The organism is Thalassobium sp. R2A62 (genome assembly GCF_000161835.1).
GTDB lineage: Bacteria > Pseudomonadota > Alphaproteobacteria > Rhodobacterales > Rhodobacteraceae > Thalassobium.
The window spans coordinates 1,836,538-1,892,640 of record NZ_GG697169.2 but is presented as its reverse complement, the minus strand read 5'-3'; the positions used below and the strand labels follow the sequence as shown (position 1 = coordinate 1,892,640).

General features: G+C 56.2%; 54 protein-coding genes and 1 pseudogene (2 of these 55 cut by a window edge). 22 read left to right on the top strand and 33 right to left on the bottom strand.

The genetic code is table 11. The annotated features are described in order from the left end of the window. The 3 genes from TR2A62_RS09355 to TR2A62_RS09345 form a co-directional block, all read right to left on the bottom strand. Nucleotides 1-312 carry the beginning of a fumarylacetoacetate hydrolase family protein gene (locus tag TR2A62_RS09355; RefSeq protein ID WP_009158394.1) on the bottom strand. The gene continues 384 nt to the left of window position 1, outside the view, so only the first 312 of its 696 coding nucleotides appear in the window; it begins with the start codon at nucleotides 310-312; its stop codon lies off the left edge, out of view. A 50-nt stretch (nucleotides 313-362) separates the two neighbouring features. Next, a complete protein-coding gene (locus tag TR2A62_RS09350) occupies nucleotides 363-1,793 on the bottom strand; it encodes a D-alanyl-D-alanine carboxypeptidase family protein (protein WP_040820553.1) in 1,431 nt (476 codons plus the stop codon). Between the two features lie 222 nt (nucleotides 1,794-2,015). After that, complete coding sequence (locus tag TR2A62_RS09345; protein ID WP_009160510.1) at nucleotides 2,016-2,717, bottom strand: HAD family hydrolase; 702 nt, start codon at nucleotides 2,715-2,717, stop codon at nucleotides 2,016-2,018. A gap of 87 nt (nucleotides 2,718-2,804) precedes the next feature. Between TR2A62_RS09345 and clpS the strand changes: the two genes are divergently transcribed. The 3 genes from clpS to TR2A62_RS09330 are packed head-to-tail and all read left to right on the top strand — an operon-like array spanning nucleotide 2,805 to nucleotide 4,992. After that, nucleotides 2,805-3,146, top strand: a complete 342-nt coding sequence (clpS, locus tag TR2A62_RS09340; RefSeq protein ID WP_009160886.1) for an ATP-dependent Clp protease adapter ClpS — start codon at nucleotides 2,805-2,807, stop codon at nucleotides 3,144-3,146. 16 nt (nucleotides 3,147-3,162) lie between these two features. Continuing rightward, complete coding sequence (locus TR2A62_RS09335; RefSeq protein ID WP_009159853.1) at nucleotides 3,163-4,146, top strand: class I SAM-dependent methyltransferase; 984 nt, start codon at nucleotides 3,163-3,165, stop codon at nucleotides 4,144-4,146. 42 nt (nucleotides 4,147-4,188) lie between these two features. Continuing rightward, nucleotides 4,189-4,992 carry an SDR family NAD(P)-dependent oxidoreductase gene (locus TR2A62_RS09330; protein WP_009157399.1) on the top strand — a complete coding sequence of 268 codons (804 nt, stop codon included), beginning with the start codon at nucleotides 4,189-4,191 and terminating at the stop codon, nucleotides 4,990-4,992. Here the strand turns inward: TR2A62_RS09330 and TR2A62_RS09325 are convergent. Then, nucleotides 4,989-5,228 carry a hypothetical protein gene (locus TR2A62_RS09325; protein ID WP_009158371.1) on the bottom strand — a complete coding sequence of 80 codons (240 nt, stop codon included), beginning with the start codon at nucleotides 5,226-5,228 and terminating at the stop codon, nucleotides 4,989-4,991. The genes TR2A62_RS09330 and TR2A62_RS09325 overlap by 4 nt on opposite strands. Nucleotides 5,229-5,469: 241 nt before the next feature. On the opposite strand from TR2A62_RS09325, the gene hemF reads away from it, so the two are divergent. Beyond that, entirely contained in the window at nucleotides 5,470-6,363 is an 894-nt protein-coding gene (hemF, locus tag TR2A62_RS09320) for an oxygen-dependent coproporphyrinogen oxidase (RefSeq protein ID WP_009158704.1), read from the top strand. Nucleotides 6,364-6,387: 24 nt separating this feature from the next. Here the strand turns inward: hemF and hemE are convergent, their stop codons facing one another. Next, entirely contained in the window at nucleotides 6,388-7,419 is a 1,032-nt protein-coding gene (gene hemE, locus TR2A62_RS09315; RefSeq protein ID WP_009157867.1) for a uroporphyrinogen decarboxylase, read from the bottom strand. An 86-nt stretch (nucleotides 7,420-7,505) separates the two neighbouring features. On the opposite strand from hemE, the gene hemC reads away from it, so the two are divergent. After that, nucleotides 7,506-8,450, top strand: coding sequence for a hydroxymethylbilane synthase (gene hemC / locus TR2A62_RS09310; protein ID WP_040820549.1), 945 nt, complete (start codon nucleotides 7,506-7,508; stop codon nucleotides 8,448-8,450). Here hemC and TR2A62_RS09305 read toward each other — a convergent pair. The 3 genes and pseudogenes from TR2A62_RS09305 to TR2A62_RS19545 all read right to left on the bottom strand — a co-directional run. After that, on the bottom strand, nucleotides 8,447-9,859 hold the full coding sequence (locus TR2A62_RS09305) for an FAD-binding oxidoreductase (protein ID WP_009158547.1): 1,413 nt from the start codon (nucleotides 9,857-9,859) through the stop codon (nucleotides 8,447-8,449). The genes hemC and TR2A62_RS09305 overlap by 4 nt on opposite strands. Before the next feature lie 46 nt (nucleotides 9,860-9,905). Next, nucleotides 9,906-10,370 carry a metal ABC transporter solute-binding protein, Zn/Mn family gene (locus TR2A62_RS19380; protein WP_255346159.1) on the bottom strand — a complete coding sequence of 155 codons (465 nt, stop codon included), beginning with the start codon at nucleotides 10,368-10,370 and terminating at the stop codon, nucleotides 9,906-9,908. A gap of 37 nt (nucleotides 10,371-10,407) precedes the next feature. Then, nucleotides 10,408-10,797, bottom strand: a pseudogene (locus TR2A62_RS19545) (metal ABC transporter solute-binding protein, Zn/Mn family); the annotation flags it as partial. 191 nt (nucleotides 10,798-10,988) lie between these two features. Here TR2A62_RS19545 and TR2A62_RS09295 point away from each other — a divergent pair. Genes TR2A62_RS09295 through TR2A62_RS09285 form a run of 3 tightly spaced genes read left to right on the top strand, consistent with a single transcriptional unit; the run spans nucleotide 10,989 to nucleotide 12,992 of the window. Continuing rightward, complete coding sequence (locus TR2A62_RS09295) at nucleotides 10,989-11,555, top strand: Fur family transcriptional regulator (protein ID WP_009159020.1); 567 nt, start codon at nucleotides 10,989-10,991, stop codon at nucleotides 11,553-11,555. After that, nucleotides 11,464-12,195, top strand: coding sequence for a metal ABC transporter ATP-binding protein (locus TR2A62_RS09290; protein WP_040820546.1), 732 nt, complete (start codon nucleotides 11,464-11,466; stop codon nucleotides 12,193-12,195). Before TR2A62_RS09295 ends, TR2A62_RS09290 begins: the two co-directional genes overlap by 92 nt. Next, nucleotides 12,195-12,992, top strand: a complete 798-nt coding sequence (locus TR2A62_RS09285) for a metal ABC transporter permease (RefSeq protein ID WP_009160531.1) — start codon at nucleotides 12,195-12,197, stop codon at nucleotides 12,990-12,992. The genes TR2A62_RS09290 and TR2A62_RS09285 overlap by 1 nt, the downstream gene beginning before the upstream one ends. Nucleotides 12,993-13,054: 62 nt before the next feature. Here TR2A62_RS09285 and TR2A62_RS09280 read toward each other — a convergent pair whose 3' ends face one another. From TR2A62_RS09280 to puuE, 4 genes are read right to left on the bottom strand one after another with little or no spacing between them, the layout of a single operon-like run. After that, nucleotides 13,055-14,377 carry a uracil-xanthine permease family protein gene (locus TR2A62_RS09280; protein WP_009158038.1) on the bottom strand — a complete coding sequence of 441 codons (1,323 nt, stop codon included), beginning with the start codon at nucleotides 14,375-14,377 and terminating at the stop codon, nucleotides 13,055-13,057. A 60-nt stretch (nucleotides 14,378-14,437) separates the two neighbouring features. After that, on the bottom strand, nucleotides 14,438-14,917 hold the full coding sequence (locus TR2A62_RS09275) for an ureidoglycolate lyase (RefSeq protein ID WP_009159077.1): 480 nt from the start codon (nucleotides 14,915-14,917) through the stop codon (nucleotides 14,438-14,440). Beyond that, nucleotides 14,914-15,729, bottom strand: coding sequence for a bifunctional allantoicase/(S)-ureidoglycine aminohydrolase (locus TR2A62_RS09270; protein WP_009159754.1), 816 nt, complete (start codon nucleotides 15,727-15,729; stop codon nucleotides 14,914-14,916). The genes TR2A62_RS09275 and TR2A62_RS09270 overlap by 4 nt, the downstream gene beginning before the upstream one ends. Then, on the bottom strand, nucleotides 15,726-17,132 hold the full coding sequence (gene puuE, locus TR2A62_RS09265) for an allantoinase PuuE (protein WP_009160726.1): 1,407 nt from the start codon (nucleotides 17,130-17,132) through the stop codon (nucleotides 15,726-15,728). The genes TR2A62_RS09270 and puuE overlap by 4 nt, the downstream gene beginning before the upstream one ends. A 155-nt stretch (nucleotides 17,133-17,287) precedes the next feature. Between puuE and uraH the strand changes: the two genes are divergently transcribed. After that, nucleotides 17,288-17,647, top strand: a complete 360-nt coding sequence (gene uraH / locus TR2A62_RS09260) for a hydroxyisourate hydrolase (RefSeq protein WP_009158061.1) — start codon at nucleotides 17,288-17,290, stop codon at nucleotides 17,645-17,647. Nucleotides 17,648-17,659: 12 nt separating this feature from the next. Further along, nucleotides 17,660-18,877, top strand: a complete 1,218-nt coding sequence (locus tag TR2A62_RS09255; RefSeq protein ID WP_009159337.1) for a urate hydroxylase PuuD — start codon at nucleotides 17,660-17,662, stop codon at nucleotides 18,875-18,877. Here the strand turns inward: TR2A62_RS09255 and TR2A62_RS09250 are convergent. The 10 genes from TR2A62_RS09250 to TR2A62_RS09205 all read right to left on the bottom strand — a co-directional run bounded on the left by TR2A62_RS09250 (nucleotide 18,874) and on the right by TR2A62_RS09205 (nucleotide 30,200). Beyond that, nucleotides 18,874-19,848, bottom strand: coding sequence for an aldose epimerase family protein (locus tag TR2A62_RS09250; RefSeq protein WP_040820543.1), 975 nt, complete (start codon nucleotides 19,846-19,848; stop codon nucleotides 18,874-18,876). The two genes, TR2A62_RS09255 and TR2A62_RS09250, sit on opposite strands and share 4 nt — an antisense overlap. Then, the gene (locus TR2A62_RS09245) at nucleotides 19,848-21,749 is read right to left on the bottom strand and encodes a beta-galactosidase (protein WP_009160219.1); all 1,902 of its coding nucleotides are present in this window, start codon (nucleotides 21,747-21,749) and stop codon (nucleotides 19,848-19,850) included. The genes TR2A62_RS09250 and TR2A62_RS09245 overlap by 1 nt, the downstream gene beginning before the upstream one ends. Nucleotides 21,750-21,777: 28 nt before the next feature. Then, nucleotides 21,778-22,617: an SMP-30/gluconolactonase/LRE family protein gene (locus TR2A62_RS09240; protein WP_009157512.1), complete on the bottom strand. Its 840-nt coding sequence runs from the start codon at nucleotides 22,615-22,617 to the stop codon at nucleotides 21,778-21,780. Continuing rightward, complete coding sequence (locus TR2A62_RS09235) at nucleotides 22,614-23,216, bottom strand: 2-dehydro-3-deoxy-6-phosphogalactonate aldolase (protein ID WP_009158588.1); 603 nt, start codon at nucleotides 23,214-23,216, stop codon at nucleotides 22,614-22,616. Before TR2A62_RS09235 ends, TR2A62_RS09240 begins: the two co-directional genes overlap by 4 nt. 9 nt (nucleotides 23,217-23,225) lie before the next feature. After that, a complete protein-coding gene (locus TR2A62_RS09230) occupies nucleotides 23,226-24,140 on the bottom strand; it encodes a 2-dehydro-3-deoxygalactonokinase (RefSeq protein WP_009157764.1) in 915 nt (304 codons plus the stop codon). 13 nt (nucleotides 24,141-24,153) lie between these two features. Continuing rightward, nucleotides 24,154-24,924 (bottom strand): SDR family NAD(P)-dependent oxidoreductase, encoded by a 771-nt coding sequence (locus TR2A62_RS09225; RefSeq protein ID WP_009158772.1) that lies wholly within the window; start codon nucleotides 24,922-24,924, stop codon nucleotides 24,154-24,156. A gap of 22 nt (nucleotides 24,925-24,946) precedes the next feature. Next, a complete protein-coding gene (locus TR2A62_RS09220; RefSeq protein WP_009158452.1) occupies nucleotides 24,947-27,031 on the bottom strand; it encodes an alpha-galactosidase in 2,085 nt (694 codons plus the stop codon). Continuing rightward, a complete protein-coding gene (locus tag TR2A62_RS09215; RefSeq protein ID WP_009159538.1) occupies nucleotides 27,031-27,879 on the bottom strand; it encodes a carbohydrate ABC transporter permease in 849 nt (282 codons plus the stop codon). Before TR2A62_RS09215 ends, TR2A62_RS09220 begins: the two co-directional genes overlap by 1 nt. A 1-nt stretch (nucleotide 27,880) precedes the next feature. Further along, entirely contained in the window at nucleotides 27,881-28,822 is a 942-nt protein-coding gene (locus TR2A62_RS09210; protein WP_009160203.1) for a carbohydrate ABC transporter permease, read from the bottom strand. 112 nt (nucleotides 28,823-28,934) lie between these two features. Next, nucleotides 28,935-30,200, bottom strand: a complete 1,266-nt coding sequence (locus TR2A62_RS09205; RefSeq protein ID WP_009158010.1) for an ABC transporter substrate-binding protein — start codon at nucleotides 30,198-30,200, stop codon at nucleotides 28,935-28,937. Between the two features lie 168 nt (nucleotides 30,201-30,368). Between TR2A62_RS09205 and TR2A62_RS09200 the strand changes: the two genes are divergently transcribed. Together TR2A62_RS09200 and TR2A62_RS09195 are read left to right on the top strand one after the other, a co-directional pair. Further along, nucleotides 30,369-31,169 (top strand): IclR family transcriptional regulator, encoded by an 801-nt coding sequence (locus tag TR2A62_RS09200; protein ID WP_009159092.1) that lies wholly within the window; start codon nucleotides 30,369-30,371, stop codon nucleotides 31,167-31,169. Between the two features lie 18 nt (nucleotides 31,170-31,187). Continuing rightward, nucleotides 31,188-32,240: an ABC transporter ATP-binding protein gene (locus tag TR2A62_RS09195; protein WP_009159948.1), complete on the top strand. Its 1,053-nt coding sequence runs from the start codon at nucleotides 31,188-31,190 to the stop codon at nucleotides 32,238-32,240. 54 nt (nucleotides 32,241-32,294) lie between these two features. On the opposite strand, the gene TR2A62_RS09190 is transcribed toward TR2A62_RS09195, so the two are convergent. After that, complete coding sequence (locus tag TR2A62_RS09190) at nucleotides 32,295-33,188, bottom strand: ester cyclase (protein ID WP_223296094.1); 894 nt, start codon at nucleotides 33,186-33,188, stop codon at nucleotides 32,295-32,297. A gap of 200 nt (nucleotides 33,189-33,388) precedes the next feature. Between TR2A62_RS09190 and TR2A62_RS09185 the strand changes: the two genes are divergently transcribed. The 5 genes from TR2A62_RS09185 to TR2A62_RS09165 all read left to right on the top strand — a co-directional run bounded on the left by TR2A62_RS09185 (nucleotide 33,389) and on the right by TR2A62_RS09165 (nucleotide 38,736). Continuing rightward, nucleotides 33,389-34,438: an ABC transporter ATP-binding protein gene (locus TR2A62_RS09185; RefSeq protein WP_009160369.1), complete on the top strand. Its 1,050-nt coding sequence runs from the start codon at nucleotides 33,389-33,391 to the stop codon at nucleotides 34,436-34,438. Between the two features lie 85 nt (nucleotides 34,439-34,523). Next, nucleotides 34,524-35,762 carry an ABC transporter substrate-binding protein gene (locus TR2A62_RS09180; RefSeq protein ID WP_009158833.1) on the top strand — a complete coding sequence of 413 codons (1,239 nt, stop codon included), beginning with the start codon at nucleotides 34,524-34,526 and terminating at the stop codon, nucleotides 35,760-35,762. Nucleotides 35,763-35,834: 72 nt separating this feature from the next. Further along, entirely contained in the window at nucleotides 35,835-36,863 is a 1,029-nt protein-coding gene (locus TR2A62_RS09175; protein ID WP_009157836.1) for a carbohydrate ABC transporter permease, read from the top strand. Further along, nucleotides 36,863-37,744: a carbohydrate ABC transporter permease gene (locus TR2A62_RS09170; protein ID WP_009160781.1), complete on the top strand. Its 882-nt coding sequence runs from the start codon at nucleotides 36,863-36,865 to the stop codon at nucleotides 37,742-37,744. Before TR2A62_RS09175 ends, TR2A62_RS09170 begins: the two co-directional genes overlap by 1 nt. Next, entirely contained in the window at nucleotides 37,741-38,736 is a 996-nt protein-coding gene (locus TR2A62_RS09165) for a LacI family DNA-binding transcriptional regulator (RefSeq protein ID WP_009159946.1), read from the top strand. The genes TR2A62_RS09170 and TR2A62_RS09165 overlap by 4 nt, the downstream gene beginning before the upstream one ends. A 160-nt stretch (nucleotides 38,737-38,896) precedes the next feature. Here the strand turns inward: TR2A62_RS09165 and TR2A62_RS09160 are convergent, their stop codons facing one another. The 8 genes from TR2A62_RS09160 to TR2A62_RS09130 all read right to left on the bottom strand — a co-directional run bounded on the left by TR2A62_RS09160 (nucleotide 38,897) and on the right by TR2A62_RS09130 (nucleotide 48,752). Continuing rightward, nucleotides 38,897-39,775, bottom strand: coding sequence for a DmsC/YnfH family molybdoenzyme membrane anchor subunit (locus TR2A62_RS09160; RefSeq protein WP_009158863.1), 879 nt, complete (start codon nucleotides 39,773-39,775; stop codon nucleotides 38,897-38,899). Further along, complete coding sequence (locus TR2A62_RS09155) at nucleotides 39,775-40,533, bottom strand: 4Fe-4S dicluster domain-containing protein (RefSeq protein WP_009157814.1); 759 nt, start codon at nucleotides 40,531-40,533, stop codon at nucleotides 39,775-39,777. Before TR2A62_RS09155 ends, TR2A62_RS09160 begins: the two co-directional genes overlap by 1 nt. Beyond that, nucleotides 40,530-40,676, bottom strand: coding sequence for a hypothetical protein (locus TR2A62_RS18795; protein ID WP_009159591.1), 147 nt, complete (start codon nucleotides 40,674-40,676; stop codon nucleotides 40,530-40,532). The genes TR2A62_RS09155 and TR2A62_RS18795 overlap by 4 nt, the downstream gene beginning before the upstream one ends. Beyond that, complete coding sequence (locus TR2A62_RS09150) at nucleotides 40,673-43,495, bottom strand: molybdopterin oxidoreductase family protein (RefSeq protein ID WP_009158302.1); 2,823 nt, start codon at nucleotides 43,493-43,495, stop codon at nucleotides 40,673-40,675. The genes TR2A62_RS18795 and TR2A62_RS09150 overlap by 4 nt, the downstream gene beginning before the upstream one ends. A 19-nt stretch (nucleotides 43,496-43,514) precedes the next feature. Continuing rightward, the gene (locus tag TR2A62_RS09145; RefSeq protein ID WP_009157322.1) at nucleotides 43,515-44,264 is read right to left on the bottom strand and encodes a sulfite exporter TauE/SafE family protein; all 750 of its coding nucleotides are present in this window, start codon (nucleotides 44,262-44,264) and stop codon (nucleotides 43,515-43,517) included. After that, nucleotides 44,261-45,196, bottom strand: a complete 936-nt coding sequence (locus tag TR2A62_RS09140) for a phosphate acyltransferase (protein ID WP_009160164.1) — start codon at nucleotides 45,194-45,196, stop codon at nucleotides 44,261-44,263. The genes TR2A62_RS09145 and TR2A62_RS09140 overlap by 4 nt, the downstream gene beginning before the upstream one ends. A 68-nt stretch (nucleotides 45,197-45,264) precedes the next feature. After that, nucleotides 45,265-47,043, bottom strand: a complete 1,779-nt coding sequence (gene xsc, locus TR2A62_RS09135) for a sulfoacetaldehyde acetyltransferase (RefSeq protein ID WP_009159597.1) — start codon at nucleotides 47,041-47,043, stop codon at nucleotides 45,265-45,267. Between the two features lie 230 nt (nucleotides 47,044-47,273). Continuing rightward, nucleotides 47,274-48,752, bottom strand: coding sequence for a PLP-dependent aminotransferase family protein (locus TR2A62_RS09130; RefSeq protein WP_009160664.1), 1,479 nt, complete (start codon nucleotides 48,750-48,752; stop codon nucleotides 47,274-47,276). 143 nt (nucleotides 48,753-48,895) lie between these two features. Between TR2A62_RS09130 and TR2A62_RS09125 the strand changes: the two genes are divergently transcribed. Next, nucleotides 48,896-49,984 (top strand): hypothetical protein, encoded by a 1,089-nt coding sequence (locus TR2A62_RS09125; protein ID WP_009157976.1) that lies wholly within the window; start codon nucleotides 48,896-48,898, stop codon nucleotides 49,982-49,984. A gap of 45 nt (nucleotides 49,985-50,029) precedes the next feature. Here the strand turns inward: TR2A62_RS09125 and TR2A62_RS09120 are convergent, their stop codons facing one another. Together TR2A62_RS09120 and TR2A62_RS09115 are read right to left on the bottom strand one after the other, a co-directional pair. After that, entirely contained in the window at nucleotides 50,030-51,421 is a 1,392-nt protein-coding gene (locus TR2A62_RS09120) for an aspartate aminotransferase family protein (protein WP_009159097.1), read from the bottom strand. 203 nt (nucleotides 51,422-51,624) lie between these two features. Next, the gene (locus tag TR2A62_RS09115) at nucleotides 51,625-52,182 is read right to left on the bottom strand and encodes a DUF2585 family protein (protein WP_009158322.1); all 558 of its coding nucleotides are present in this window, start codon (nucleotides 52,180-52,182) and stop codon (nucleotides 51,625-51,627) included. A gap of 138 nt (nucleotides 52,183-52,320) precedes the next feature. Here TR2A62_RS09115 and TR2A62_RS09110 point away from each other — a divergent pair, with 138 nt between their 5' ends. From TR2A62_RS09110 to TR2A62_RS17615, 4 genes are all read left to right on the top strand, one after another. After that, entirely contained in the window at nucleotides 52,321-52,926 is a 606-nt protein-coding gene (locus tag TR2A62_RS09110; RefSeq protein WP_009159855.1) for an NAD(P)H-dependent oxidoreductase, read from the top strand. Between the two features lie 5 nt (nucleotides 52,927-52,931). After that, a complete protein-coding gene (locus tag TR2A62_RS09105) occupies nucleotides 52,932-54,926 on the top strand; it encodes a cation:proton antiporter (RefSeq protein ID WP_009160417.1) in 1,995 nt (664 codons plus the stop codon). Between the two features lie 81 nt (nucleotides 54,927-55,007). Continuing rightward, complete coding sequence (locus tag TR2A62_RS17620; RefSeq protein WP_009157306.1) at nucleotides 55,008-55,514, top strand: hypothetical protein; 507 nt, start codon at nucleotides 55,008-55,010, stop codon at nucleotides 55,512-55,514. 8 nt (nucleotides 55,515-55,522) lie between these two features. Next, nucleotides 55,523-56,103 carry the start of a bifunctional diguanylate cyclase/phosphodiesterase gene (locus TR2A62_RS17615; RefSeq protein WP_009159198.1) on the top strand. The gene runs 1,414 nt beyond the window's last position, so 581 of the gene's 1,995 nt are visible here — the first part of the coding sequence; its start codon is at nucleotides 55,523-55,525; its stop codon lies off the right edge, out of view.

Sequence of the window (56,103 nt, the reverse complement as noted above, 5' to 3'; positions counted from 1 at the left end):
AACGTGGTCCAGTGCATCTGCGGCATCTATGTTCGCGCCCGACGTTTTGATCAGGACGCACAACTCGGCCTCGTGGTGCAGGTTCTCTGTCGCGACAGGAAATGGCAGCGTCGCTACGCTTGGGACGGCGGCTGTGATCGGTTTTGAGAAAAAGAAGGGCGGTTCCGCGTTTGGATCATGGCCCATTTCGCGCGCATGTTCGGCGTAGTTTCTGCCAACACAAAAAATACGGTGCAGACCGACAAAGGTGTCTGGGCTGGTTGTGGCGAGAGTGATTTCCGTCGAAGGGGGGCGTAGTGCGAGGATGGCCATGGTCAGCTCCTGAATGTTCAAGAGCAGATCATGTTACCCAAGCGCAAAGATCAAGAGGGACCGATCATAAAACAGGTTGTTCCGCGTGCTTGGAGCCTGCGACAGGCAAGATCGGCCATTTCACGGCTCAGACCTGTAAAGTTCGCGTCATAGCCGCTGTTGCGGCGTACAACACGGCGCAACGACCCGTCGAGCGTGCTCATTTCGTTCAGAGCCGTGCGCATCAGCATCCGTTCTGCACCGCGCTGGGAATTGTAACGCCCCACGTTGATCCCCCAATGAGATTCACCACTGGTCGAGACGCGCGTGACAACCTCTTGGACGGGTTGCGCGGGCGCGGCAGGGGCCGCAGGCTGGGCCGTGGCGGTAAGGGTCAAGCTGGCCGGGCGGGCTTGGGGCGTAACTGTTGGGGCCGCGGGGGCCGTTGTCGGTGCAGCAACTGCGACTTCGACGGCCTGTGCCTCTTCGACAGCCTCGAGAATATCAAGCGGGCTGACCAAGAGCTCTGGCGCAGCTGCGGGTGCTTGGATCGGACGGGCATGCGGGCGCGGGCTAGATGTTGGTGCCCGCACGACGCGGATGACCTTACCTGCTGTGCCGGGTGCGTATTCTTGGGTCGGACTTGGGGCTGATCCGCCGTTGCCAGTGTACCGTGGCAAGGATGGTCGACGGAGCGCTGCGCGCGCCGGTGCGCGGGCAAAGCCCATATCGAGAAGTTCGGCAACGCGGTCGTTGCGAGTGGCACTCGATCGACCACCAAAGACGGTCGCAATGACGCGTTCTTGGCCGCGCTCGGCAGATGCTACGAGGTTAAAGCCAGCTGCACGTGTGTAGCCTGTTTTAATGCCATCGGCGCCGCGGTAATTGCCAAGCAATCGACGGTTGGTATTGGCGACTTCACGAACGCCTGCATCAGCAGAACGGCGTGAAAACAAGTTATAATACTGCGGGTAGTCATAAATCATGTGACGTCCGAGGTTCGTCATATCGCGTGCCGTCGACATATGGCCGTTTTCGGTCAAACCATGCGCGTTCTTGAACGTCGTGCGGGACATGCCCATCGCTTCGGCTGTGCGTGTCATGCGGCGTGCGAATGCCGCCTCGGATCCAGAGATGGCAACACCGATTGCGGTGGCCGCGTCATTGGCGGATTTCACCGCAGCGCCACGAATGAGGTAGCGCAGGCGGATTTTTTGACCGGCACGTAGGCCCAATTTTGAGGGGGGCTCGTTTGCAGCGACACGTGGGATCGTAATCATCGTATCCAGTGAGAGTTCACCGCGCTCGACCGCCTGAAAAGCGATGTAGAGCGTCATCATCTTGGTCAAGGATGCGGGATGCAGTCGGGTATCGGCGTTGCGTGAGTGCAAAACCTCACCTGTGCGCGCATCAATAACCATTGCGGCATAGGGGGCTGCTGCCACCCGCACCGGAATGCTCAGGATCACAAATAGAAATAGCCCTATGCGGACGAAATGCATCAGCCGACTTGACACGTCGTTGCCTCGTTTTTAACTGCCTCGCGCCGCCAGATTGTTCTGGCTGACTTTGATTATGATCTAAACGTAGCACAGATGGCTGTTTCGGAAAAACTCTAATTTCAATGGGTTTGTAGTAATTGTTCAAGTGTGCCGGTGCATATCTAGGGGGTTGGGTGATATGGACCGCTAGATCGGCAATTAAGGCAAGAATGTGTCAGAAGTTTAGCGAAATGTGGCAATCAATTGGGGCAAATCCGCAAGTTGGGTGATTTGGTGAAATCTTGGATGGCCCAGCGGGGGCTCGGCGTGTTCGAGCGACCAATTGTAGTCGTGTGGGATATGGGTGGCCCAACCGCCCAATTCGAGCAACGGATGAACGTCTGATTTCAATGAATCTCCGACCATCATGGTTAGGGTTGGGTCTATCCCAAGGCGTGAAAACACAGCGGCATAGGTGTCGGGGGTCTTGTGACTGACAATTTCGACGGCCTCAAAGTGATCGCCAAGCCCTGATTGCGCGATCTTGCGCTCTTGGTCCAACAAATCGCCTTTGGTGATCAGGATCAGGGGGCGATGCTCGGCCAATTCTGCGACTGCGTCGGCCACACCGTCGAACAATTCGATCGGATCGGCCAACATTTGCTGCCCTGCCTCCAAAAGTTCGGCGATGACATCGCCGGTGACGCGTCCTTCGGTGACCCCGATGGCGGTTTCGATCATCGACAGGACGAACCCTTTGACCCCAAAGCCATAGTGCCCAAGATTGCGGAGTTCGGCCTCGAGCAGTCGCGCCTCTAGCGTCTCAATGTCCGCAAAAGGGGCCAAAAGCGCTGCGAATCGCGTTTGGGTCATCTGGAACATACGTTCGGTGTGCCAGAGCGTATCATCCGCATCCAAAGCAATTGTTGTCAGTTTTTCGGCCATTGTTCTCCACTCAAGTCGCACACCCTCTTTTCTTGTGGGGTACGGCCCCTATATACGTCGACAAAGGACAGCCAAACAGGGCGAACCATGCGCGTAGATCAAATCATGATGGCAGACGATCCCGGAGGAGACGACAGCGATGTCGGGCTCGCCGTTGAGACGCGCCCCAAGACCAAGCGCCCGCCCCTGTATAAGGTTATGATCCTCAACGATGACTACACCCCGATGGAGTTCGTGGTCATGGTGCTCGAGCGGTTCTTTGGGATGAACCATGCACAATCGTTCGAGCTGATGTTGACGGTTCACAAAAAGGGGCTGGCTGTTGTTGGTGTGTTTTCATACGAGATTGCCGAAACCAAAGTCGCCCAAGTGATGGACTTTGCGCAGCAGCATCAGCACCCGTTGCAATGCACGATGGAAAAAGAATAGGGCGCGCCCTGATCCTATGACAGTTTCCCGACTGACCCTCGCCGCCGATGATGGCCTGATCGCGATCCCCAGCAGCGGGACGATTGCGGTCTATCGACCTGACGCAGCCCTAGACCTGTCGGCTTTGCCGCGTGACCGGACCATCGTTGTCCATAGCTTCCGCCCCATTCATGATCTGTGGAAAGGGCGCGGTTGGACCGTTGCCGCACAAGACGCGCCTGAGGCTACGATGTCGATTGTGGCCTTGCCGCGATCCAAGGCTCACGCACGTGCCATGATTGCTGAGGCCTGCGCTAAAACGGATGGCGTCGTTGTGGTTGACGGTCAAAAGACCGAAGGCATCGACAGTCTCTACAAGGACGTGCGCAAGCGCGTGTCGGTCGTTGCGACTTTGACCAAGGCGCATGGCCGCCTGTTCGCCTTTACGGCGTCCGATGGTTTCGGGGATTGGGCAGATGCCCCAACAAAGGTTGAAGAATTCACCACCAAACCGGGTGTGTTTTCTGCTGAAAAGCTAGACCAAGGATCCAAGGCGCTGGTCGCGGCGCTGCCTGATAAGCTGCCCAAGCAGGTGGCCGATCTGGGGGCCGGCTGGGGGTATTTGTCCCAACGTATTCTAGCGATCCAAGGGATCGAGACTTTGGATTTGGTCGAGGCAGAAGAACGTGCGCTGGATTGCGCGCGGTTGAATGTCACCGATCCACGTGCACGGTTCCATTGGGAAGATGCGACAACACATGCCCCGTCAGAGCCCTATCAGATGGTTGTTATGAACCCGCCGTTTCATACCGGCCGCAGTGGCGATCCCGATATTGGCCGTGGGTTCATCATGGCTGCTGCGCGCATGTTGACCCCGCAGGGGCGTTTGCTGATGGTCGCAAACCGGCACCTGCCATACGAGGCCGTTCTATCCGAACGGTTCAAGGTTGTGGACGAGCTAGGCGGCACACCAGGCTTTAAGGTGCTGATGGCGTCACGACCCTCTCGCGTCAAAGGCTGACTTGGCGTAGTCTGCCGCGAGCACGATACTAGGAAAACAATCATGTCCTTTTCGATTTCTGGGAAAACCGCGATTGTGACGGGTGCCGCGAATGGCGTCGGTCTCGCGATTGGTCGGCATTTTGTCGATGGCGGCGCCAATGTGATGTTCGCGGATATGGACGAGGCTGGCCTGAGCAAAGAACTGGGCGAAGCCGTCGAGGACGAAGGCAATGTGCGCATGTTTGCGGGCGACCTGCGGCAAAAACTGACGATCGCCAATTTGTTGTCAGCAACGATCGATGCCTTTGATCAGGTGGATATTCTGGTGAACGCCAGCCGTCAGGTGATGATGTCCGATCCGTTGGATCCCGAAGGCGACAATGTCGAAAAGATGTTGCAGCAAAATCTGATGACATCCCTGCGGTTGTCCCAAGCGATCTCGAAGCGCATGATTAAACAGGCCGAGGGTCGCGAAGAGGGGCCGGTCGGCTCTATCATCAATCTCAGCTCGATCGCGGCGCGCCGGACCTCGCCGGAAATGTTGGCCTATTCGGTCAGCTCTGCGGCGTTGGACCAAATGACCCGCTCCATGGCCGTGGCCTTGGCGTCTGAACGGATTCGCGTAAACGCCGTCGCCTTTGGCAGCGTGATGAGCGCCAGCCTTCAAGGTGCATTGCAGGCAAACACGGATTTTCGTGATGACATCATCGACCACACGCCGCTCGCGCGGATTGCGAGCCCCGGTGAAGTGTCAGACGCGGTTCAGTACCTCGCTTCGGACGCGTCAAACTTTGTCACCGGACAAATCATCACCGTGGACGGTGGCCGAACACTCCTAGATCCTGTGAGCGCCGCTGCACACTAGCTTTCGGGATAAGTCGCCTGACATTGCCTGACTTCGGCATTTGCCTCGGCGCGGGCGCGGTCCACGCGGTCCAGCATTGAATCCAGCTTTTCCTGTTCGGCATTCAGGTCAATCGCGCGTGGGACGCGGGTCGTATAGGTTTCGGCCTCGGAACACGTCTGTGTCACCTCTTCGCCGCTCTCGGTTGTCGCGGTGCACAGGTAGGTCCGCTCGCGCACCTGTTGAACGCGATCCACGGCGAATCCTCGTTCCACATTTCTTTTGGTCTCAACAATCAACCGCTTCAGCGTTCGGACCTCTTTGGTCACTTGAGAAATGCAACGTTCCTGTTCTGTGGCGCAGGCCATGAGAATCAAGGGGCGGCGAGCAAAGCGTGGCGCATGTGGGGCTCCAAATTTCCGTATCAGATTGGCGATAACACAGTCGCACTGTCTAAATAACGGTGCTAAAAACTGTCAATAATCGAGGACATTACACATGACCGACATGTTATCCGATAACAAAGCCCGCGCCGCCCAATGGTTCCGTGAATTGCGGGATCAGATCGTAGCGCGTTTTGTTGAATTTGAAAACACACAGGTCGCTGGACCCTTTGTAGATCAGCCGGTTGGCGCGTTCGAAGTGACCGCAACAACCCGCACGTCTGATGATGGATCAGACGCAGGCGGCGGCGAGATGAGCGTCATGCGTGGTGGCCGCGTGTTTGAAAAAGTCGGTGTGAACATCTCGACGGTCTACGGAACTCTGGCACCCCGCGCACAGGCTGCTATGGCCGCGCGCAAGGGTATTCCTGGCATGGTAGACGATCCACGGTTCTGGGCGTCGGGCATCAGCCTCGTTGCGCATATGCAAAACCCCCATGTTCCAGCAGTTCATATGAATACGCGAATGTTCTGGACCCCGCATGCATGGTGGTTTGGCGGGGGATCCGATTTAAACCCGTGTTTGGAATATGACGACGACACCGCCCATTTTCATGCCACGCAAAAAGAGCACCTCGATCCGCATGGTGCCGATCTATATCCGCGGCTCAAAGAATGGGCAGACGAATATTTCTATATTCTGCACCGCCACCGCGCCCGTGGGGTTGGTGGTATCTTTATGGATGATCATTGCACCGGAGATTGGGAGGCAGATTTTGCCCTGACACAAGACATTGGGCGCGCTTTTCTGCCAGCTTACGCTCCGCTGGTTGAGAAACGCCGCAACGATCCGTGGGGTGACGAGGAAAAGCACGCACAACTGGTTCATCGCGGTCTCTATGCCGAATATAATTTGGTCTATGATCGCGGGACCAAGTTCGGTCTTGAAACCGGTCACGATGCGAATGCGGTCTTGATGAGCCTGCCGCCTCTGGCCAAATGGGTTTAGGCCCGTCCTGACGGCCGCGCTGCCCTAGCGGGCTTCGCGGACCGTATCGATCATCAGTTGCACATTCTCTGGATCGGCATCTGGTGTGATTCCGTGGCCGAGGTTGAAAATATGTGGCCCACCTTTGAACGCATCAACAATGCGGCGTGTCTCGGACACCAGTGCATCGCCGCCTGTGACCATGTGGCTAGATTTCAGATTGCCCTGAATACAACCGTCGACCTGCACGTGTTTGGCAGCCCATTCAGCGGTCACTCCATCGTCTAACGCCACACAGTCGGCGCCTGTCGCGGCATGAAGACCGACGTAAGCCTCGCCCGCGCCACGCGGGAAGGCGATGATTGGAACGCCGGGATGCTTGGCCTTGAGGGCCGCGATGATTTTGATCGCTGGTGCAATCGCAAAATCTTGGAAATCTTGTGCGGACAATGATCCTGCCCAGCTGTCAAAGATTTTGACGACTTCGGCGCCAGCCTCGATCTGGGCCGACATATAATTAATCGTGGCGTCCGTGATGAGATCAAGCAGGGCAACAAAGACCTCGCGATTCTCGTTCTTGAGCGCATGTGCGGGACCTTGGTCTGGGGTCCCTTGGCCCGCGATCATGTAGGTGGCGACTGTCCAAGGAGCGCCAGCAAAACCGATCAGCGTCGTTTCAGATGGCAGTTCACGCGACAGGATGCGCACCGTTTCATAGACAGGCGACAGGTGGTAGTGGATGTCGGTCGCTGGCTTTAGTTTCTTGAGATCGTCGGCGGATGTGACTGTCGATAAACGGGGACCTTCGCCCGTGACGAACCATAGATCGGCACCCAAAGCCTGAGGTATCAGCAAAATATCGGCAAAGAGAATCGCCGCATCAAACCCGTAGCGGCGAATAGGCTGCAGCGTGACCTCGGCGGCAAGCTCGGGATTGTAGCACAGCGACAGAAAATCACCGGCTTGGGCTCGTGTCGCGCGATATTCGGGCAAATAGCGGCCCGCCTGACGCATCATCCAAATGGGAGGTGTGGGAAGTGTTTCGCCTGCAAGAGCCCGTAGGATGGTCTTGGTCATAATGTCGTCCTCTTGATCGATTTCTTTCTACTTATCGAACGCAACAACAGTTGTCTGATTTTTCTGACAGGACTAAACATGTTGTTATGACGCTTACTCTCCCCACTCCGCAGAGCCCCCTAAATATTGGCACCCGTGGGTCGCCATTGGCCCTAGCACAAGCATATGAGACACGCGCGCGACTTAGCGCCGCGTTCGATTTGCCGTCCGAGGCATTCACGATCGTAGTGATCAAAACGACTGGCGACAGGATCATTGATCGCCCTCTCAAGGAAATTGGGGGCAAGGGGTTGTTCACCCGCGAGATCGAGGACGCGATGTTGCAAGGCGATATCGACATTGCTGTCCACTCGATGAAGGACATGCCCGTGTTGCAGCCGGATGGTTTGCTAATCGACACATACCTGCCGCGTGAAGACAACCGTGATGCGTTCATTGCACTTGATGGGAGCGGACTAAAGGATTTGGCAGAGGGCGCGACTGTCGGAACATCCAGTTTGCGTCGCCATGCACAGCTGATGAATCGCCGTCCCGACCTGAACATCGTCGAGTTCCGTGGCAATTTGCAAACCCGTCTCAAGAAGTTGGGCGATGGCGTTGCCGAGGCGACATTCCTCGCCATGGCAGGTCTCAACCGGCTGAAAATGGACGACGTGCCACGAACCGCGATTGAAACCGACGACATGCTGCCAGCGGTTGCCCAAGGTGCGATTGGGATCGAACGCCGCGCTGACGATAGCCGGATGGCCGAAATGCTCGAAGCGATCCACGACGGCCCAACCGGCCAACGGCTCGCGGCCGAACGCGCGTTTCTCAAAGCACTCGATGGGTCCTGCGAGACGCCAATTGCTGGTCTTGCCGAACTGAATGGCGGCATATTGTATTTGCGCGGTGAAGTGTTGCGGGTTGATGGTTCTGACACCGTCTATGACGCGGCCAGCGGCCCGATCGAAGACGGCGCAGAAATGGGCCGCGTGATGGCGGCTAAATTGCTGGCAGAGGCTGGCGAAGGTTTCTTTGACTGGCGCTAGGCTGGTGGGATCACCTTGCCAGGATTCAAGATATTATGTGGATCAAGCGCCGTCTTGATTTGCCGCATTGTGGCCAGTGCGACCCTGTCCTTGCGACGTGCCATCGACGCCAGTTTCGAAAGACCGATTCCATGCTCGGCCGAAAAGCTGCCGCCCAATTGACGTGTCAGGTCTTCGACAGTTTCGACGATCTTATCCTTGAGCGCTGCATCGCGTGAGCTGGGGTAGATGGTGTAGTGAATATTTCCGTCACCTAAATGGCTGATCGAAATATCCGTAGCGCCCGCATCCACGGCTTGGACCATACCCGTTGCGCGGTCCAAGAAGGACGCGACTTGGTCTAAGGGAACCGCAATGTCGTTGTTGATGATCGGATCATAGTGCAGCACGACCTCGGCTGCAGCCTCGCGGCGCGCCCACATTTCGACCCGTTGCGCCTCGTTTTGGGCTACAACTGCGTCGACAAGACGGCCTGTTTCAAACTCTTCCGCGAGAACGGTTTCCAGCGCCTCGATGATTGGCACTACACCATTTTCGTCAGGTGTGGCATCTCGTTTCGCCGTCGCAGCCACTTCGATCATCACGGTGATTGGATGATCGGTTTCAAACGGCGCGCGGGCGTCAGGAAACTTGGCCATATGCATGTCGATGTAGGCCTTTGGCATGAATTCAAAGGCTTCTACCGTGCCACCTGTTGCGGATTGCACAGCATTCAAAACCGATAGGGCTGCAGACATGTTGGCAGGTGCAATCATTGCGGTTGCATAGGCACGCGGTTTCGGAACCAAACGCAACACAGCCGCTGTGATGATCCCAAGCGTGCCCTCGGCGCCGATCACCAAATCACGCAGGTTAAGACCAGAGTTGTCTTTGTGCAGTTCGCTCATCAAATCCATGATCTGACCGTCGGCCATGACCACCTCTAGCCCAAGACATTGCTCGCGTGTGTTGCCGTAGCGCACAACGTTTGAACCGCCAGCATTTGTGGACAGAATTCCGCCAATTTGCGCTGACCCTTTGGCACCAAATGTGACCGGAAAAATCAGGTCATGTTCGTCAGCGGCATCATGGATTGCAGATAGGATGACCCCAGCCTCGACGATCGCGACTTGTGCATCGGGCTTGATGGTCCGGACACGGTTTAGTCGTTCCAGCGAGAGCATCAGCGCACCTTCGGCATAGGTGCCACCAGCAAGACCGGTGTTGCCTGAAACAGGAACAACCGGTGTCTTGGTCGAATGGGCCAGCGCCATGATCGCGCTGACCTCTTGGGTGTTTGCAGGGCGGACGACGGCGATCGGATTGGACTTATAGGTCCCAATCCAATCGGTGCTCCACTTGTTCATATCGCTGCCGGTTACGACCTGCGCCGCACCCACAACGCCACTTAGCTGTTCGATCAGTGTCATGTATCCCTCTTTTGCCGGCGACTAAAAGGGATTGCAGCGCCGATTGCTAGGACTGTTTGCAGCCTACGATCGCATCGGCACCTGCGCGCAACATGTCACCATAGAGATCGGCACCCAAGGGGAGGGTGCTACCCAAAATGTCAAACATGTTGGATGTCACATCACGGCCTTCGAACACTGTCGCAATCAGGCGGGTGTCAAACTGCGGCTCAGTCAGGACACAGGCAATGCCGTCCCCTTCGATATGTTCGCGCAGTTCTGTCAGGTGGGCCGCACTTGGTTGATCTGCATCGCTGTCGAGCAAAGCACCTCCGTTAGACAGGCCGTAGTGGTTGGTGAAGTAGGTAAACGCGTCGTGGTATGTGATGAACGGGACGTCCTGAACAGGCGCCAGTGTCGCGGCCAATTGGTCGTTCAACGCGATCAAATCGGCCTTGGCCACGGATGCGTTTGCCGCATAGGTCGCTGCGTTTTCGGGGGTCTGTTTCTGAGAGATGCAGAACAATTTCATCCAGCCACGCGACCGCATTAATCGGGTCTAGCCATGCGTGCGCATCAATGTTGTGGCTCTCTTCCTCTTTATCATCGTGCTCATCGTGCTCATCGTGCTCATCGTCATGATCGTCATGATCGTCATGATCGTCATGTTCGTCGTCGTGTTCGTCATGCTCATCCGCGTGCTCGTCTTCATGAGCGCCGTGGCTGTGATCATGGCCGCCTTCAATTGCTTCGGGGGCATCGAGTTCTAGTAGGATAATCGATGTGGCATCTGGTGCTAGCTTTGGAATGCTATCGTCCAAAAATGGTGTCAGGCCTGAGCCGATCCAGACAACGATGTCGGAATCTTGCAATGCTTGTGCTTGGGATGGGCGCATTGCCGCGTCATGCGGCGAAATGCCTTGGGCCAACAGAAGCGTCGGCGCGCCGAGGTCTCCCATGACCATGCTGACCAACGACGCGACTGGCGCGATGTCAGCCGAGACATTTGGAACATCAGCAGATGCGATGGTAGGGACGAGAGCGAAAGGAAGGAGGGCAGAGCGCATGATTCACTATATGAAATATTGTAACAGTCGGCGGTCTGATATAAGGTATGTTATAACATATTATCCCATGGCTAGGAAATTTGATGGCTGCCACTGGATTCCAAACCCACGATCATAATCAATGCGTATCCTCGGCGGTTGCTGAAGCCCAAGTGCAATGCGCCGAACTCAAGCTACAACTGACCCCTGTCCGGTTGCGCGTGCTCGAGATTTTGCTGTCAGAGCACAACGCATTGGGTGCCTATGATATCCTTGCAATCCTTGGTGCCGAGGGTTTGGGGTCTCAACCACCTGTAGCCTACCGCGCATTGGATTTTCTCGTGGCCAATGGGTTTGCTCACAAGATTGAGCGTTTGAATGCCTATGTCGCCTGCGCCCATCCGGGCGAGGCTCATGCACCTGCGTTTATGATTTGCCGTAGCTGTGACGCGGTGGCCGAAGCAAGCGAGCCGATCGAGAATGGTCCGCTAGAACACGCAGCAGTAGCAGCAAGTTTTGAAATCAAGCGCACCGTTCTCGAGGTCGAAGGCCTATGCCCAGCTGCAAAGATGACAAACAATGACCGGTCTTCTTTCAGCCAAAGGGCTAACCGTCATTCTTGGGGGGCACACGGCGCTCAGGAATGTCGATTTTGTTATTTCAAAAGGTGAAATCGTGGCTGTTGTTGGCCCGAACGGTTCGGGAAAAACAACATTGATCAGGGCACTCGTCGGTGCAGTGCAACCATCGTCCGGCACGATCGTCAAGGACGCGAACCTGCGCATTGGCTACGTTCCACAGCGGCTCACGATTGACCCAACTCTCCCCATGACTGTCGGCCGCTTTCTTAATCTGCCAACGCGACGGTCTAAATCCGAAGTGCAAGACGCACTCGAGAATGCAGGGGTCGGGGGAATTTCTAAACGGCAGATGACTGCGCTCTCTGGGGGGCAGTTTCAACGCGTCCTCTTGGCCCGTGCGGTTCTTGAAAAACCCCATCTGTTGATTTTGGACGAACCGACGACAGGTTTGGATCAACCAGGGTCCGCAGACTTTTACCGCCAGATCGAAGAGGTGCGCAGCAACTTGAACTGTGCCGTTCTGATGGTCAGCCACGAACTGCATGTTGTGATGAGCGCATCTGACCGTGTCGTTTGCCTGAACGGGCATGTGTGTTGTCACGGGACACCGGACATCTTCGCTTCGGCACCAGAATATCGCGCCCTGTTCGGCAGCGGCACCCAAGGAGCGCTGGCGCTCTACCGGCACGACCATGATCACCACCACAATCACGATGAATGCGACCACTAATGTTTGATGATTTTCAATTCCGCGCCATCCTTGCTGGGGTTGGTGTTGCGATTGCCGCTGCACCTCTTGGATGTTTTGTCGTCTGGCGGCGTATGGCCTATTTCGGCGATGCGACAGCAAACGCGGCGATCCTCGGGGTCGCATTGTCATTGGCGCTTTCGGTTTCGGTGTTTGCAGGGGCTCTAACGATTGCCTTTTTTATGGCGTTGACGGTGAACGCGCTCTCAGGACGTGGGTTTGCAATGGACACGTTGCTCGGGGTTATGGCGCATTTGGCGCTCGCCTTTGGTCTCGTGGCTGTGTCGTTCATTCAAGGTGTTCGGCTTGATCTGATGGCCTACCTCTTTGGCGACATTCTTGCTGTGGGGCGTGTTGATCTGGCCGTTATCTGGGGTGGTGCACTGTCTGTGTTTGCGCTTCTGGCTTGGTGGTGGACGGCCCTATTAACGGCAACGCTTAACCCTGATCTGGCCCATGCCAGTGGTTTTAATCCCAAACGCGAACAACTGATCCTGACGCTCTGTCTGGCGGTTGTCGTAGCGGTCGCGATCAAAGTGGTCGGTGTGTTGTTGATCGCCGCCCTGTTGATCATTCCGGCGGCCGCGGCACGACCTATCAGCACCTCGCCCGAACGCATGGCCGCCACGGCAGGCGTGATCGGAGTGGGCTCAGCCATCGGCGGGCTTCATATGTCATTGTGGTACGACACGCCGGCAGGCCCCAGCATCGTCTGTGTCGCGACGGTGATGTTCATCGTGACCAATCTGATTGGAACGGCGCGCGGCATTGGTGCCTAGGCGGGCATAAAAAAGGCCCCCACCATCTCAGGCGGGGGCCCAATTGATCTAAACGGGATCGCTTAGTCCATTTCTTGTGGCAGAACGAGGTTCAGCACGATTGCGACGATCGCAGTCGGGGCCACCGCAGATGTTGCCAGTGTCTTAACAACACCTGGCAGGTACTGGACAGCGCTTGGAACCAGGTTGAGACCCAGACCAGCAGCGAGCGATACCGCGATGATGATCATGTTCCGACGGTTCATTTTGACCTCGGTCAACATGTTCAGACCAGCCGCAGCCACCATACCAAACATCACGATCACACCACCGCCCAGAACGGGCAGAGGCATAGATGCGATGATCGCGCCGATTTTCGGGATCAGACCACAGACGATCATGATCAGACCAGCAACTGTGACAACGTGACGGCTCATGACGCCTGTCATTCCGACGATGCCAACGTTCTGGCTGAACGATGTGTTCGGCAGACCGCCAAAGACGCCAGCAACTGCTGTGCCCAGACCGTCGGCGTATGTTGCGCCTGCGATCTCTTTGTCAGTCGCGTCACGACCTGCGCCGGCTTTGGTTGTGGCCGATGCGTCGCCCACAGTTTCAATCGCCGAAACGATCGAGACCAAGGTGACAGCAATCACTGCACCGAGGCTGAATTCAAAGCCGTATGGCAGAGGCTTGATCGATGTGACCCATGCGGCTTTGCCGACGGCACCAAAGTTCACCATGCCCAGCGCGAATGCCAGTGCGTAACCGGCAAGCAGGCCGATCAGGATTGCAGCGTTCGAGACGAACCCTTTGGTGAAGAACTTCACCAACAAGGACACGATCACAACGGTCAGAGCGACCGACCAGTGCATCAACGAGCCAAAGCTTTCAGCTTCCATCTGGAATGTCGCTGCGCCACCCGCTGCGTATTTGATCGCAACTGGCATGAGGTACAGACCAATGGCCAAAATGACCAAGCCTGTGATCAGTGGTGGGAACAAGAAACGCAGGTTCTGGATCACAGCACCCAACAGGAAGTGGATTGCACCACCGATGATACAAGCGGTCAGTGCTACGCCCAAACCTTGGGTCGCGGCGATACCGGCCAGAACACCAACAAACGCAAAGGATGTACCCTGCATGATTGGCAGACGCGCGCCGACAGGGCCCACACCGACGGTTTGAAACAGCGTTGCGATACCAGCAAACAACATCGCCATCTGGATCAGATAGATCTGCTCGGGGCCGCCAAAGGCGAGGCCAGCAGCACCAGCAACGATGATGGATGGTGTGACGTTAGAGGCGAACATCGCCAATACGTGTTGTAGGCCCAGAGGCACTGTTTGCCCCATGGGGGGTGTTGTGTTGGGGTCTGAATAAGCACCCAGATTTGTGTCAGTCATTGTCTTTCCCTCGTTGGTCTTTCGAATTTGCCCCCGACACGTGTCGGCCGGTTTGGGCGGTTACGGTTGGATCGATAGTGGTGTCTCCAACCAATGCTCTTCCAAATTGGGAGTGTCTCCAATTCGGTCGATTACAGCAAACAATCCGGGCGCATGTAGCGGGGTTAGAACCCCATGCCAGACGTTGCGATGATAATTTACGCCTTGGCCCGCCGCAGTGATGAAGGCTTGGACATCATCAGGACGACCATCCTTGTCAGATGCGACGATCACCAAAAACGGATGCTCGGTCATTGGCACAAAGGCTTGGCTGCCTTCGGGGTGCCGCTCCATCAGATCAAGCGTAAAGGGCAAGCTGCGGGGTTCTGCGTCAAATAGGCTGATCCCCGCGCGACCATCGGGGCCAAAGTCCATCTCGGCCTGATCGTGGAACCGCCCGCACAAACCTTGGTTGATGATCTTGTCAGGGCTGCCCGCGCATTCAAGAACCTCCCCGAACGGGGCAAAGGCGTCGCGGGTCAGAGGTTGGCACTGGATCATTTCAGCACCAAATCAGGATGCCGGTTTACATCCTTATACAACAGATAGCGAAACGGTTCGTCGCTGGTCGCAACACAGGCCTGCGGACAGTAAGCACGCAACCACATAAAATCGCCCGGACCGACCTCGACCCAGTCTGTGTTCAGCAGGTACCGTGCGGTGCCCTGCAAAACATAAAGCCCGTGTTCCATGATGTGGGTCTCGGCAAATGGGATCAGTCCGCCCTGTTCAAAGGTCACGATATTGACGTGCATGTCGTGGCGCAGGTCATCTGGATCGGCAAAGCGCGTGGTCGCCCATTTGCCTGTATCTGGCATAGGTGTCGGCGGTGTGTCTGCATCCGACGTGATAATCGCATCGGGTTCAGTGACACCAACAGCCGGTTGCCACCGTTTGCGAACCCAGTGAAATTGAAGCGGCTCTGCGGCGTTGTTTTTGACAGACCAGACCGCGCTGGGCGGGACATAGGCATAGCCACCCGCGGTTAACATGTGCGCGGTGCCATCAATGACTAGGGTCATCTCGCCTGTCGCGATAAAGATGCCAGCCTCGGCGCCTGCGTCCGGTTCAGGTGCGTCACTGCCGCCGCCTGGTGCGACTTCTACCGCGTATTGGGCAAAGGTTTCGGCAAACCCTGTCATCGGTCGTGCAATGATCCACGCGCGTGTGTCGGTCCAGCCGGGCAGCACGCTGGTCACGATATCGCGCATCGTGTTTGCGGGGATAAATGCATAGGCGGTCGTGAACACGGCTTTACCGTCGGGCATCACATGCTGGCCGGGTAGACCGCCGGGTGGGAACGCATAAGTCATGGAAGCAGATCCTTGAGACGGTGCAGACCAATACGGGTCACTTGATAACAGGCTTGGTCAAACTCGACCGCCGTATCGTTGTCGATGCGGGTGTGGAACGCCTTCATGATCGACGCTTTGGTATGGTCGCGCACTGCAATGATGAACGGGAACCCATGCTTGGCGACATAGGTAGCGTTCAGCTCTTGGAATGTTGTGCGTTCTTCATCCGTCAGGGCATCCAGCCCTGCGCTGGCCTGTTCTGTCGTGCTCTCGGCTGTCAGCCGTTTCGCCTCGGCCAATTTGCCCGCCAAATCCGGGTGTGCGGTCAGAACTGCCAAACGTTTGTCGTGATCCGAGCCGCGAAACACTGTCGCCATCGCCCCAGCGAGACCCGCGGCTGTGTCATGCACTTGACCGAGTTCACTGGCATAGGCGGCCTGTGCCACCCACGGGGAATGCTCGTAAATGCTGCCGTACGCCGCCACGAATGCGTCTTCTTGCATCTCAGAGGGGCGACCGTAATGAACGGGTGGGTGGGTCTTGGCCCAATGCTCGGCGATCTCTTGGCGCGTGGCGAACCAAACCCCGTCGTGGCCGCTTGCGTGCTCTAGGAACCGTTTGAGCGCTTGGACACGGCCGGGCCGCCCTATCAGGCGGCAATGCAGCCCGATCGACATCATTTTGGGTGCGTCATCGCCTTCGGAATATAGCGCATCAAAGGTATCACGCAGATACGCCTCGAATTGATCACCAGAGTTGAAGCCTTGTGGCGTGGCAAACCGCATGTCGTTGCAGTCCAACGTATAGGGCACGACCAATTGGTCTTGGTCGCCATGACGTGTCCAGTAGGGCAGATCATCGGCATAGCTGTCTGCGCACCAATCAAATCCGCCTTCTTCTGCGACCAGCCGCAGCGTGTTTTCTGAACAGCGCCCCGTGTACCAACCGGTCGGACGCTTGCCTGTGACTTGGGTATGCAGCTCGACGGCGCGTTTGATATGCGCACGCTCGTCTTCGGGCGCGTAATCTTTGTATTCGATCCACTTCAATCCGTGGCTGGCGATGTCCCAACCTGCGTCTTGCATTGCAGCGACTTGTTCGGGGGATCGGGCGAGCGCCTCGGCGACGCCATAAACGGTCACAGGTGTATTCTGCAGCAAACGGTGCAAACGCCAGAAACCTGCGCGCGCGCCGTATTCATAGATGGATTCCATGTTCCAGTGCCGCTGATCCGGCCACGCCGCAGCGCCGACGATTTCGGACAAAAACGCCTCGGACGCTGCATCGCCGTGCAAAACGTTGTTCTCGCCACCTTCTTCGTAGTTGATGACGATTTGAACAGCAATTTTGGCGCCGTTTGGCCAGCTGGCATGCGGCGGCTTGGCCCCATGCCCAATCATATCGCGTGGATAGCGTTTCATTTTAGCTCTGTCCCAGTTCCCGCAAGAAGTTTACATCAAAACGACAGAGGCGACGCATAAAAAATGAGCGCAGCCCAGATTTTGTGGCCAACAGGTCGAATTTGGGACATGGATGGCGCAAATAGACGCTAGGGTCAGGCGAGGGAGAACACGAGATGGCACAAGGCTATTTGACGACACATGTTTTGGACACCGCGCGGGGTATTCCGGCAGCGGGATTGAGAATCGAACTCTTTTCTCTAAGCCGTGGCGCACGCACGTCCATTCGCAGTTTGGTCACCAATGATGATGGGCGAACCGACAGCCACATCCTGCCTGCTGATGAATTTGACACTGGCGAATATGAACTGGTTTTTCATGCGGGCGACTATCTTGATGCCACCGGCACACCTGCCGAAGACCCGCGTTTTCTGAACGTTATCCCAATTCGTTTCGGGATTTCGGATATCGACAGCCATTACCATGTGCCGTTGTTGCTCTCGCCGTTCGGCTATTCAACGTATCGCGGCAGCTAAGGAGACCAGCAGATGTTTGACGCAGCACTCTTGATGGAATGGCTCGAATTCGCCGTGCGGTGGCTACATGTCATCACCGCGGTCGCATGGATCGGGTCGTCGTTCTATTTCATTGCATTGGATTTGGGTTTGCACCGTGATCGCAACCTTGCCTCTGGTGCGGATGGCGAAGAATGGCAGGTCCATGGTGGTGGTTTTTACCACGTCCAGAAATACCTCGTCGCACCCGAGAAAATGCCTGACGATCTAGTTTGGTTCAAATGGGAGAGCTATTCCACATGGCTCTCGGGTTTTGCGATGCTCATCCTCGTTTACTACCTCGGGGCTGAATTCTATTTGATCGATCCAAACGTCCTCGACATCTCGGCATGGCAGGGGGTTTTGATCTCACTGGCATCGCTGGCCTTTGGCTGGGTGGTGTATGATCAGATCTGTAAATCCAAGTTTGGCGACGACAACACACGTTTGATGTTGCTGCTCTATGTGATCCTCGTTGCGATGGCGTATTTCTACACATCCGTGTTTTCGGGTCGCGCAGCCTTGCTTCATCTGGGTGCGTTCACTGCGTCCATCATGTCGGCCAACGTGTTCTTTATCATCATGCCGAACCAGCGGATCGTCGTTGCCGATCTTAAGGCGGGCCGGACCCCTGATGCGAAATACGGAAAGATCGCCAAACAGCGCAGCACTCATAACAACTATCTGACGCTGCCCGTGATTTTCCTGATGCTGTCCAACCACTATCCCCTGTCGTTCGGCACTGAATACAACTGGATCATCGCCAGCCTTGTCTTTTTGATGGGTGTTACGATCCGGCATTATTTCAACACGATGCATGCGCGTCAGGGCGACGCTCATTGGACATGGGGTGCGACGATTGTCATCTTCTTGATCATCGCGTGGTTGTCGTCTTTGTCGCCGTCCACCCGTTCGGATGTGGCTATGGCCACACCCGGTGTTGAGCGGTTGATGGCGTCTGATGGTTTTGACGAAGTGCACGGAATTGTTCGGGGACGTTGTGCGATGTGCCATGCCCAAGAACCCGTTTGGGAAGGCCTGTATTGGGCCCCCAAAGGTGTGCTGCTGGAAACACCTGAGCAGGTCGCCGCCGCCGCGAAATCGGTCTATTTCCAAGCGGGCCTGAGCCATGCAATGCCGCCCGCGAACCTGTCGCGGATCACCCAAGACGAACGGGATGTGATCGTCGCGTGGTACCGCGCAGCGCGCTAGTCTTCCTTGGCAAAGGTATAGCGGGACAACTGCAAATACGGCTCACCTGCACCTAGGTCGATGCTGGGAAACGACCGGTGGTTCGGTGCATCTGGCCAGCTCTGAGGCTCAATCGCGAGGGCCGCTTTGTTGACGAACCCGTGGTTGTCGGTGTCACGCCCGTCATAGATTTGCAGCCCGCATTCCGTGGTCGACACGGTCATGCTGACACCGGATTGCCCGCGCAGCCACGCCACATCGCGCAGCGTTTGGCGACGATCCGACAAAACCCAATTGTGATCAAAGTGATGCGTATCGGGCACCAATCGCGTCTCTTGGCGTAGGTCAAAAATGGTCCCATCGACCGGTGCAATCTCACCTGTCGGTATGCCTTCGTCCGTGGTGGGCAGCATCGCATCAGCCGCAACCTGCATGCTGTGCCCCTCGAACGGCCCATGACCGTTCAGGTTCCAATACCCATGATGGGCGATGTTCATCACTGTCTGTTCGTCACTGATGGCCTTGATTGTCATGGTCAGTGTGGCGTCTTCGATCTGGTAGATCACCGCAAATTCGCGGTTGCCCGGTAGACCACAAACGCCGTCGCCCAATCGCAGTTTAAGCGTGACGGAATGATCCGAATAGTCGGCGATGTCCCAGACCTGTTTGTGCAATCCACGCGAACCACTGTGCAGGCTGTGACGGCGATCTTGGTTCGCCTCTAGCCGGTGCTCTAACCCGTCAATTTCAACTTTGGCACCCGCGATACGGTTCACGATGGGCCCGATCACAGTGCCATAGTACTGCATCTTGTCCTCGTAGTCGGCCAAGGATTGCGTGCCCAGTGTCAGGTTGTGATCAACCCCGTTCATATGAACCGATTGCAGGATCGCCCCATAGGTCAGGACGGAAATCCGCAAGGTTCCATTGTCGAGGGTGATCTGGCCCACGTCTTGGCCGTTCATCGTTGTTCCAAATGGGGTGAGCTGCATCAAAGTGACTCCCATAGAATATCCGCCGGCGGCACGGTGCGTCCCTGATAGGTGACGGGTTCAGGCGCATAGTTGATCCAGAACCGGTGGCTCGCACAGTCTCTGATCCGCAAACCGTCCGGTAAATCGTGCGCATCGACCCCTTGGGCAATGGCCGCGTCACGGACAATCTGGAAATAGGTGTCTTGGTCCGGCCAGCCCGCGAGATAGCACAGGTTGCCATGCTGCATGATGGCCGATTTTCCGTCTGTCGTTTCGTGGGTGACGTCCGCACCACCTTCGAGATGTTCGAACCAATGCACCATATGTCCGCCGCTTTTGAGCGGGATCGCTTCGGTTGGTGGCAGGCTTTCGGCCAGCGCGACGGTCACATCCAGTCCGGCCAAATTTGGACCCATCGGAGATGTGATCGATAGCTCGTCGGTTTTGGTGCCACTTCGTGGGCCGATCAACGCGGTCGCCTTGGTGTGCGCCAGCGCGGTACGAAGCGTATCGTGTATCGTCATTAAACCCGGTGCAAGAACAACGCTGTAGCCGCTCAGGTCTGTGGTGTCTGGTGGCAATATATCGACCGACAGACCTGCACGCCGCGCCGCACGGTAGGCGGCAAAGGCCAATCGAAATCCGTCAAAATCTGCCCCTTGGGGTTGGGCGTTCCAGCCCCAACAGCTTTCGTAGTCAAAGATCAACGCGGCTTGGGCCTGGCCCTCGGACACATCCGGCAGGGTTTCTATTTCACGGGCGACCTGTGCGGCTTCTGCCAATGCGGGGGCCGCTTCGCTGTCAGGACGCAATAGACCTGCATGCATCTGCTCTTGGGCAAACGGCGCCTGACGCCAGCGGAAATAGCATACGGTTTCGGCCCCGTGGGCAAAGGCCTCCCATGCCCAAAGGCGGGCCATGCCCGGCAGTGGGGCAGGGTTGTAAGGTGCCCAATTCACCGGACCGGGTTGTTGCTCCATGATCCACCAACGGCCTTTGCCAACTGTGCGGTATAGATCGTGGTGAAATGCCTGCAGGTCAGGATCGCCTTGGCGCAGATAGCGTTGCTTGTGCTCTGGTGTCGCCTCCAACCGGTCACTGAGGAACCCGATCGGGTAGCTGTCCCACGATGCGATATCCAGATCGGCACCGACCTTGTAATGATCAAACGACGTCTCGCGCCCCATGTAGTTGTGGATCAATGGCGCGTCCGTGTTGGCACGCAAAACATTGGCCTGAACCTTGTTGAACGCGACGACCTGATCGGACGAATACCGCGCAAATGCCAACAAATGCGGATGGTTGGGTTCGGTCACGGTCAGGTTTGGCAAATCAATCTGATCAAACGTGCCGTATTCCATCGACCAAAACACATTGCCCCATGCCCTATTTAGCGCATCGGTCGATTGATAGCGCTGTGCCAGCCAATCGCGAAATCCTGTGCGCGCCGCCTCTGAGTAGGACAGCGTGGTGTCATGGCAGGCGTATTCGTTGTCAGTCTGCCACGCGGCGATATGTGGATTGCGGCCATAGCGCTGTGCCATCAGTTGGGTGATGCGGCGGCTCTCTTCGCGGTAGCCAAGGTGGCTAAAGCAATAGTGCCTGCGCGATCCGAATTTGCGGGCATGACCATTGTCATCCACCGCCAACATGTCGGGGTGTTTGTCCAGCATCCAGCGGGGCGGTGTCGCAGTCGGAGTGCCCATGATGATTTGCAAACCTGCACGTCCAAGAACGTCGACCGCACGGTCCAACCAATCCCATTTAAGCTGTCCAGGTTTGGGTTCAATCCGGCTCCATGCAAATTCGCCGATGCGAACCCATGACAGGCCAGTCTCGACCATACGCTTGGCGTCTTCGGCCCACTGATCTTCGGGCCAATGTTCGGGGTAATAACAGACGCCTAGCGTTCGTTTCATAGCGGTCTACCTAAAGATTTTTGGACCCCTACAGGATCACTTGGTGTTCTTTTTGCCCCTTGGCGACATCGGTTTGGACCCATGTTTTGCCTTGGTCTACACCCTCAATGCCACCTTCGGCGGCTGAGGTGCAATAAAGCGTTGTGAAATCATCACCGCCAAAGGCTGGGCATGATGTTTGATCCGCGCCAAACGAGATTGCGCGCTGGAATGTGCCATTGGTGTCATAACAGGCGACGCGCCCCGCGCCCCATTGAGCGTTCCAAAAACAGCCAGCCGCATCGATCACAGCCCCGTCAGCGCCAAACTTCTCGCCCCTTAAATCGAGCCAAACCTCGGCATCGCCTTTGGGCCATCCGTCTTTTTGATCGAGCGGTTGCCGCATGACCCTGCCATCAAGGGTGTCCGTGAAATAGGCATAGAGGGCGTCAGGTGAAAAGCAGATCGCATTGCTGATCGTTATGTTTCCATAGAGCTGACGCAGCTCACCGCGGTAATACCGGTAGATCGCTCCAACTTTGGCTTCGGCGGATTTACCCATGGTTCCGATCCAGAACCCGCCAAAGGGGTCTACCCGACCGTCATTTGACCGTGTCAGAGGGTTGTCTGCATCAAAAGGCATCAGATGTGTATGTGTCTTGGTTGTGACGTCGAGAAGGCGCAGATCTGTTTCGGTCGCAACCAATAGCTGCGCGTCATCAATCCAGCCTGCCGCCGAGGCGTAGCCATCAAACGCAACCGAATGGCGGGTGTCGCCAGCGCGCCAGAACAGGGTCTTGCCCAAGATGTCGAACCAGAACAATTGATTGCGGGTCGGATGCCACAGTGGGCCTTCGCCCAATTGGCAGACCGTATCGTCAAAAATCATTGGGTGGCCGCGTCATAGGCCGCGACAATGTCGGCCGCTGTCTGTGCAACTTCGTCAACCGTGCGACCGGGTTTGTAGATCGCCGAGCCTATGCCAAAGCCGTCAGCGCTGGCGTTCATCCATTCGGCAAAGTTATCTGCGCCTGCGCCACCAACGGCGTAGACCTGAGTGCCTTTGGGCAACACGGCTCGCAGGGCTTTCAAGCCCTGTGGTCCCATCATCTCGGCTGGAAAAATCTTGAGCCCGTCAGCCCCGTTCTTGAGCGCGGCAAACGCTTCGGTCGGGGTGAAAACACCGGGCCAACTGTTCATGCCCAACGCTTTGGTCTTGGCGATCACATCCGCGTCCATATTGGGTGAGACAATCAATGTGCCGCCGGCAGCGTAGACCGCTTGCACGTCTTCGACAGTCAGGACAGTCCCGGCGCCAATTTCGGCACGGTGCCCGTGGGCCGCGACCATCGCCGCAATCGATGAAAACGGATCAGGGGAATTCAACGGCACCTCGATACGGGTAATACCCGCGTCAATAATAGCACCGCACATGTCGGTGGCCTCGGATGGGGTCACGCCGCGCAAAATTGCAATCAGGGATCTCATGGGGCTCTCCTACGAGGCAGCATTCAATTGGGAATAAGCGCGGTTTAGACCCGCCAAAACAAAGCGGCTGCCGTCAGCGAGGGTCGCGGGCACGCCTTGGGCCGACAACGCCTGACCATAAAGGCGCGAAATCTCGCCCGCGCCAATGATCGCTACGTTCTGACCGAGCCAATAGGGGCGCGCTGCGGCCAGTTCGGCACCGACCAATAGCCCAGAGAGACGAGATCGCGCTGCAGTGCCAGCAAGGTCAGTCAACAAATCTTCGGCGCGCAACGAAAACAGACGGGCGGCCAACCGCTCGGGCTTGGCCATCGCATCATCAACTGCCGCGAGGTAGGCGTAATTATCCCAGCCCACGGGCGAGATTGTATGGCGCAAGACGGTTTTGTCGCTGATGACCGAAAATAGCTCACCAGTCATGAAGGTCTGGAAAGAGACGATCTCTCCGGCGCTGACTTGGACCCACTTGGTGTGTGTGCCGGGCAGGCAAATGACACCGTCCCAGTTTTCATTCAACGCAAGAAAACCTGCGATCTGTGTTTCTTCGCCGCGCATCACGTCACTTGGGGTGTTCTGCTTGATGCCGGGTATCACGCGCACATCCAAGAGATCTGATTTGGTCGGCGCGGACACCAGACCCTCGGGGCAGACAGGGCAGGGTACTGTGGCATAGGGGGCCTCAACCCAACCTTGGCGTGATCCGACCATGCCGCAGCACAAAACGGTCAGTACACGGTCCGTCATCCACGGGCCGATGACCTCTAGCAATGCATCTTCGAATTGATCAGGGGCCAAGACGCCCATGCCGTTCTTGGATGCAGCCGCGGCGCGCTCGGTTCCAGAGGCCGACATGCACCACGCGCGCATGTTTGACGTGCCCCAATCAACGGCGACCCAATCTGCGGTGATTATATTTGCATCCATGACCAAACTCCGATCAACCGGTTACGACAACGCCGCCATCAATGACAAGAGCTTGGCCTGTCATGGCTTTGGACGTTTTCGAGGCGAGAAACAGAACTCCATCAATCATATCTTGGGGATCAAGCGGCTTTTTGAGGCACTGGCGATCTAGATGAGCGGCCAAGCCGTCTTCTGTCACCCACATGTCCTTTTGCTTTTGCGTGAGCACCCAACCGGGGGCAAGCGCGTTGACACGTATATTGTCTGGCCCAAATTCACGTGCCAACGACCGTGTCATCCCGTTGATGCCTGAATTCGCTGTTGTGTAGAGAGGGTAGCCCGCGTTGCCCATCATATAGCTGATGGACGAGAAATTGATGATCGATCCATGACCGGCCTTTTGCATCTGTGGCAAAACGGCTTGGCAGGCAAAGAAGTAGGCCTTGAGATTGATGGCCATCATCCAGTCCCAAAAGTCGCTGTCGACGTCCTCGGTGCTGTGACGTTTGTCGTTTGCAGCATTGTTGACCAAAGCCGTGATAGGACCATGCAGATCGGCGGCCTCGTTGATGGTGTCGTGCAAACGGTCCACGTCTGTGATGTCGCACTGCATGAAATGCGGACGACGACCGTGCTTGGCCTCCATCTCGTCACAGAATTCGGTGGCATCTGACCGACCAACAAACGCAACGTTGGCGCCTTGTTCTAGAAAGCCGTCAGTCAGGCTCGCCCCAATGCCCGACCCGCCGCCGGTGATATAGACCGAGGCGCCGTCGAGGTCATGAAATGTTGCGGTCTTGGTCATCGGATGGCTCCTGTTGGATGCATCATAGCTGCTCTCCTTGGAGAACCCACATGGTTTCTGGGAACGACCACGGCAAGGTAACCCCTTGCGTCATCAGCCACGCGCCCGAGACCTCGATCGGTCCTTCCTTGAGCGCTGGAGTGCTGCGCGATAGCGCCGGTGGTGCGATATTGTCGCGGTTCACCAATGTCACGCGGTACCGCGCGTCAGCATCAAGTCCGGTCAGTCGCAGGGGCCGTGGTACAATTTGCGCCGAGGTCGCAGCCTTGCCCGCAAAGACCACAAATTTGCTGCCGTCTCGTGCGGATTGTTGTTCGGCGATAACGGCGGGATCGGCTGAATCGAGCCGCAGAATATCCGCAGGGATCATCCAGTCGCGGTTGTGCTTCCACCAGCTTGTGACTTCGCGCAGCACGGATTCTTCGCGCTCGTCCAATTCACGCGGATCCATTTCAAAACCCATGTGTCGCTGTGCGGCGACCCAAGCGCGGAAACTGATGCCGAGTGTGCGACCAGACGTATGGCATTTGCGTGGACCGACGTGACTGCCAGTCACAGCCAGCGGCAGGAACAACGCCGCGTTGTGCTGCATCTTAAGCCGCTCTAGCGCGTCGTTGCTGTCGGACAGCCACACCCGTTGGGTGCGTTGCAGAATACCGAAATCAATGCGCCCACCGCCTGATGCGCAGCTTTCGATTTCCACATTTGGGAAATCAGCACGCAACCGGTCAATCAGGGCATAGGACCCACGTGTTTGCGCCGCATCGGGCACAGGCAGAACGCGGTTATGATCCCATTTGATATAGTCGATCTCGTGCGCTGACAGGATCGCGGCCATCCGGTCGTAAATAAAATCACGAACCTCTGGCATCGCCATGTTCAGCGCCTTTTGCTGACGCCCTAGCGTTTGATCCTCTGACCCCAGCGCCCAATCGGGATGTGCACGGTGCAGGTTGGATTCAGGATTAATCATTTCTGGCTCAAACCAGATGCCAAAGGTCATGCCCTCGGCATGCACGTGGTCGATCAGTGGGCCCAAACCGTCGGGATATTTGCGCGGGTCGACTTCCCAATCCGACAACGATGTCGTGTCGTCATCGCGTCTGCCAAACCATCCATCATCCAAGACGAACCGTTCCGCACCCAGATTGGCCGCGCGGCTTGCGATGTCCTTTAGGATTGGCAGCTTGTGATCGAAATAGACTGCTTCCCAGCAGTTATAATGCACAGGGCGCGGTGTGTCCGGCTTGGGCCATGTCACGATCCGGTCGCGCAGGTGGCGTTGGAACGCCGTGGCGCAGCCGTTCAGACCAGTGCCGGAATAGGTGATATACAAAGGCGCCGTTTTAAACTCGTTCGCGGGTGCCGTTTCCATACCTGCGGCATGACCCCATTGAATTTGTCGCCGGCCATCAGGCAGCTCTTCTGCAATCATCTTGTGACCGCCGGACCAACCATAGTGAAATGCGTAGGCCTCGCCTTGGGTGTTGGTGGCGCCCGTGCAGGGAACGATCAAACCCGGGAAATGTTCGTGACCCGTGCGCCCCGTGCGGTTTTCGCGAAACCGCATGCCGGATGACCAAGCTGTCCGGTTGATTTGGAATTCTCCGCACCACCGGCCAGACACATCGATCATTTCGTCTGATTGCTGTGGCCCCGGCAAAACCGGAGCCGCGAGCCAATGCAAATGCACAGGCCGCGTGGCGCGCAACGTTGTTTCACAGATGATGATGTGGGTCTCTGGATCGGACGCAAAATGTGTGACCAAGGTCAACCCATTGGCTTCGTCATCAAAGGTCAACGTCAGATCGCTGCCATTCTCGGCCTTTGTGAAACAGAACTTGGGCAGCAATGGCGTGCCGTCCGTATCCCGTACGATCAATCCGGGTTGACCAGGAAAGGTGCGGCTGGCCTCTGGGCAAATGCTCAGATCGGGGTTTGCATCCAACATGCCGCCCGTCACATCCAAAGCGTGAGCTGCATGCACCGTGTCTAGGTTTTCGCCCTGCGGAAGCGGGGCGCCCCAGTAAACTACTTCGGGCAAACGGTCCCCACGGGCCCCCAACACAAGTGTCTGGCGGCCACAATCCAATCTCCAAGTTTTCATTACTTCACAGCGCCCAGTGTTAGTCCGGCAATAAAATGCTTTTGCATCAAGAAGAACATCGCAACAGGGGGCAGGGCCGCCACAATCGAGCCTGCGCTCATCAAGTGGTAGGCTGCACGATACTGCGAGTTAAACTCGGTGATGCCAGCGGTGACAGGCTGGGCGCCCGGTCCTTGGGTTAGGACAACGGCCCAGAAATAGTCGTTCCAGATAAAGGTAAAGATCAGCACGGCAAGTGCGGCTAAAGCTGGCTTCATCAATGGAAGAACAACATACCAGAAAATGCGCCATTCTGCGATGCCTTCGACACGGGCTGCTTCGATCAACTGAAACGGCAGCGCGCGGATAAAGTTACGCATGAACAACGTGCAGAACCCTGTCTGAAACGCCACGTGGAACAGAACGAGGCCCAGTTTGGTGTCATAAAGGTTCAGGTTGATGGTCAGGTCACGAACCGGAACCATTAGAATTTGGAACGGCACAAAGTTACCCGCAATGAACATAAAGAAGATCAGCAGGTTGCCTTTGAAGCGGTACACGCCCAGCGCAAAGCCCGCCATGCAGGACAACGCGACGGCGCCGATCACGGTGGGGATTGTGATGAACAGCGAGTTCATCAAATACCGCGGCATGTTTGATTCAAAGAAGACTTTGCCGTAGTTGCTGAAGAACTCAAAAGACGAGGGCAGGCCCCAGTAATTGCCGTTTGTGAAATCGGCATCGGGTTTAATGCTGAACATCGCCACAGCGATCAATGGCAGCAGCCAAATGACCAACATGATTGGGAGCAATGTCTGATAGCCAATTTGCCATTCGCGCGAGGTCTTTGCGATCGGGGTCGGAAACATCTTAGTTAGCTCCCTTTTCGTCGCGCCACATCGAGTACAAGAAGTAGACGATGAAGCCGAGCATGATGAAGAAAAGAACGACGGCGATAGCTGCGCCATATCCCATGCGGAAACCGAACTCTGAGAGCGATTCCTCGAACATGTAGAATGACAGGACACGTGTCGATCCGAATGGTCCGCCATTGGTCATTACGCTGATTAAATCGAACGAGCGCAACGCGCCAATGATGGTCACAACAAACGCGATGAAGGTTGCAGGCTTGAGTTGGGGCAGAATGACATACCACAGCATCTTGGAACCTTTGGCCCCGTCGAGACGCGCGGCTTCTACTTGCTCTGGGTCAACTGCGTTCAATCCGGTTAGGTAGAGGATCATGCAATAGGCAGTCTGCGGCCACAGACCCGCAGCGATAATGCCATAGGTCGCCATGGTGGGGTCGCCGAGGATGTTGACCGGCTCTGCGCCAAATACCGCAAGAACTGCATTCAACAGACCTTCGCGTGGGAGGTAGAGCCACGAGAATACGAGACCCACAACAACCTGAGAAATCACAAAGGGGAAAAAAAACAGCGATTTATAGAGCCGGATGCCACGGACTGTCTGGTTCAGGAACAGCGCGATGAACAAACCCATCGGGATCGCGAGCAGATACAGCACCAGCCATTTGAGGTTGTTCCAGAACGATGTCTCGAACTTGCGATCCATTCTTTGATCACCCAGACCCAAGAGCCGCTCGTAATTGGCCATACCAACCCATGTCTTTTCTCCCAGACCGTCCCATTGGTGGAACGAAATCCAGAAACTCTGGCAAATCGGCATGATGACGTAGGCCGCAAAGAACAACATTGCAGGCAGCAAAAACAGCCACGGCGTAATCGCAATCTCGTTACGATTGTACCATCCGCGGTTCGCGGTGGACGCATTCGTTGTGACAGATGACATGTTTGCCTCCCTTGCGGTCAACACATTCGAAAACTCTGCCCGAGCTTGCGGATGGGTTGAGCGGAAAACGCGCCCCTCGATGATATCACCGAGGGGCGCGCAATGTCATACCTTACTGGTAGATACGATCACGTGCTTCTTCCAGACGCTCAAGGATATCATCGAGGTTGTCTGGGAAGACCATGAATTCTTGCAGGCCTTCCATACCAACCGATGCCATTTCCGCAGGGAAATCACGGTCGAAGAACTGAGCAACGCCACCTTGTGCGTTTGTCGACAGCATCTCAAAGCCCTGCTCAAGGAATTCGTCTGCGTCAACGCTCGAATCAGCGTTCACAGGCAACTGACCCAGAGCATCGCCTGAGTTGATTGCCGTCTGAACATCAGCCGACGCTACGAATGAAAGGAACGCTCTTGCGTTGTCTTTGTTCTCCGCGCCTGACGGGATGTGGAACGTGTCGGTTGGCGCATCTTCGCCCTGCGGGACGTCGGCGATGGTTGGGAACTGATAAAAGTCAATCTGTGTATCGTCCAGACCAGCATCACGCAATGGTGCAACCACAAAGTTACCCATGAGGTAAGCTGTGGCTTCGCCGTCTGTCATGAAGGTCAGAGCTTCCTGCCAAGAGTACGACTGGTGGTCAGCAACGTAGCCGCCCATGTCGATGATTTTGCGCCAGTTTGCGAATGTTTCGCGAACTCGGTCGTCAGTCCAAGATACTTCACCGCGTGCCAGCTCCATGTGGAAGTCAAAGCCGTTCGTACGCATGTTGAGGTAGTCGAACCAACCGCCAGCAGTCCAAAGGAACTTGGTGCCGATTGCATAACAAGCGCGACCCGAGTCCACGATGACCTGACAGTTTGCCAGCTCTTCGTCGAATGTTGTCGGCTCGGTCAGACCGAGTTCGTTAAAGATGTCTTCGCGGTAGTACATGCCCCACTGGTAGTATGTGTAGGGGACGCCCCACTGCTTACCGTCGAGTGTCATCGCGCCTTTGACAGCGTCGAGACCTGGCAGGTCGCCGCCATCGTACATGTCAGACACGTCTTCAAACAGACCGGCCTCAACGTATGGACCCATGCGGTTCGCCGCATACCAGTTCACAACGTCAGGTGCGTTCGCGCCCAATACGTTACGGATCTGTGTCTTCCAAGCTTCACGGTCAACGATGGTCAACTCGATGTTCAGATCAGGGTTCATTTCCTGGAAATCTGCAACGAGGCCTTCCATCACTGCGCGCGGCGCAGGGTTCGACATGTCAGATGTGATCTTCAAGTCGCCAGTCAGCGGTGTCGCGTGACTAGCAGCAAATGCGGCTGTGCCCATAACGGCAGCAGTCGCCAACGACGCAACGGTCGTCTTAAAAATGGAACGCATTGGTGTCCTCCCTAGGTGCTTCCATAACATAAATCCGGTTCCAAATAATGAAACTTGGTTTTGGATATTGAAATCATAACCGCGACTCGCCTATGGTTGTCAACAGCGGGGATGCGAATTACGACCAGAAAACGCAATTTGCAGGATACCCCACAGAAAGGATTTCATATGGCTGGCTCTGGTGACGGAACAGTGGGCAAAGCATTGGATGTATTGGATCAAGTTGCTGCTTTCGGCCGCCCTGTGCGGTTCTCAGAATTGCTCGAAAGCTCGCCTTTTCCCAAGGCGACACTTTACCGATTCGTTCAGACCCTCACGAGTCAGCGAATGCTTAACTTTGACCCTGATCGGCAAACGTACGCACCGGGTGTGCGACTCGTTCGGCTTGCTCATGCGGCTTGGGACCAGTCATCGTTGGCCCCAGTAGCACGGCCCTACATCGAAGCGTTAAGCCAAGCGGTTGGCGAAACTGTGCACCTCGCACAGATGGATCACGCCCAAGTTTTGTACGTCGACAAACGCAACGCGCGCGAGCCTTTGGCGATGTATTCCCAAGCGGGCAAAGTTGGCCCCGCTTATTGCACAGGCGTTGGCAAAGCGATGATGGCCTTTATGGACGAGACTGCATTGGCACCTGTCATTGCGCAACAATCGTTTCACAAATTTACCGACAACACGCTGACAACCGAGGCGGACCTGCGCAACGAATTGGCCGAGATCCGCGAGCACGGGTATGGGTTTGACCGCGAAGAGCATGAGCCTGGCATCATTTGTGTCTCGATGCCGATCCTGACCCGCCGTGGCCGTGTTCTGGGCGCGCTGTCTGTGACCAGCTCAACGGGGCGCACCAACCTCGCAAGTCTTGAGAAACTGGTCCCGCAACTGCGAGAAGCCTCACAAAAGATTTCGGAAGAGGCCCAAGACTGGCGTTTTCCCGATCAGACAAAATCCAACGAAATCAGCACTTAACCCACAGGGGAGCCATCCATGTCTGGCGTAAAACTGAACCAACTCATTAAACGCTACGGCGATGTTCAGGTCATCCACGGGATTGACCTTGAGATCGAAGACGGCGAGTTCTGCGTTTTTGTCGGGCCATCGGGCTGCGGCAAATCCACCTTGTTGCGCATGGTCGCAGGCCTTGAGGAAACCACCGAAGGTCAGATCATGATTGGGCCACGGGACGTCACAACAATGGATCCCAGCCAGCGCGGTGTCGCGATGGTGTTCCAAACCTACGCGCTCTACCCGCACATGACGGTGAAAGAGAACATGGGCTTTGGTCTCAAGATGAATGGCCACCCCAAAGCGGTCATTGACGAAAAGGTCGCCGAGGCGACCCGCATTCTCAAACTCGAGGACTATTTGTCGCGTAAACCAGCGGCCCTGTCCGGTGGCCAACGCCAGCGGGTTTCGATTGGGCGCGCGATTGTCCGTGGCCCCGAAGTTTTCTTGTTCGACGAACCACTGTCTAACCTTGATGCCGAGCTACGTGTTGAAATGCGTGTCGAGATCGCGCGCCTGCACAAAGAGATTGGCGCAACCATGATCTATGTGACCCATGATCAGGTCGAGGCGATGACGCTCGCCGACAAAATCGTCGTGCTCAAGGGTGGCTATATCGCCCAGGTAGGTGCACCGATGGACCTGTACCGTGACCCTGACAACAAATTCGTGGCTGGTTTCATTGGGTCGCCTGCGATGAATTTCCTCGATGGCACCTCGACAGGGGCCAAGGCCGAAATTCCAGCATTGGGCAAAACGGTTCGGATGCCAAAAACGGACAAGGGACGCGCCGTGGTCATGGGGCTGCGACCCGAACACATCGGCGTCGATCCCAAGGGCAAGACCCACACGGTCGAGCTGATCGAATCGCTGGGTGGCGTATCTTACGCTTATCTCGTGTCTGAAACGGGTGAAAAACTGATCGTAGAAGAGCGTGGCGATGTCCGTTCTGCCGAAGGTGACAACGTTGGCCTGACCTTTGAGAACGAGCGTCTGTATTTCTTTGATGCCGACACCGAAGAGCGCATCCGCTAAACCTGCGTCTCAATGAACCAAGTGGGCGGTCCGATTGGGCCGCCCTTTTTGAGTCTACATCTCGTTGGAACGGGCAATCAAATCGACGCCCATTTGGTGAAACAGATCGCCATAATCCAGTGTCACCCAGTTTTCGATAATTCGCGCATCTTCGATACGGTAGAAATCCATCACTCTCAGTGTCAGGGGCTGACCCGTCGCTTTGACCCCTAGATAGTCGCCCTGAAAGGTCATGGTCATGGATGGCCAGCCTGACACGGCCGCGTAATTGCCATCGCCGATCCGGCAGAAGTGATTGCCGCCCTTACGATCTGGAAAGGCGCGCAAGAAATCGCTGCGGTGATCTTTGACGAACCCTTCCCACCGAAAGTTCGAACCGACACCCGCAGGCCCGTACCACATCATCATGTCGTGCCACGTCCCGTCTTGGCCTGTCTGTCCTTTGGATGCGCTGGTTTCGGGATCAAATACATGCAAATCGCCCAGCATCCGCTGGACAATGTTCAGGCTGGTTTCGCCATCGCCAACGGTTGGACATAGCCCGTCCTGTGTGGCTGGAGCGGGAAACATCACTTCGGTTCCGATACTGGGTAACGGCAACCGGCCGGTCTGGTGCATCAAGTCGGGCAAATCAAAGATGATTTTGGCCTCTGTAGTCTGACCATTTTCGATACGGTAGAATTCACCCGCACGCAAAAATGCGACCTTGTGGGACGGGGCCAGCCCAAACAAAGCGGCGTTGAAGTTGCCAACATAATGGGTGATCGCCGCACACCATTGCCCCCCTTGGTCGCGAGTATTGTCTCCACCGATAAACAGAATATCGCGCCGATGAACGTGATCTAGGGCCGTCCTAAGAGGTTCGATAAATCCGGATACGATCTGTGCGCGGCCGACCAGTTGATTCACTGGCCAAGCCAGATCCCAGTGCGAATCTGTTGACAGCATTTGGTCTGCAACGCTCGGATCTGACAAAAGAGCCGCCAAGGCACTTCGGGTTTTTGTCCTAAAATCATGCATTTGTTACCTGCCTTTGTTGAACTTTGAAAATTCTATGAAAAAACACTTGGCAAAGGGAGCCTTCCAAGTCTAGCTTTTTTGCACACGTTTGCAAAATCTGCAGGCGACGATTGTTGGGGGGATAAGACTTGGCCGAAATTCAGCTGCGCAATGTGTCAAAACGTTGGGGGTCATTTGTTGGGGTTGAAGATTTCAACCTGACGATCGAGGATCAGGAATTTCTTGTGCTGTTGGGCCCGTCGGGCTGTGGCAAGACGACGACCATGCGGATGATTGCCGGTCTTGAAGATGTCACCGAGGGCGACGTCATCGTGGACGGTGTTCGGGTGAATGATCTCGAACCCAAAGACCGCGACATCTCGATGGTGTTCCAGAGCTACGGCCTCTACCCAAACATGAACGTCTACGACAATATCAAGTTCCCTCTCAAAGTCCGCAAAGTTCCCGCGTCCGAGCACGACGAACGTGTGATGCGGGCAGCCGCAATGGTCGAGCTTGAACCCTTCTTGCACCGCAAACCAGCCGAGCTGTCTGGTGGTCAACGCCAGCGTGTGGCTTTGGCACGCGCGATTGTGCGTGAGCCGAACGTATTCTTGATGGACGAGCCGCTGTCGAACCTCGACGCCAAGTTGCGTGTCTCGACCCGTGCTCAGATCAAAAACCTCAGCCACGAACTGAAGGTCACAACCGTTTACGTCACCCATGACCAGATCGAAGCGATGACACTGGCCGACCGTGTGGTCATCATGAAGTCCGGTGTTGTCCAGCAGGTGGGCACACCCGTTGATATTTACGACGAGCCAGCGAACACTTTTGTCGCCAGCTTTATCGGCTCGCCTGCGATGAACCTGATGAACGGCACGCTCAATGGCGGCACCTTCACCGGTGACAATGTCGAGATCACGGGGCTGAACGGTCCTGACGGTCCGATCACGCTGGGGTTCCGTGCAGAAGACGCGGAGGTCGCGAGCAAAACCTCGCAGATCAATGCACCCGTCTACACCATGGAGCTGCTGGGCGACGCGACGATGATCACCGTCAAAGCAGGCGGTGCCATGGTCGCTGTCAAAGCACACAAAGAATACCGCGCCGAAATCGGAGAACCTGTGTCTCTGACGGTGCCAGGAGAAATCTGTCACTTGTTTGATGCTCAGACTGGGGACCGATTGGTGGGTTAAACCACCAAACAATGGTCTCGAAGAACGGGACTGAAAACCAACGGTGCGGGCTTGCAAGGCGCATCGTAATCTTAGGGAGAACAAGATGTTTTTGAAGAAAATTGCAATCGCGACCGCCGTGTCGTTGATGGGCACAACAGCGATGGCTGCTGCATGTCCTGACGCAGGCCGCGTCAGCATCGTTGGTAACGAATTCCCAGCGATCCAAACAATCGGTGCAGGCGCATCGGCTTGTACGGGCGGTTCTGTGGAAGTGTCGACAAACCTGACGGCAGACCACCAGACAATCAACTTGCCTGGCATGATCTCGTCGCCAGCCGAATACACATCTGCGATCATCGCGAACTCGTCCATCGTGGCGTTGATGAACGACGACGTCATCCGCCCACTTGGCGATCTGGTTGCAGCCCACGGTGCAGACCTCAAGCCTAACCAGTTGATCACAATCAACGGCGAAGTCATGGCGGTTGCGTTCATGGCAAACGCACAGCACCTCGTTTACCGTGCTGACGTTCTGGCCGAAGCTGGCGTAGAAGTTCCATCCACATACGAAGAGATGCTGGCTGCTGCTGAGAAAATCCGCAGCATGGGCCTGATGGATAACCCTGTTGGTGGCGCATATGCTGCTGGTTGGAACCTCGCTCAGGAATTCAACAACATGTATCTGGGCCACGGCGGCGAATTCTTCGCTGCGGGTTCCGCAGAGCCAACCATCAACAACGAGCAGGGCGTTGCCACTCTCGAAATGATGAAGTCTCTGTCGGCTTATATGAACCCTGACTTCCTCACACATGACAGCAACGCAACCAACGCTGAATACCGTGCGGGCAACGTCGCATTGATGAACATGTGGGGCAGCCGCGCTGCGACAATGACAGATGCAGACGGTGTGTCTGATGCAGTCAAAGACGGCTTTGCTATCGCAGGTCCAATGACAGTTGCAGGTGGTGATACACCAGCCTCCACTCTTTGGTGGGATGGTTTCACTGTCGCGAAAAACATCAGCGACGAAGATGCAGAAGCCACATTCATGGCAATGGTCAAAGCGATCGAGCCTGCAATCCTCGACGATGACGAAATCGCAAAGCAGGCTGTTTGGCTGATCGATGGCTACGAGCCAACCGAAGCCGCTGTTGGTGTTTTCGCCGCTGCGAACTCGGGCACGATCCCTTACCCAATGCTGCCTTACATGGGCCTGATGCACTCTGCATTGGGTGCCGAATTGGCTGACTTTATGCAGGGTAAAGAAACTGCTGAGCAGGCTCTGGCTGACGTAGAAGCCGCCTACATCACAGCTGCAAAAGAAAAAGGCTTCCTGAACTAAGGACGCCCAATCGACGGGGGGCCGTTCGCGGCCTCCCGTTTCCACCATCCCTTTCGATTTAGGACACCCGAGATGAAGCACAGAACGTTCTTCTGGTTCTTCGCGCCCACCGCGCTGGCGATGCTGATTTTTATTGCAGCACCCATTGTCTCGGTCGTGCTGCAATCGTTTTTCACCCCGCATGAGGCGGTCTTGATCGAAGTCGAGAACTGCGGCCCGTTTGGCTGTCAGATCGAAACGACGATCGACCAAGACGCAACCGCCGCCATTCGAGGGGAAAAACCACTGGGCCGCTTTGTCGGTGGGTCAATCTATCTAGACCGCGGTCACCTCGCCACGACCGAAGTTGCCGCCGCATGGCGTGGCTCGGACAGTATGGGCGCGTTCTTTGATGAACTCGGCGACCTGCCGTTCTACCGCGCGATTGGCTTTACCTTGGTCTATACGTTCACGGTCACGCCACTGTTGATCATCCTCGGATTTGCGATCGCCGTTGGCGTCAACTCGCTTCACAAACGCCTAAAGGGGCTCGCAATCTTCTTTTCGCTACTGCCGTTCATCGTCACCCCATTGGTCGGTTCGCTGATCATGTTCTGGATGATCGATAGCCGCGGTATTCTGGGGTCTGCGCTGCAATGGATGGCGGATGACCCGACGCTCTCGCTCAAGGCGTCAACCAGTCTCACGTGGATCATGTTGATCGTCTACGGGGTCTGGCACTCGGCGCCCTTTGCCTTTGTTGTCTTCTATGCCGGCCTGCAAACCGTCCCCCAAGACACGCTCGAATCCGCCCAGATTGATGGCGCGAGCCGTTGGCAGCAAATTCGCTATGTTGTGCTGCCGCACCTGATGCCGCTCGTGACTTTCGTGGCGCTCATTCAATTGATGGACAACTTCCGCGTCTTCGAGCCGATCTTTGGCTTTAGCGCTCAGGCCCACGCAACATCACTGTCGTGGATCATCTTTAGCGATCTCAATGGCGAGACCCGCCAACTGTCAGCTGCGGCAACCACATCGGTCTTGACGATCATCGGTGTCGCAATCTTGCTCATGCCTGTGCTAGTCCGCACATGGCGCGATTTCAGAGGAGGCGCACACTAATGGCGTCCAAAGCACAACAAGCGCCCTTGGGTCTGCGTCTGGCGACCTACGGTTTTATCATTGCATGGCTGATCCTTGCGGCATTCCCGTTCATCTGGACACTGTGGGGGTCGTTCAAGGTCGAACTTGATTTCTTCTCTATTGCAGACTGGACCAACGCACTGACGGGTGAGTTGACCAAGGACACTCACGGGTCGTCCTTTACCGGTGCAGGCTACGAAGGTGCGTGGGTCAAAGAAGAATTCTGGCGCTCTGTCATCAACACGTTTCTTGTGTGTTTCTTTGTCGTCGTAACGTCGCTGACACTTGGCACCTTGGGTGGATACGCGTTGTCGCGCTCGGGGCATAACTATGTGTTCTGGCTGCTGATCACGGCGCTGATTTTCCGTGCAATGCCGCCGATCACGCTTGTCTCTGGCTACCTGCCGCCGTTTTTTGCATGGAATCTATGGGGCTATCTGCCCACTGGTATCATCGTGCTGGTCGCGATCAACCAACCCTTTACCCTCTGGATGCTGCATAGCTTCTTTCAAAAGATCCCCAAGGAACTGGACGAAAGCGCCAAGGTCGATGGCTGCACCCAGTTTCAGGCGTTCCGCCATGTCATCATCCCCGTCATGTGGCCGGGCGTGATCACCACGGGTCTGTTCAGCTTCCTTCTGGCGTATAATGACTTTGCCGTCACAGCGATGCTTCTGGCCAAAGAGAACCAGACGATGGTTCCCAAGATTGCATCGTTCCTCGGGACAACCCAGACCGAAGGCAACGTGATGTTTGCGGTGGCCGCCGTTGTGTCTGCAACAGCCCCTCTGTTTATCCTCGTGATGTTTTTTCAACGTCAGATCGTCAGCGGTCTCACTGCGGGTGCAGTCAAAGGATGAGCAGTTCCAAGGTCACATCCTTGGACGTCGCAGACCGTGCCGGTGTCAGTCGATCCGCCGTGAGCCGTGTGTTCACGCCGGGTGCCAGCGTCAGCAAAAAGACCGCCGCCAAAGTGCGCGAAGCAGCCGAGGCGCTGGGCTATCGCCCCAACGCGTTGGCACGGTCGTTGTTGACGGGGCGCAGTCGGATCATCGGCCTCGTGGTCGCCTATCTAGACAACCATTTCTATCCCACTGCTCTTGAGAAACTCTCGAATGCGCTCGAGGCTCAAGGGTATCACGTTCTTGTCTTTATGGCCTCGAATAAGGCCGGTGACATCGAAGCGGTGGCCACTGAAATTCTCGACTACCAAGTCGACGGGCTTGTCCTTGCATCTGTGGCGATGACCTCTGATCTGGCCGAGAAATGCCGCGCCCAAGGGGTGCCAGTGGCACTGTTCAACCGCCGCCAAGGCGACGCGGGCGAACTGGCTATTGTGTCTGACAACAGGACAGGGGGCGAAATGGCTGCCGACTATGTTGTCGATCGTGGGTTCACCCGTATTGGATATATCGCGGGTTGGAACGGTGCTTCGACCCAAGCGGAACGGGAAGACGGCTTTACCTCGCGCCTTGTGGCCCGTGGGCGGTCACTCTTTGCGCGTGGGACAGGTGATTTTGATCCCGAACGGGCCAAGGATGCGGCGCGCGAAATGTTCAGCGCTGACACCCACCCCGATGTGGTTTTTGTGGCCAACGACTATATGGCGTTCCAAGTCATGGATGTGCTGCGTTTTGAATTGGGGCTGAAAATCCCGCAGGATGTCGCGGTCATCGGCTTTGACAATGTGCCAACAGCCAGCTGGGCACCGTATGATCTGACAACGATTGAGCAAAATGCCGAGGCCATGATCGAACTGACAGTCAAACATCTGATAGCCGCGATCAATGGCACGCGTTTGCCGAGCCCTGCACCTGTACCTGTCCGCCTGATCGAACGCGGCTCGACCTAGAGGGCACACGCCCCAGTAGGATCTGGTTCTAAGTCACCGTATCATCAAACCACGTATATTCGCGTCGCAGCGCCAAATATCATGGGTGATCCTGATGGTATATTTGGGGATATCGTCGGGTACGTCCTGCCAGCGCATCAAACACCGGCAGGAACGTTACTTAGCGTTGTCCGTAGTACAGACCCACGACGTGTTCCGCCTGTGCAAAGAACAACCAGCGTGACATCAGCACACCAGCCACATGCGACAGAACCGCAGGGACGGCGACCCAATGGCCCAGCGACGAGAACACCAGCAACAACAGAACTGGCACAACAACCGCCAGAACGATGGCGAGGATACGCAGTGTTTGCGCATGTTTGCGGCCAATCTGATGCACCATTTCGCGCAGCAAATAGTTCGTACCTGTGTGTGGTGGCTCGAACGCACGGACCTTGCCGATGCTGCCCAGTTGCGTTGCACTCTCCATGGTGGATCCTGCTGCCTTGAATTGTCCGTCACCCAGAAACCAGTGGGCCAACTGTGCCAGACCTGCAATCACCAGCAATGGGATCGCTGTCCAAATCTCGCCGACCATCAACGCGCCGCCACCCAGTGACAGCACCATGAACATCACCGGTGTGGTCCAGTGGTTCCAACGTGGCACGGTTTTCAACTGTGCGTAGATCATCGAGGTGCCAAAGACTGTCCCCAATGCCAGCAGCGCACCGATCAAACCCAACACAGCGTATTGCGTATAGAGAAACACCTCAGCCGCGGCATAGAGAGCCATGACAATCAACGTCGCAACCGACAGGACGCCTTCACGCGACAGCCAGCTGGTTTTCCACTGGGTGAACGCCTTGAGGAACCGCTCGGGATGGCCGAGGTGGAACATCGACGACAGCAGTCCACCAACGGCGAACACATAGGCGATCAGATAGAAAAAGAACGCGGTCCAGCTGACGACCAACGGTTGCCCAAGCCCAAGCCAGAACAACATGCCAAAGCCGAGGCCCGAGAAGACGGTAAAAATGATAACTGAAGGTGCTGGATGCATTATTTCGCTCCTGGCATGGATGAGAGTGCGTTGTCCAACCAACCAAGAAAGCCCTTGGCCTCTGGTACAACTGGATCAAGGAACGGGGCCAGAATATCGATCTCTGGCTCGGCGTCCTTGGGGCGAGGTGGCAGGTATTTGTTGACAGGCTTGGTGCCTTGTTCTGGCATCAGATCAAACCCACCACGCTCGGCGACCAGAACGCTGACATCGCTCTCTGGATCACCTAGATCACCAAAGTGGCGTGCGCCTGCGGGACAGGTCCGAACACAGGCGGGCTGGCGGTCTTCTTCGGGCAGGTTGTCGTTGTAGATGCGATCAACGCACAGCGTGCATTTCTTCATCACGCCTTCTTCTTGGTCCAACTCGCGTGCACCGTAGGGGCAGGCCCACGCGCATAGGCCACAGCCGATACAATCGCTTTCGTTCACCAGAACGATACCGTCTTCGACCCGCTTATAGCTGGCCCCTGTTGGGCAAACGGTGACACATGGCGCGTCTTCGCAGTGCAGGCAGGATTTAGGAAAGTGGATCAGCTGTGCTTCGCCCTGCGCAGGCTGCACTTCGTAACTGTGTACGCGGTTCAGGAATGTCCCCGACGGTTTGGCACCGTAAGCATCCTGATCTGACAAGGGCGCACCATAGTTTTCGGTGTTCCATCCTTTGCACGACACCACACAGGCATGACAGCCCACACATGTGTCTAGATCAATCACAAGACCCAGCTTTTTGGCGGTTGTTGCTGGCAGTTGGGTCATAGGAATGCCCCCATTGTTTGTGGTGTTAAATAGGTGATCGGCTGTTCTGCCTCGGCGTCCCAAGTGGCGATGTACCAAATGAAACTGCCCAGCGTCAGGGTGATGAACGCACCGATCAGCAAGAGAACTTGGAGATTGGTCATTTGCCCACCTTCCACTTCAGACCCTTGGGACCTTTGCCAACGGGCGACTTGATGGCTGGCAAGACTGGCTGGCTTTCAGCAGGGGCGACAGCCTTTTCAACACGGACCTTTAGGTCGAACCACGCGGCCTGACCTGTGATTGGATCCGAGTTGGCCCAGCGCAAACCGTCGCCTTTGGGCGGCAGCAATTCGTGGATCAAATGGTTCAGCAAAAACCCTTTGGTCGCTTCGGGTACATCTTCGTCCAGCGCCCATGCACCTTTGCGTTTGCCGATCGCATTCCATGTCCAGATCGTGTTGGCGTTCAGGGACGCCTGATGCGCCACTGGAACTGTGATCTCGCCATGGGGCGACGTGACCCGTGCCCAATCACCATCCTCAAATCCGTTCTCTTCCCAGATCTTGGTTGGAACATAGAGAGGGTTGTGACCATGGATTTGGCGCAGCCACGCGTTCTGTGATCCCCACGAATGGTACATCGCCATCGGGCGTTGCGTCAGAGCCGTGACAGGATATTCCTCGGCCTTGTTTTCATCCTCGGACGAATACCAGATCGGCAGTGGGTCCAACGTCTCTTTGATCCGTTCGCGCAGATACTCTGGCGGCTGACGGTCGCCATGACCTTCGGCAGCCAGCTGGAATTTGCGCATCGGCTCGACATAAAGCTGAAAGATATAGGGCTGCACAGCGTCGAAGAAACCCTTGGCCACGGCCCAGTCCTGATAGGCGCTGTTCCACGGTTTGTAGAATTGCGCTTCGCTTGGCACATGCTCGACCCAGAACCCGCCGTTCTCGATATAGGCATCGATCTGTGCTTCGTTCACGTCGCCGCGCCCGCCTTGCAAGCCGTCCTCACCAACACGCCAACCGGCGAGCGGCCCAACACCCGGACGACGGATGTGGTTGGTGATGTAATCTGCATAGTCTTTGTATTTCTGGCTGCCGTCCTCGTTCACGAACCCTGGCAGGCCCAAACGACCACCCAATTCGCAGAGCGCAGATTGGAACCCTTTGACATCGCGGTCTGGTTCGACAACTGGCCAGCGGATCGCATCGGCTACGGCGTCAGCCTCGCAGATCGGACGATCCAGCAGCGAGATACAATCGTGCCGCTCCAGATAGGTCGTGTCAGGCAGGATCAGGTCCGCATATGCCACCATTTCCGAGCTGTAGGCGTCCGAATAAATGATGTTCGGGATGACATAACTGCCGTCTTCGTATTGATCGGTCAGCATCTCCATGACGCCGCCCGTGTTCATTGACGAATTCCACGACATGTTCGCCATATACATAAACAGCGTGTCGATCTTATAGGGATCGCCCGCATGCGCGTTGGAAATCACCATGTGCATCAGACCGTGCGACGACATGGGGTTTTCCCATGTGAACGCCTTGTCGATGCGTGCGGCACTGCCATCATCCTTGAGACACAGATCCTCTGGCCCGTGGACAAAGCCCAAGTGTGGACCGTCCAGCGCCTGACCTGGTGTCACACCGTAGTGCGGCTTGGGGTGGGCTGTCGCAGGTTTGGGGTAGGGCGGTTTGAACCGCATGCCACCCGGCGTCTCGACACTGCCCAGCATGATCTGCAAAACATGCAGCGCACGGCAGGTTTGGAACCCGTTGGCATGGGCCGAGATTCCGCGCATCGCGTGGAATGAAACAGGGCGACCAATCATCGACGCGTGTTTCTTGCCGCGGAAATCGGTCCACGGTGTCTTGATCTCGATCGCCTCGTCAAAGGCAACGCGCGCCAGATCAGATGCCATGCGGCGGATACGGTCGGCACTGATGCCAGTTGCTTCGGCCACGGCTTCGGGTGCGTAATGCGGATCGAGGTATTTCTCAGCCATCATATGCATGACGGGTGTGTGCGTGACGCCGGCGTCGCGGTAGGTTGCGGACAAGTCAGGCTCGACCCCTTGGCCATCAAACGGTGCCAGTTTGCCGGTGCGGCGGTCGATGACCTGCGGCTTGCCGTCAGCATCGCGCAGGAACAGACCAAACTGTTCGGATTTCTCATCGCCGTTCACCAGAACAGGGGCGTTGGTGAATTGCGCGAGGTAGTCGAGGTCGATTTTACCGGCCTTAAGCAATTCGTGAATCATCGACAGGATGAACAAGCCGTCGGTGCCCGGTGTGATGCCGACCCAATCGTCGGCCACTGCGTTATAACCGGTACGGATCGGGTTCACACCCACAACCCGTGCGCCGCGGCCTTTGATTTTGCCAATGCCCATCTTGATCGGGTTGCTGTCGTGATCCTCAGCAACGCCAAAGATCATCAGCATTTTGGTATTGTCCCAATCAGGCTGACCGAATTCCCAGAATGCGCCGCCCATCGTGTAGATGCCAGCGGCCGCCATGTTTACCGAACAGAACCCGCCGTGTGCGGCATAGTTTGGCGTGCCAAACCCCTGCGCCCAGAGCGACGTAAAGGATTGCGACTGATCGCGACCTGTAAAGAACGCAAGCTTTTCGGGGGCCTCTTTGCGGATCGGTTCTAGAACATTCGTCGCTATGGTCAGCGCTTCGTCCCAAGTGATCTCTTCGAATTCGCCTGATCCACGTGGTCCAACCCGCTTCATCGGCGCGCGCAGGCGCGATGGTGCGTTGTGCTGCATGATCCCAGCCGAGCCTTTGGCACATAGAACACCTTGGTTCACAGGGTGGTCCTTGTTGCCCTCGATGTAGGCAACCTCGCCGTCCTTCATGTGGACGTTGATCCCGCACCGGCACGCACACATGTAACAGGTGGTTTTGCGCACCTCATCGGATACCTTTGGCGACAGATCAATCTCTGGCTGGTCTTTGGGCATCAGGGAGTTCCTTTGTAAGTCATAGAGCGGTTCGGATCAGCCCAACAGTCGCCAAAGTCACGAGAAGGCCTAGACAAAATGGACGATAGTAGGGTTCCAGGCGAACTGTGAACATTTTCGTGCCCACGTAAACACCCAAGAGCGTTGTTGGGATCAGGGCCAACCCGCGTAGTGCAGCGGTTTGGTCCATAACACCAAAGAAAAGATACGTGATCAGCGAGGTTAAAGCACCGATAAACAGGAACATAACAAGCGCGGCGCGCATTTTTCTGGCAGGTGCGTCTTGGCTCAGCACATAGAGCGCGACAATCATGCCACCAATCGAGGCGAGACCAGTTGCGATACCCGCAGCAAAGCCCACTGAATAGAGGCCCGCCCTGGTCGCCAAGAACGGAATGCGAATTTTGGCCAGCTGCAAAACGGCAGCGGCGACAATCAAAGCAAGAGCTACAATTTTTGATGTCTCAACCGGCAGGCTGGTGGTCAGCGCCAAGCCGAATGGCACGCCGACTGTTGACCCGATCACGAGCCCCATGACGACGCCGCGGTCCGCCTCGCGCCAGCCCCCGCGCGCCATGATGATCGACGCGGACATCTCTAGCCACCAACAGATAGGGATCAATGCGACAGGCGGCAAAATGAAAATTGCCGAGGCCATGACAAGTGCGGACAATGCAAACCCTGAAAAGCCCCGTACAACACCTGCGACAAATGTGATCCCGCAAAGGATCAGCATCTCGGGGATGGTCAGTGCCAGCAGGTCAGTCATGCAGAGGTCACAATCGCCGCCAGCGCGGCCGACGCCATACGTGCCGCTGCAGGATCCGCACGGCTGGTCAGCAAGAGCGGCACATTGGCCCCCATCACGATGCCAGCAGCACACCCGCCGGACAGATAAACTAGGCTCTTAAAGATCGCGTTGCCGGACACAATGTCGGGCACGACAATTGCATCGGCGCGACCCGCGACAGGATCGTCAGACAACCCTTTGGTCGCGACGGCGTCGGGCGACAGGATCAAATCCAACGCTAACGGGCCTGAGAAATGCGCGTTCTGGATGTTCTCGCGTGCCCATGTGGTCAGCTCGTCCGCCTCGACTGACGAGGGTACAGACGGGATCACGCTCTCGGTTGCGGATAAAAACGCCACGCGCGGCTCTGGGTTGCCAAGCTTGTGCAACAAACCCACAACTTCGCGGGTTGCGTCATGGCGGGTCTCGATGTTCGGGCTCACATTGACGGCTGCATCCGAAATCAGCATCGGGCGACCGCCCGTTGGGTGCGAGATATGGAAGATATGAACCAGCCGGTTGCCTGTGCGCAAACCCGCATCACGGGCCAGTGCTGATTTCATAAACACATCCGTGTGCAGCTGACCCTTCATCAGAACGTCAGCTTCGCCAGTACCGCACAACTCGGTAGCCCTGGCGCCCGCTTCGGCCTCGCCCGTCGTGTCATGTACCGCGAGCTCAGAAATGTCCCAGCCCAATGCATCCGCTTCGCGCTGAATGTCTGCGGCTTCGCCCACCAGAACGGGGGTCATGATGCCGGCATTTGTGGCCTCCATCGCGGCCTGCATCGGCAGCGGTGCCCCCGCGCGGGCAATCGCAACACGGGGTGTCGCGGCCTCTTGGGCACGGGTCAATAGATCATCGGGACAGACGGCAGCGGCCGAACTCAGAAAAGGAGAAGGGGCGGTCATGATCCGGATGTTCCTGCTAAAAAGAAAAAGGGCCCCCGCGGTGTCGCGAGGGCCTGTCTTGTGTCGGCTTAGACCGCCTGAACCTGCATGTCCGCTTTGGAGATGCCAGCAACTTCAACCGGCTGCTTCATTGCGTCACGGCGGAACGGATCGCCCAGCTCTTGGTTGATCATCGCTTCGATCAGCGTCGTGATGCCGTTCTCCATCTGGTCCTTGATCGCCTGTGCCAGAGCTGCAGTCAGCTCTTCCTGAGTGCGTGCAACGACGCCCTTCAGACCACATGCATTCGCGATACCAGCGTAGGAAACACCTTCGTCCAGCTCTGTGCCAACAAAGTTGTCGTCGAACCACAGTGTTGAGTTCCGCTTTTCAGCGCCCCACTGGTAGTTGCGGAATACGATCTGTGTGATCGCAGGCCATTCGCCGCGACCGATCGCTGTCAGCTCGTTCACCGAGATGCCGAATGCGCCGTCACCAGCGAAACCAACAACTGGCGTGTCGCGCTGGCCGATTTTCGCACCAACAATGGATGGCAGACCGTAGCCACATGGACCAAACAGGCCCGGTGCCAGATATTTACGGCTGTCGTTAAAGGACGGGTAGGCGTTACCGATCGCACAGTTGTTGCCGATGTCCGAGGAAATGATCGCCTCAACAGGCAAAGCTGCCTGAATCGCGCGCCATGCCATCCGAGGCGCCATCCAGTCCGGCTTGGCTGCACGTGCACGTACGTTCCAGTCGGTGCCCGGATCGTCCTGCTCTTCGGTCATGGATGTCAGTTCCTGAGCCCAAGCAGATTTAGTCTGCGCGATGTTCTCTTTGCGCTCTTTACGACCTGCATCGCCAGCATCGTCGGCCAGTTTGGACGAAATAGCTGTTGCGACTTTGGCTGCGTCACCGACGATACCAACAGTGACCTTTTTGGTCAGGCCGATGCGGTCAGGGTTCAGGTCAACCTGAATGATCTTGGCGTCTGTCGGCCAGTAATCGATGCCATAGCCCGGCAGGGTCGAGAACGGGTTAAGACGTGTGCCAAGGCACAGAACAACGTCGGCCTTTGCGATCAATTCCATACCGGCCTTCGAGCCGTTGTAGCCCAGTGGACCAGCATACAGAGGGTGGTTGCCTGGGAACGCGTCGTTGTGCTGGTAGCCCACACAAACAGGTGCGTCGAGTGTTTCAGCCAGAACGCGGGATGCATCAATGCCGCCCTTGGACAGGATCGCGCCTGCGCCGTTCAGGATCACTGGGAACTTGGCTGACGACAGCAAATCTGCTGCGTATTGGACCGCGTCCGCGCCGCCCTGCGGCAATTCGAAATCAACGATTGTTGGCAGCTCGATGTCGATAACCTGTGTCCAGAAATCGCGTGGGACGTTGATCTGTGCCGGTGCAGAGGCACGTTTGGCCTGCATGATCACGCGGTTCAGTGTCTCGGCGATGCGCGTTGGGTCACGTACTTCTTCTTGGTAAGCGACACAGTCAGCGAACAGGTTCATCTGCTCCATCTCTTGGAAGCCACCTTGACCGATTGTTTTATTGGCGGCCTGAGGTGTCACCAGCAGAACCGGTGTGTGGTTCCAATAGGCAGTCTTCACAGCAGTCACAAAGTTTGTGATGCCCGGACCGTTTTGCGCAATCATCATGGACATTTTGCCGGTTGCACGTGTGTAGCCATCAGCCATCATGCCGCCGGATGTCTCGTGGGCGCAGTCCCAAAAGGTGATGCCCGCATCCGGGAAAATGTCAGAGATCGGCATCATGGCGGAGCCAATAATACCAAAAGCGTTGTCGATGCCGTGCATCTGAAGCGTTTTGACAAAGGCTTCTTCGGTCGTCATTTTCATGGATGTGCTCCTTAGCGCATAGGAAGAGGCTGTAAGGCCGGCTGATATAGATTTAGCTCTACGGAAACCCGCAGAGTCGCGTTAGGGCCAGTTACGTTATCGCAATAAGACCACTGATTTTGTTTTTGAGACTTAAGGTCTCAATAAATTACTGGAGTGGTCTATCAGATTCTTTCCCAAAGGCAAAGCCCTTGGGGCGTGACTAAACCACTCTTCGTATAAGCCGAAAGTTAGACCGCGCCATTGTGCTGCATAGCGTCGATTTCCTCTGCAATGAGTGCAATTCCCGCCTCAATCCGTGCGGGCGGAATAGAAGAGTAGGCAATGCGGTAGAATTGATGCCCCTGCGCCCCTGCGGTCTCAAAAAACGGACCACCCGGTTCAATAAGGACCCCTTTGTCGCGCAAACGATCGGCCAACACGCGGGTATCGATTCCATTTGGCGCCTGCATCCAGAACGATGACCCACCAAACGATCCGCGCCCTGCAATATTCAGGCCATTGGTCTCCAGCGCACGGTTCATGATTTCACGCCGTTCCTGATAGGCACGTCCCATCCGACGGATCAGCGCATCATAGTGTCCCAGCGACATGAAATAGGCCGCGGTCCGCTGAATATGCCCTGGCGGGTGGCGCAATACAGACGACCGCAATGCCCGTGCCTCGCGGATAAATGGCTCGGGCCCAACCAAATATCCCAACCGCAATCCGGGAAAGAGGGATTTGGAGAATGATCCGACGTAGATCACACGCCCTTCGGTATCGAGCGATTTCAGAGCGGGCGAAGGGGATCTGAGAAACGACATCTCGAATTCATAGTCGTCTTCGACAATCAAGAAGTCCTGCTCAGAGGCGGCGCGCAGCAGTTCGTGCCGCCGCGAGACCGGCATCGTCGCGGTCGTCGGGCACTGGTGGCTAGGGGTGGTAAACACCACATCCGTTTCAGGCGGTAAATCTTGGGGGCGCAATCCGTCACGATCGACAGGGATAGGCGCGAGGTGACAGCGTGCTTGGGTCAGAATATCGCGCAACGACGGATAACAGGGGTTTTCGATCGCCGCAGTCCGCCGCTGTGTCAGCAGGATCTGTGCAGTCAGCCACAGGGCGTTCTGCGCCCCCAGCGTCAGCAGGATTTCTTCAGGACGGGCCAAAATCCCGCGTCGAGGCAGGGTCTGGCGTGCGATAAAGTCGATCAGCTTGGGGTCGTCTTCGTCAAAGTAGTCCGTGGTCAGCGCTTCGAAATCCTTGCGGCCCAACGCCTGCAACGCACATAGCCGCCAATTCGCAGTATCAAACAACGTCTCATCGGCCTGCCCATAGATGAACGGGTATTTGTAGGTCCGCCAATCGTTTGGTTTGCGCAGGGCCTCGCGGCCGGTGAAGTGCTGTCCAATTGCACGGCTCCAATCGACGGTGTCGTGGGCTTGGCGTGCTGGAAAATTGGGGGGCTCAGGCGCGTTGTCTGATACGTAATACCCGGACCGACCCTTGGACACGATATAGTCGTCAGCCAAGAGTTCCGTATAGGCTAGCGTCACGGTGATCCGGCTGATACCAAGATGTTTGGCCAGCTTGCGTGATGACGGCAGCTTTTCCCCTGAACGGAACCGCCCCGACAAAACCCCTTCGGCCACAAGCTGCTGGATTTGCGCTTGCAACGTACCGGTTCCATCACGGTCCAGGAAAAAGGTTTCTTCTGAGATTGCCATGGCATTCGCATAGATTGGACCTAGCCGCAGGTCAATCTGGCATTATGGCTGATCTAACGGAATTGCCTTTATCACATCATACTCGTGTCAAATTGTCTGGGTATTAAGAGGAACAAGTTAACCTCTGCTTTGGCTTTATCCTGATGTCTGCAACATACCCGCGCACGCTGCAAACCGCGCTTCTCTTTGATGAAACGGCCCCTCTGCCATCGATTGATTTCGATTGGCAGGAAGTGATCGATTGCGTCAACGAGGCGCTTTTCGGCTATAATAAAAAAGCCTCTGGCCTCAAACTTCCTGAGTTTGAAAACCAACGAACAGCTGGTGATAAAGGAATGGTGATCGGCAACGGTCTCTTCCAAATCCACGCCATTTGCCACGAGGCCCCAGTGGCCTCAGCCAATTTTACGCAGCTACGCGCCTCGCCAATTTATGCCGATATGCAACCGCATCTTTTGCGGATGCTCGGCAGCCATACCTGCCACATTTCGATCAAAGTGACGCACTGTGCCGGTCCAATTTCGGGCGATTCCGCTGGTTCTGACGCTGCTGGCGCTTCGGATGATATGGGCCAAACCGAGGGTCAATTGACGTTTGAAGCGCGTCTTTTTGTCGCCAAGACATTTGCATGGGTTCTGGCCGATCTTGCGGCTCCGCTCTTGGTTCATTGGGGCCAGTCGGATCAGCTGTACCAAAACGATCACTTCCTGCGTGTGGCCGAACCAGACATCCCGTTGATACTGTATGTGCATCCTGTGCTGTTTTCTTCGGGCACAGTTCATGACGGTGAAATCCTCACGGGTCTACGCGGGTTGGGCAGCCAGCATGTTTTGGGGGGCAAAGGTGTAGTTCTGGCCGAAAACCCATACCCTTGGAACGAAAGCTACGAGATCATGCTCGCCTTTATCACCTATTGCCGCCAACTGGGCCGCGTTTTGAATGATAGTGAAACCTTTGGCCGTCGCACGGACGAAAAAATCCGCGTTGTGCATCACAGTGGGGACACAAACGTACCGTCGGGCTTTGTACAGCTGGTGGTCGGCAATGCGACGGCAACACCCAAATTCACACCCAAAGCGGCGCAGTCGACAGCAAAATATAGTCGCGCTGGTGCGGTGCTGTGGCTTCCATTCATCGCGGGGGTCGGGATTATGGCTGGTGCAAGCCTTGGTGGTGGCGCCGCCCAAATCCTAGAAGCTCTCTCGAGCACCATCCAATTGGCCGGTCGCTAGAGCAAAATGGGGGCAGGGCGGCACAACGCCGCCCCATCCAAATCTTTATGACATCACGTCTGTCAAAGCGGCATCAACACCCGCCGCGACATGATCCAGATCATCAGTGGTCGAGATCAGCGCAGGCGAGAAGCACAACGTGTTGTTGTACCCCGGAAGCGACCGGTTCGTGGCACCAATGATGATGCCCTGCTGCATGCAGTGACCGACAACTTTCTGAACGAGCGCTTCGTTCAGCGGCTCGCGTGTCTCGCGGTCCGCAACCAGCTCTGCACCGCAGAACAGACCCTTGCCGCGCACGTCGCCGATGACCTGATGCTTTTCCATCAACTCGCCCAGCTTGCCCATGAAATACTCACCCATCTTTGTGGTGTTCTCGAGTAGACCTTCTTCTTCGATGATCGCCATGTTTTCCAACGCCGCCGCGGGGCCAGCAGTACAACCACCAAAGGTCGAGATGTCGCGGAAATAACCCATTGGATCGCTGTCGTCTTTGAACATCTCAAAGACTTCTTCGGTCGTGACACAGCACGAAATTGCGGCATAGCCCGATGCAACACCTTTGGCCATTGTCACCAGATCAGGCTGGATGCCGTACTGCTGATAACCAAACCACGTTCCTGTCCGGCCAACACCACAGACCACTTCATCGATGTGCAGCAGCACGTCGTACTTTTTGCAGATCTCTTGGACAGTTTCCCAATAGTCCTCTGGTGGCGTGATGACACCACCGCCAGCTGTGACCGGCTCGAGGCACAGCCCACCAACTGTCTCTGGGCCTTCGCGCAGAATGATTTCTTCGATCGCTTTGGCCGCACGAACACCGTAGCCTTCGCCGCCGCCGCCCAATTCGTCTTGGGCACGATACTCTAGGCAATGTGGAACCCGAACAAAGCCCGGAGTGAACGGACCGTACAGCGCGTTGCGCTCGTCCTGACCGCCAGCTGACAGCGTGGCGATTGTCGTGCCGTGATAGTCGCGGTCACGATACAGGATCTTGTTCTTTTTGCCGCCATAGCGCGTGTGCGCAATCTGACGGATCATTTTGAACGCCTTCTCATTCGCCTCAGAGCCAGAGTTCGCATAATAGACGCGGCTCATGCCTGGCATCTTTTCGATCAGCTTTTTGGCGAACTGTGCACCTGGGATCGATCCCGCAGTACCAGCAAAGTAGTTCATTTTGACCAATTGGTCGCGCACAGCATCGGCGATCCGCTCGCGGCCATAGCCTACGTTGACGGTCCAAACACCACCTGACACCGCATCGAGGTGCTCTTTGCCAGTGATGTCCCAAACCTTCATACCTTTGCCTTCGACGATGATGCGTGGATCAATCGCGGTCTCAAAGGGTTTGTGCTGGATCAGGTGATGCCACACATTAGCGCGGTCTGCTTCGATGATCTCTGAGGGATCATTGACTTGGAATGGGACGTTCATTGCGGGCTCCAATGGCAAGAGTGAAACAAAGGGTGGCACGATTGCGAATCTGTTCGCACGTCGTCGACTGTACGACCAAATTGCAAATCGGCCAAACCTAAGGTTAGGGCCAGTGACCTTATCCCGTTAGGTCCAGTTCGACGGCTTTGCCCCTTAAATCTGGGCCAGAACACTGGAATGTAGAACGGTTTTGTCCGATGACCTTAGCCGCGCTGCCAGACTTTTACTGCCTCAACGGGATAGAGCAGCATCAGAACGTTCAACGCCAACCCGTCACGGATTGCATAGATAACAACGACTTCTGCGATAATAATGATCAAAACACTGGCCCAGACGGGTAATGTCTTGAACAACCAAAACCCCAGAAACATCGCTGCAATGTCCGCCCTGGAATTGACGATGCTGTCGCCATAGTAGTCCAGTGCGATCGTTGCCTCGCGGTAGCGATTGATGATTGCATCGGTGTTATCGACAATTTCCCACGCGGCTTCGACCAATGTGGCGATCGCCAGCTGCCAGCCCATCGGCACGCGGCGCGCAAACAGCCAGAGCGCGGCGTAAAAGATGAAGCCGTGCAGGACGTGGCTGGGCGAATACCAGTCAAAGAGATGTTGCGAGCCTTTGGAGGTTCCTGTCTGAAAATAGAACAGCTTGATCGTGCCGCATTCGCATATCGTTGCGCGGCCCATCCCCAGCAAAATGACTGCAGTTGCCAGAACAATGCCAGCGGTGACCCAATGCGAAATCAAAATACGTTTCATGTATGAACAGCGTCACACCACAGCCCGTTCTGTCTAGTCTGAAAAACCTGACCCCCAGCGCGTGATTTGCGCATTGGTTTGCGGCCTTGTCATTCGATGTTACCCGCCTCAAACTGCAACCAGAAAACGGGGAGCTCTATGGCAAACGTTCTGATCTACACCGCGCATCCGGGGCGTCGGTATTCTCACGTCAACACCGCCCTTGATGCCGCAGCGTCTGCGACCGATGCGACCTGCGTTGATTTGATGGCCGACTATCCGCGTCACAATATCAATGTGGAACGGGAACAAGAGCGGCTCTTGGCCCATGACACCATTCTGTTTCAGTTCCCGCTGTTTTGGTATTCCACACCGTCGATCATCAAAGAATGGCAGGACCTCGTGCTAGAGCACGGCTGGGCCTATGGATCAAACGGGACCCAGCTCAAGGGCAAGACCATGATGTTGGCGATCACGGCTGGTGGATCTGCAGATGCTTATGGCAAATCGGGCTACAACCATTTTGATCTGCGCATGTTTCTGACCCCGCTAGAGCAAACCGCACGGTTGTGCGGAATGACCTTCTTGCCTCCGTATGTTCTCTTTGGTGCGCTTGGTGCAGAAAAAACTGACCTGCTTGCCAACCATGTGGCGGGGTACACCCAGCTGATCAACGGTCTGTGCAATGACACTTATGATCGCGCGGCGGCCGCGAAAAATGATCTCATCTTTGCCGACACCATCCCCGATTTGGTAAAAGGATAGCCCAGATGGACAGCTTGCTCTTTCTCGCGTTTCTGTTTCTCGCAGCTGGCGTTATCGCGGTGCCGATTGCCTCGCGGCTCGGTCTGGGATCCGTGCTTGGGTACTTGATTGCCGGTATCGCCCTCAGCCCTCTTTTAGCTGCTCTGAATGTCGATGTTGTCAGCATTCAGCACTTTGCCGAATTTGGCGTCGTGATGATGCTGTTCCTCGTTGGGCTCGAACTCGAACCCAAAATGCTGTGGAACATGCGGGGCAAGCTTTTTGGGCTTGGCGGTCTCCAGGTGGGTCTAACGATGCTGGCGGTCACCGCGATTTCGATGGCGCTGGGCTTGGCCTTCAGCTTTGCGATCACAATCGGCATGGTTCTTGCCCTGTCGTCGACCGCGATTGTGCTGCAGACGCTCAATGAAAAAGGGCTGATGAAATCAGACGGCGGCCAATCGTCGTTCTCGGTTCTGTTGTTCCAAGACATCGCGGTTATCCCGATGCTGGCCTTTATCCCATTGCTCGCAGCACCTGACTTGATCGAGATGTTTTCGGCCGAAGCTGCTGACGCGGCCCACGGTACAGATCACGGTACAGATCACGGTGCAGATCATGGCGCCGACCACGGCGACGGACATGACGATGGCCACGACGACGGTCACGGGCCATCCGAGCCCGGAATGATCGAACAATTGCCGGGGTGGCAGCGCGGACTGGTCACGGTTGCCGCGATTGCCGCGGTGGTTCTGGGGGGCAACTTTCTCACCCGTCCGATCTTTAACTTTGTCTCGCAGGCAAAACTGCGCGAACTCTTTACCGCGACCGCATTGATGATGGTAATCGGCATTGCTGTTCTGATGACATTTGTCGGCCTGTCGCCTGCGTTGGGAACATTCCTTGCGGGTGTCGTGCTCGCCAACAGTGAATACCGCCACGAACTAGAGAGCGACATCGACCCGTTCAAAGGTCTGCTCTTAGGTCTCTTCTTTATGACCGTCGGTGCGGGCATCAACTTCCCGCTTTTGGCGGCGAACCTTTTGCCAATCGTCGGCATGACATTTGGTCTCATGGCGCTCAAGGCTGGGATCCTGTTGATCCTTGCGTATATCTTCAAAATCCGCGGTGGTGACAAATGGCTCTTTGCGCTCAGCTTGGCTCAGGCTGGTGAATTCGGTTTTGTCCTGTTGTCCTTTACCGTCGCCAACGAAGTGCTGCCCGCGTCGATTGCCGACCAACTGCTGCTGGTTGTTGCCCTTTCGATGCTGCTGACGCCTGCGCTATTCATTCTTTATGATCGTGTGATCGCACCACGCTTTGCTGCATCGCAAAGCCGTGACCCAGACAAGATTGACGAAAAGGGCTCTGTCATTATTGCCGGTCACGGGCGCTTTGGCGGCATCGTGAACCGCGCGCTTTTGGGGGCAGGGTACGAGACTGTGGTCCTTGACCATTCGTCTGCTCAGCTCGACATGGTCCGCACATTCGGGATCAAAGCGTTCTTCGGCGATGCCACACGCCCTGATCTTTTGCACGCCGCTGGTATCGAAAACGCGGCTTTGCTCGTGGTTGCGATCGACAACAAAGAACAAGCCACAGAACTGGTTCATTACGTTCACAAAAATCACCCGCATGTGAAAATTGTCTGTCGCGCAATGGACCGCGGTCATGTCTACGAACTCTACGCCGCAGGGTGCCGCCAGATCATTCGAGACACGTTTGACAGTTCCGTGCGTGCCGCGCGCTCGGCCCTCGAAGAACTGGGTGTGCATCCCTATGCCGCTGAACGTGCGATGCGCGGATATGTCGAACGCGATCTGATGGCTTTGCGCGATCTGGCCGAGCTGTTTGATCCGAATATCCCGATGCATGAAAATGCGGCCTTTGTGGAAAGGGCCAAAGTCTTGATGGCCGAGCAAGAGGCGGAAATGATGGGTGAGCGCGAAGAACATCTCACCCGCTCAGAGCGCGGCTGGAAACATCCATCAGGGGACAATCCCAGCGTCGAAGAGTTATGATGTTGTCTACGCGCGCGGCTTAAGAGGTCATTCATTTATATCGCGTATCGATAAGTCCAGAACAGCTGGACGAGGTTTCGGATGCGGTATTTCAGGCGGGCGATGATTGGGTGGATGATGCTTTGCGGCACTGTCCCGTTGGCTGATGAAATCTCGCCTGTGACCCTCGACCCTATTACACATCAGCGGGCTAGTTTGCGGCTCGATAACGGCACGCAGCAGGTTACGCTTAGCCCCGCTGAACTCGAAGAATTGGAAACATACCGGATTTCAACATCGACCCCGTGGCGGGCCATTGCGGCTGATTTTGATGGTGTCCTACTGCGCGACGTGCTGGCGTTAAATGACATGCAGGACCTCGATGCTATTCGGGTTCTGGCGGAAAATGACTATGCGGTTGAGATCCCCAATTGGGTCTGGCGCACGCACCTCGTCCTGATCGCGACCCGCGTCGATGGCGCACCACACAAACGCCGTGAACGCGGTCCATTGCAATTCGTTATGCTGCATGACGCCTACACAAACGACCCCGCAATGAGCGAGGGATATTGGGTTTGGATGGCTGCCGCGATCGAGCCTGTGGAATAGCCCGCAATATGGATGACAGCCCCGCTTCTTCGCGTTTCTTTGTCTTGCTCTCTACGCGGCTCGGCTCTCGAGTGGCCGCAGGCGTGGCGATCCTGATCCTGATTTGCATGGGAATTGGCGGCGCTTTCAAGGTCCAAGCCGCCCTAAAAGAAGTTGCCGCAACCCGCGCAGTGTTCGAAGTGCCGATCATGCGTGAGGGGTTCATGGCGATGAACGATATTGATCGGCTAAATTCGGTCGTGCAACAGGCCAAGGCATCAGGCAGCATTTCCGCCGCAGATCGCGACGCCTTTGAATTCGCCATTGATTTATTGGTCGTACGGGTTGGATCTTTTGAACGGCTTGTTCGCACTAATCCAACCCGCGCCACTAGCCGAGCATATGATGCGTTGGTCCATGCCGCTGACCGAGCAAATCAAGAAACCCAAGATGGCTTTCGCGGCCTCTTCACCTTTGCAAACGATTTTCTAGAACTGGCCTCGGAAGCACGGGTGGCGCTTGTGTCATACTTGGACAATGCGCGGCATTTACAGACCGACGCTTTAGAACGGCAATCTCAAATCCTGTTTTCTCTGACCCTTTTTCTCAT

Excerpts from the sequence above, each read along its gene's own strand:
- TR2A62_RS09215 (WP_009159538.1), bottom strand. The coding sequence starts at position 27,879 with ATGTTTCCGACCCCGATCGCAAAGACCTCGCGCGAATGGCAAATTGGC.
- TR2A62_RS09140 (WP_009160164.1), bottom strand. The coding sequence starts at position 45,196 with ATGACCGCCCCTTCTCCTTTTCTGAGTTCGGCCGCTGCCGTCTGTCCC.
- TR2A62_RS09150 (WP_009158302.1), bottom strand. The coding sequence starts at position 43,495 with ATGCCCAAAGACCAGCCAGAGATTGATCTGTCGCCAAAGGTATCCGAT.
- TR2A62_RS09105 (WP_009160417.1), top strand. The coding sequence starts at position 52,932 with ATGGACAGCTTGCTCTTTCTCGCGTTTCTGTTTCTCGCAGCTGGCGTT.
- TR2A62_RS09275 (WP_009159077.1), bottom strand. The coding sequence starts at position 14,917 with ATGATCCAGTGCCAACCTCTGACCCGCGACGCCTTTGCCCCGTTCGGG.
- TR2A62_RS09205 (WP_009158010.1), bottom strand. The coding sequence starts at position 30,200 with ATGCGTTCCATTTTTAAGACGACCGTTGCGTCGTTGGCGACTGCTGCC.
- TR2A62_RS09290 (WP_040820546.1), top strand. The coding sequence starts at position 11,464 with ATGACCGGTCTTCTTTCAGCCAAAGGGCTAACCGTCATTCTTGGGGGG.
- TR2A62_RS09180 (WP_009158833.1), top strand. The coding sequence starts at position 34,524 with ATGTTTTTGAAGAAAATTGCAATCGCGACCGCCGTGTCGTTGATGGGC.
- TR2A62_RS09115 (WP_009158322.1), bottom strand. The coding sequence starts at position 52,182 with ATGAAACGTATTTTGATTTCGCATTGGGTCACCGCTGGCATTGTTCTG.
- hemE (WP_009157867.1), bottom strand. The coding sequence starts at position 7,419 with ATGACCAAGACCATCCTACGGGCTCTTGCAGGCGAAACACTTCCCACA.
- TR2A62_RS09160 (WP_009158863.1), bottom strand. The coding sequence starts at position 39,775 with ATGCATCCAGCACCTTCAGTTATCATTTTTACCGTCTTCTCGGGCCTC.
- TR2A62_RS09350 (WP_040820553.1), bottom strand. The coding sequence starts at position 1,793 with ATGCATTTCGTCCGCATAGGGCTATTTCTATTTGTGATCCTGAGCATT.
- TR2A62_RS09235 (WP_009158588.1), bottom strand. The coding sequence starts at position 23,216 with ATGAGATCCCTGATTGCAATTTTGCGCGGCGTGACCCCATCCGAGGCC.
- TR2A62_RS09220 (WP_009158452.1), bottom strand. The coding sequence starts at position 27,031 with ATGAAAACTTGGAGATTGGATTGTGGCCGCCAGACACTTGTGTTGGGG.
- TR2A62_RS09200 (WP_009159092.1), top strand. The coding sequence starts at position 30,369 with ATGGCTGGCTCTGGTGACGGAACAGTGGGCAAAGCATTGGATGTATTG.
- TR2A62_RS09255 (WP_009159337.1), top strand. The coding sequence starts at position 17,660 with ATGTTTGACGCAGCACTCTTGATGGAATGGCTCGAATTCGCCGTGCGG.
- TR2A62_RS18795 (WP_009159591.1), bottom strand. The coding sequence starts at position 40,676 with ATGACCAATCTCCAAGTTCTCTTGCTGATCGGTGCGTTCATCACCCTG.
- uraH (WP_009158061.1), top strand. The coding sequence starts at position 17,288 with ATGGCACAAGGCTATTTGACGACACATGTTTTGGACACCGCGCGGGGT.
- hemC (WP_040820549.1), top strand. The coding sequence starts at position 7,506 with ATGACGCTTACTCTCCCCACTCCGCAGAGCCCCCTAAATATTGGCACC.
- TR2A62_RS09245 (WP_009160219.1), bottom strand. The coding sequence starts at position 21,749 with ATGAAACGAACGCTAGGCGTCTGTTATTACCCCGAACATTGGCCCGAA.
- TR2A62_RS09165 (WP_009159946.1), top strand. The coding sequence starts at position 37,741 with ATGAGCAGTTCCAAGGTCACATCCTTGGACGTCGCAGACCGTGCCGGT.
- TR2A62_RS09175 (WP_009157836.1), top strand. The coding sequence starts at position 35,835 with ATGAAGCACAGAACGTTCTTCTGGTTCTTCGCGCCCACCGCGCTGGCG.
- TR2A62_RS09345 (WP_009160510.1), bottom strand. The coding sequence starts at position 2,717 with ATGGCCGAAAAACTGACAACAATTGCTTTGGATGCGGATGATACGCTC.
- TR2A62_RS09125 (WP_009157976.1), top strand. The coding sequence starts at position 48,896 with ATGTCTGCAACATACCCGCGCACGCTGCAAACCGCGCTTCTCTTTGAT.
- TR2A62_RS09280 (WP_009158038.1), bottom strand. The coding sequence starts at position 14,377 with ATGACTGACACAAATCTGGGTGCTTATTCAGACCCCAACACAACACCC.
- hemF (WP_009158704.1), top strand. The coding sequence starts at position 5,470 with ATGACCGACATGTTATCCGATAACAAAGCCCGCGCCGCCCAATGGTTC.
- TR2A62_RS09285 (WP_009160531.1), top strand. The coding sequence starts at position 12,195 with ATGTTTGATGATTTTCAATTCCGCGCCATCCTTGCTGGGGTTGGTGTT.
- TR2A62_RS09335 (WP_009159853.1), top strand. The coding sequence starts at position 3,163 with ATGACAGTTTCCCGACTGACCCTCGCCGCCGATGATGGCCTGATCGCG.
- TR2A62_RS09145 (WP_009157322.1), bottom strand. The coding sequence starts at position 44,264 with ATGACTGACCTGCTGGCACTGACCATCCCCGAGATGCTGATCCTTTGC.
- xsc (WP_009159597.1), bottom strand. The coding sequence starts at position 47,043 with ATGAAAATGACGACCGAAGAAGCCTTTGTCAAAACGCTTCAGATGCAC.
- TR2A62_RS19380 (WP_255346159.1), bottom strand. The coding sequence starts at position 10,370 with ATGAAATTGTTCTGCATCTCTCAGAAACAGACCCCCGAAAACGCAGCG.
- TR2A62_RS09250 (WP_040820543.1), bottom strand. The coding sequence starts at position 19,848 with ATGCAGCTCACCCCATTTGGAACAACGATGAACGGCCAAGACGTGGGC.
- TR2A62_RS09170 (WP_009160781.1), top strand. The coding sequence starts at position 36,863 with ATGGCGTCCAAAGCACAACAAGCGCCCTTGGGTCTGCGTCTGGCGACC.
- TR2A62_RS09210 (WP_009160203.1), bottom strand. The coding sequence starts at position 28,822 with ATGTCATCTGTCACAACGAATGCGTCCACCGCGAACCGCGGATGGTAC.
- TR2A62_RS09130 (WP_009160664.1), bottom strand. The coding sequence starts at position 48,752 with ATGGCAATCTCAGAAGAAACCTTTTTCCTGGACCGTGATGGAACCGGT.
- TR2A62_RS17620 (WP_009157306.1), top strand. The coding sequence starts at position 55,008 with ATGCGGTATTTCAGGCGGGCGATGATTGGGTGGATGATGCTTTGCGGC.
- TR2A62_RS09240 (WP_009157512.1), bottom strand. The coding sequence starts at position 22,617 with ATGATTTTTGACGATACGGTCTGCCAATTGGGCGAAGGCCCACTGTGG.
- puuE (WP_009160726.1), bottom strand. The coding sequence starts at position 17,132 with ATGAAACGCTATCCACGCGATATGATTGGGCATGGGGCCAAGCCGCCG.
- clpS (WP_009160886.1), top strand. The coding sequence starts at position 2,805 with ATGCGCGTAGATCAAATCATGATGGCAGACGATCCCGGAGGAGACGAC.
- TR2A62_RS09270 (WP_009159754.1), bottom strand. The coding sequence starts at position 15,729 with ATGACTTATGCGTTCCCACCCGGCGGTCTACCCGGCCAGCATGTGATG.
- TR2A62_RS09155 (WP_009157814.1), bottom strand. The coding sequence starts at position 40,533 with ATGACCCAACTGCCAGCAACAACCGCCAAAAAGCTGGGTCTTGTGATT.
- TR2A62_RS09305 (WP_009158547.1), bottom strand. The coding sequence starts at position 9,859 with ATGACACTGATCGAACAGCTAAGTGGCGTTGTGGGTGCGGCGCAGGTC.
- TR2A62_RS09190 (WP_223296094.1), bottom strand. The coding sequence starts at position 33,188 with ATGCTGTCAACAGATTCGCACTGGGATCTGGCTTGGCCAGTGAATCAA.
- TR2A62_RS09230 (WP_009157764.1), bottom strand. The coding sequence starts at position 24,140 with ATGGATGCAAATATAATCACCGCAGATTGGGTCGCCGTTGATTGGGGC.
- TR2A62_RS09120 (WP_009159097.1), bottom strand. The coding sequence starts at position 51,421 with ATGAACGTCCCATTCCAAGTCAATGATCCCTCAGAGATCATCGAAGCA.
- TR2A62_RS09195 (WP_009159948.1), top strand. The coding sequence starts at position 31,188 with ATGTCTGGCGTAAAACTGAACCAACTCATTAAACGCTACGGCGATGTT.
- TR2A62_RS09295 (WP_009159020.1), top strand. The coding sequence starts at position 10,989 with ATGGCTGCCACTGGATTCCAAACCCACGATCATAATCAATGCGTATCC.
- TR2A62_RS09225 (WP_009158772.1), bottom strand. The coding sequence starts at position 24,924 with ATGACCAAGACCGCAACATTTCATGACCTCGACGGCGCCTCGGTCTAT.
- TR2A62_RS09110 (WP_009159855.1), top strand. The coding sequence starts at position 52,321 with ATGGCAAACGTTCTGATCTACACCGCGCATCCGGGGCGTCGGTATTCT.
- TR2A62_RS09330 (WP_009157399.1), top strand. The coding sequence starts at position 4,189 with ATGTCCTTTTCGATTTCTGGGAAAACCGCGATTGTGACGGGTGCCGCG.